Raw genomic sequence first — 51711 nt, 5'->3', positions numbered from 1 at the left:
GAGCTGATCCGCCGCAGCCTCAAAGGGATGATTACCAAGTGATCGAAGCCGACCGCCTGATCGCCGCCAGTGGCCGCGACCGTGAAGAAGTCCAGGACCGGGCGATCCGCCCGCTGCGCCTGGACGAGTACATCGGCCAGCCGGTGGTGCGCGAGCAGATGGCGCTGTTCATCCAGGCTGCCCGCGGTCGCAACGAATCGCTTGACCACACGCTGATCTTCGGCCCGCCCGGGTTGGGCAAGACCACCCTGGCCAACATCATCGCCCAGGAAATGGGCGTGTCGGTCAAGAGCACTTCGGGGCCGATTCTCGAGCGCCCGGGCGACCTGGCGGCCATGCTGACCAACCTCGAGCCGCATGACGTGCTGTTCATCGACGAGATCCATCGTCTGTCGCCGGTCGTCGAAGAGGTGCTGTACCCGGCCATGGAGGATTTCCAGCTCGACATCATGATCGGTGAAGGCCCGGCGGCCCGTTCCATCAAGCTCGACCTGCCGCCCTTCACCCTGGTAGGGGCTACCACCCGTGCTGGCATGCTCACCAACCCGCTGCGTGACCGGTTCGGTATCGTCCAGCGCCTGGAGTTCTACAGCGACAAGGACTTGGCGACCATCGTCAGCCGTTCGGCCAAGATCCTCGGCCTGGTCATCGAGGACCTCGGTGCCTACGAGATCGCCCGCCGTGCCCGTGGCACGCCGCGTATTGCCAACCGCCTTCTGCGCCGTGTGCGTGATTACGCCGAGGTACGTGGCAAAGGGCAGATCACCAAGGCCGTGGCTGACATGGCGCTGAACCTGCTGGACGTCGACGAGCGTGGTTTCGACCACTCCGACCGCCGCCTGCTGCTGACCATGATCGAGAAGTTCGACGGTGGCCCGGTGGGCGTGGACAACCTGGCTGCAGCGATCAGTGAAGAGCGCCATACCATCGAGGACGTGCTAGAGCCCTACCTGATCCAGCAGGGCTACATCATGCGCACGCCTCGCGGGCGCGTGGTCACGCGGCATGCCTACCTGCACTTTGGCCTGAATGTGCCCGGACGCCTGGGCGACGGGGCGGATTTTTCCGAAGCAGGCGATGAATGACAGATCAAAAGCGACTTTTCGTGGTCCTACCGCTGGCATGCCCTATGGTTGCTGGCAATAAGACATTAATGAAGAAAAAACAGTTGCCGCAGCGGATTGGCAAGCTGAGGAGTAAGCACTAGAGTATGCGCGCGCAAAATGGCCTGGAACCTTTCGCACACCGTTGTCGCGTCTATTACGAAGATACCGATGCCGGCGGCGTGGTGTATTACGTCAACTACCTGAAATTCATGGAGCGCGCGCGTACCGAGCGGCTGCGGCACCTGGGGTTTTCCCAGCAGCAGCTGGCCGGGGACAACCTGCTGTTCGTGGTCCATTCCAGCGAGGCGCGCTATCACGCGCCGGCGCGGCTGGACGATGAGCTGCTGGTTACTGCGCAAGTACTTGAACTCAATCGCGCCAGCCTGCGTTTCGTACAGCAGGTCTGGCGCGAAAAGGATGAAACGCTGCTCTGTGAAGGGCAGTTCCTGGTGGCCGCCGTGCGCGCCGACACTTTCAAACCCCGAGCCCTACCCCCGGAGCTGCGCGACGCCTTTGTGGCGGACGGCTCGGGTACTCAATCGAATGCAGGAGAATAAGCGTGGAAGCTAACGTCGTCGACCATACCTCCATGTGGAGTCTGGTCAGCAATGCCAGCGTGGTGGTACAGCTGGTAATGCTGACCCTGGTGGCCGCCTCGGTCACTTCATGGATCATGATCTTCCAGCGCAGCACCATGCTGCGCGCCGGTCGTCGTGCGCTGGATGCCTTTGAGGAGCGCTTCTGGTCGGGCATCGACCTGTCCAAGCTGTACCGTCAGGCAGGTAGCAACCCGGACCCTGATTCGGGCGTGGAGCAAGTCTTCCGGGCCGGCTTCAAGGAATTCTCGCGTCTGCGCCAGCAGCCGGGCGTGGACCCGGACGCAGTCATGGAAGGCGTAGGCCGGGCCATGCGCGTGGCCATCTCGCGTGAGGAAGAAAAGCTCGAGCAGAGCCTGCCGTTCCTCGCCACCGTTGGTTCGACCAGCCCGTACATCGGCCTGTTCGGTACCGTGTGGGGCATCATGAACTCCTTCCGCGGCCTGGCCAGCGCCCAGCAGGCCACCCTGGCCACCGTTGCCCCCGGCATCGCCGAAGCACTGATCGCCACCGCCATCGGCCTGTTCGCGGCAATCCCGGCGGTTATCGCCTACAACCGTTTCGCCGCGCGCAGCGAAGTGCTGATCGGTCGTTACTACACCTTCGCCGACGAGTTCCAGGCGATCCTGCACCGCAAAGTGCACACCAGCGAAGAGTAATCAGGTAGAAGCCCATGGCCCGAGTTCGCCACAAACGCAAGCCGGTCGCCGAGATGAACGTGGTGCCCTACATCGACGTGATGCTGGTGCTGCTGGTCATCTTCATGGTGACGGCCCCCATGCTCAACCAGGGCGTGAAGGTCGACCTGCCCAAGGTTTCCAGCGAAGCCTTGCCGCAGGACAACAACGTCCAGATCCTCACCATTTCCATCAAGGCCGACAAGACCTACTACTGGAACCTCGGCAGCGAAGTCGATACCGACAAGCAGATGGACAAGGCCATGACCTTGCCCGACATGACCAACGCGGTGACCAAGATCATTGCCGCCGGTCGCGATCAGGGCAAGCAGACCCAGGTCTTTATCCGTGGCGACAAGGCTGTCGACTACGGCGCCGTCATGGGCGCCATGGGCGGGTTGCAGAAGGCCGGTGTCGGTAACGTTGGCCTGATTACCGAGGCGCCCTGATGCAACAGCGAGAGCCATCCGCCTCGGAAAGCTACTTCTGGCCCAGTGTCTGGGCCATCGGCCTGCACGTACTGGTGTTCGCACTGCTGTTCGTCAGTTTTGCCATGACGCCAGAATTGCCGCCTTCCAAGCCGATCGTTCAGGCTACCCTGTATCAGCTCAAGTCCAAGAGCCAGGCGACCACCCAGACCAATCAGAAGATTGCAGGGGAAGCGAAGAAAACCGCCTCGCGCCAGACCGAAGTCGAGCAGCTGGAGCAGAAGAAGGTCGAGCAGGAAGCCGTGAAGGCTGCGGAACAAAAGAAAGCCGATGCCGCTCAAAAGGCCGAAGAGGCTCGCGAAGCTGCCGAGGCGAAGAAGGCCGAGGAAGCCGCGAAGGCCAGCGAGGCCAAGAAAGCCGCCGAAGCCAAGAAGGCCGACGAAGCGAAAAAAGCCGCTGAAAAACAGCAGGCCGATATCGCCAAGAAAAAGGCTGAGGAAGAGGCCAAGAAACAGGCCGAGGAAGAAGCCAAGAAACAAGCCGCCGAGGACGCCAAGAAAAAGGCAGCCGAGGAGGCGAAGAAGAAAGCAGCCGAGGACGCCAAGAAAAAAGCGGCGGCCGAGGATGCGAAGAAGAAGGCAGCTGAAGAGGCCAAGAAAAAGGCCGCTGCAGACGCTCAGAAGAAGAAGGCACAGGAAGCGGCCCGCAAGTCGGCGGAAGACAAGAAAGCTCAGGCCCTGGCCGAGCTGTTGTCCGACACCACCGAGCGGCAGCAGGCGCTGGCCGATGAGCAGGGTGACCAGGTGGCCGGCGATTTCGACGACCTGATCCGGATGCGCGCGGCCGAAGGTTGGGCGCGTCCACCTTCTGCGCGCAAAGGCATGACGGTAGTCCTGCAGATCAACATGCTGCCGGATGGCACCATCACCAACGTCAGTGTGTTGCGCTCCAGTGGCGACGGCCCATTTGACAGTTCGGCGGTGGCAGCAATGAAGAACATCGGTCGTCTGACCGAAATGCAGGGTATGAAGCCGAGCGATTTCAACCGGTATCGCTCGTTCAAGATGACATTTACTCCTGAGGATCTAGCGTTGTGATTACACTCCTTCGAGGACTGCTGGTCATGCTGTGCTGCGTGGCAGGCATGGCCATGGCAGAGGAAAAGAACATCCTGGTCACCAGCGGCAGCGATCGGGCGACGCCCATCGCGGTAGTGCCGTTCGGTCTGCAGGGTGGCAGTGTGCTGCCGGAAGACATGGCCGATATCATCGGCAACGACCTGCGCAACTCCGGCTACTACTCGCCCATCCCACGGCAGAACATGATCAGCCAGCCTACCCAGGCCAGCGAAGTGATCTTCCGTGACTGGAAAGCCCTGGGCGCACAGTACGTGATGGTCGGCAGCATTACGCCATCGGGTGGTCGCCTGCAGGTGCAATACGCACTGTTCAACGTCGCCACCGAGCAGCAAGTGCTGACCGGCAGCGTTGCCGGCACCGCCGACCAGCTGCGCGACATGTCGCACTACATCGCCGACCAGTCGTTCGAGAAGCTCACCGGCATCAAGGGTGCGTTTTCCACTCGCATGCTGTACGTGACCGCCGAGCGCTTCTCGACCAACAACACCCGTTACACCCTGCAGCGTTCCGACTACGACGGTGCCCGCGCAGTGACCCTGCTGCAATCGCGTGAGCCGATCCTGTCGCCGCGCTTCGCGCCGGATGGCAAACGTATTGCGTATGTCTCGTTCGAGCAGAAGCGTCCGCGCATCTTCGTCCAGCACATCGATACCGGTCGCCGCGAGCAGGTCACCAACTTCGAAGGCCTGAACGGTGCGCCGGCCTGGTCGCCTGACGGTTCGCGCCTGGCGTTCGTGCTGTCGAAAGACGGTAACCCCGACATCTATGTGATGAACGTGGCTTCGCGCCAGATCAGTCGTGTCACCGCCGGCCCGGGTATCAATACCGAACCATTCTGGGGCAAGGATGGCAACACCCTGTACTTCACCTCCGACCGTGGTGGCAAACCGCAGATCTACAAACAATCGGTTAGCGGTGGTAGTGCCGAGCGCGTGACATTCGTGGGTAACTACAACGCCAACCCGAAACTCTCGGCGGACGAAAAGACCCTGGTAATGATTCACCGTCAGCAGGGTTTCACCAACTTTAAAGTGGCGGCACAGGACTTGCAGCGTGGAAGTGTAAAGATTCTCACGGAAACAAGTCTTGATGAGTCTCCCACTGTTGCGCCTAACGGCACCATGCTAATCTACGCCACCCGCCAGCAGGGCCGGGGAGTCTTGATGCTCGTGTCGCTTAATGGCCGCGTGAGGCTCCCACTTCCTACCGCTCAAGGCGAAGTCAGAGAACCGTCCTGGTCCCCTTACCTGAACTGATTGCGGCGTAATACGTTTTGCTTAACACACTGGGGTTTCATTAGGAGTTTCACGATGGAAATGCTGAAGTTTGGTAAATTTGCTGCGCTGGCTCTGGCCATGGCTGTAGCTGTAGGTTGCTCCTCGAAGGGCGGTGACAATGCGGGTGAAGGCGCTGTTGACCCGAACGCTGGCTACGGTGCCAACACTGGTGCTGTCGACGGCTCCCTGAGCGAAGAAGCCGCCCTGCGCGCAATCACCACCTTCTACTTCGAATACGACAGCTCGGACCTGAAGCCAGAAGCCATGCGCGCTCTGGACGTTCACGCCAAGGACCTGAAGTCCAACGGCAACCGCGTTGTTCTGGAAGGCAACACCGACGAGCGCGGCACCCGCGAGTACAACATGGCTCTGGGTGAGCGTCGTGCCAAGGCCGTTCAGCGTTACCTGGTTCTGCAGGGCGTTTCCCCTGCTCAGCTGGAACTGGTCTCCTACGGCGAAGAGCGTCCAGTTGCCACCGGCAACGACGAGCAGTCCTGGGCTCAGAACCGTCGCGTAGAACTGCGTAAGTAAGTTCCTATGCGAATGTGCCGTCGTGTTGTAACCGTCCTCGCACTCAGCCTTCCGCTTTCAGCGTGGGCTGCGGTTCCTGTAGTAGATGACAACGCGGGTGGGTATCCACCTTCGGGTTATGGCACGAGCGGCGCCTATGCCGGGGCAGGGGCTTCGACCCCTGCCTCAGCACAGGGCCAGCTGTTCATGCAGCTGCAACAGATGCAGGACCAGCTTTCCCGTCAGCAAGGCATCATCGAAGAGCTGCAGAACGATGTGTCGCGCATGAAGCAGGAAAACCTGGAGCGATACCAGGACCTGGACCGTCGCATCAACAGTGGTGGCGCGCCCGCAGCGACCCCCGACAATTCCTCCACCGGTGGTGCACCCGATGCCGCCGCCGGTGCAGCAGCAGGCGCCGCTGGCGCTGCTGCGCAGCAACCGGCTGGCAACAGCGAGCCGGGTGATCCGGCGAAAGAGAAGCTCTACTACGACGCGGCTTTCGACCAGATCAAGCAAAAGGACTTCGACAAGGCCAGCCAGGCGTTCAACGCCTTCCTGCGCAAGTACCCGAACAGCCAGTACGCAGGCAACGCCCAGTACTGGTTGGGTGAAGTGAACTTGGCCAAAGGCGACCTGCCTGCTGCCAGCCAAGCCTTCGCCCAGGTTAGCCAGAAGTACCCGAAACACAGCAAGGTGCCGGATTCGCTGTACAAACTGGCCGACGTCGAGCGCCGCATGGGCCATACCGACAAAGTCAAAGGCATCCTGCAGCAGGTCATCACCCAGTACCCCGGCACCTCTGCCGCGCAACTGGCGCAACGCGACCTGCAGAAGCTCTAAGCCGCACCGTTCGAAAGAAACCCGCGCCAGTCGCGGGTTTTTTCGTTAGAATCACTGCCCTTTTTCTTAAACACGCTGCTGCGGATAACGCCATGTCGAGTCCGCGACAGTGCCTGACGGAGGCGGACAGCCTGTTTAGCTGTCACGCCCGTGGCGATCATGCAAGACACATTACGTATCACCGAAGTCTTTTACTCGTTGCAGGGTGAAACACGAACGGCTGGGCTGCCCACGGTTTTCGTGCGCCTCACCGGTTGCCCCCTGCGCTGTCAGTACTGCGACAGTGCTTACGCCTTCACTGGCGGTACTATCCGCACACTCGATTCGATCATGGAGCAGGTAGCCGGTTTCAAACCGCGCTATGTCTGTGTCACCGGTGGCGAACCACTTGCCCAGCCCAATGCCTTGCCTTTGCTGCAGCGCTTGTGCGACGCCGGTTACGAGGTTTCATTGGAAACCAGCGGCGCGCTGGATATCTCGGGCACCGATGTGCGCGTCAGCCGTGTGGTCGACCTGAAGACCCCGGGGTCCGAAGAGTCGCACCGCAACCGCTACGAGAACATCGAGCAACTGACCCATAACGACCAGGTCAAGTTCGTCATCTGTTCACGTGAGGACTATGACTGGGCGGTGTCCAAGTTGATCCAGTACAACCTGGCAGAACGTGCCGGTGAGGTGCTGTTTTCGCCAAGCCACCACCAGGTCAGTGCCAGCGACCTCGCCGACTGGATCGTTGCCGACAACCTGCCCGTGCGTTTCCAGCTGCAGCTGCACAAGCTGCTGTGGAACGACGAACCCGGACGTTGATTGAGAGTTAATGCACATGACTGAGAAACGCGCGGTAATCCTGCTGTCTGGCGGCCTCGACTCGGCCACCGTGGTAGCCATGGCCAAGGCCGAAGGCTACAGCTGCTACACCATGAGCTTCGACTACGGCCAGCGTCACCGTGCCGAGTTGAACGCAGCCGCCCGCGTCGCCCGCGACCTGGGCGTGGTCGAGCACAAGGTCATCGGCCTGAACCTTGACGGCATCGGCGGCTCGGCCCTGACCGACAGCAGCATCGATGTTCCGGAAACTCCGGGCGAGGGCATTCCGGTAACCTACGTGCCCGCACGTAATACCGTCTTCCTGTCGCTGGCCCTGGGTTGGGCAGAAGTGCTGGAGGCGCGGGATATCTTCATCGGCGTCAATGCGGTGGATTATTCCGGTTACCCGGATTGCCGCCCTGAGTTCGTCGAGGCGTTCGAGCGCATGGCCAACCTCGCGACCAAGGCTGGTGTTGAGGGGCAGGGCTTCCGTATCCAGGCCCCATTGCAGAACCTGAGCAAGGCGCAGATCGTCCAGGCCGGCATGGCGCGGGGCGTGGACTACAGCCTCACCGTTTCCTGCTACCAGGCCGACGACGAAGGCCGTGCCTGTGGCAAGTGCGACAGCTGCCGCCTGCGCGCCGATGGCTTCAAGGTTGCTGGTGTAGACGACCCCACCCGATATTTTTGAAAAAAGTTTTGATGGGGTGTTGATTTCTCGTTAGAAATCAGTATTATACGCGCCATCCAACGGGTCGTTAGCTCAGTTGGTAGAGCAGTTGGCTTTTAACCAATTGGTCGTAGGTTCGAATCCTACACGACCCACCATACGCAGTAAGGCAAAGCCCGCAACCGGAAACGGTTGCGGGCTTTGTCGTTCTGGCGGGCAGGCGCCGCCCGGGAATAGAACCCAGGCGCCGAGTGTTATACGTCATTCAATGAACTGGCAAGGAACAGGCTGGGTGAATGATGAATAGGGGCGTTGTCAGTGCGGTTGTCTATATTTGGTACCCCGATGAAGGGGCCATGGGCCATGCCTCCATGTACATTGGGGACCCGCTCTTCGGCAAGCTGGTAGAGCATCGTTACGATGGGTTCAGCAGCCCCGTGGAGCGTGAAAGGCATAAGCCCTTGATCGCGAAACACAACAAGCACTACGTAAGCTGGTGGCCAAGCCAGGAGGCTGGGTTGCTCACCAGGCTGAAGCAGGATCGGAAGTTTTTCCTCGAAGACGACATCAAGGCCGAGTGCGCAAAACCACACGTCATCTATACGCTGTATGGGCTGGATGTGCAGGCGATGCGCTGGGCCTGGATGATCATTCACGACAAGCCAGACGCTACTTACCATACACTGCATAAGAACTGCGCCAGCGTGGTACTTCGCGTTTTGAGGGCCGGCGGGGCGCTGCATAAGCTTTCGCTAATCAAGCAGGGCTGGTTCTCGGGCTTTCTCTATGTGACGCCCAAGCATATCGCGCAGATCTGCAATGAACTGCGCGACGCGGGCCATGCCGATAAGGTCAAGGACAGAAACTGCCCTGAAAAGGGGCCGTTCAGCTTCGGGCTCCGCTAGCCGTATCGCGGCTTTATTCCGCCCAGGCCGGGTCGCCGGTGAACACTACAGTGATCCAGCGATCGGGGCCCTCGCCGCCGACGGCATCGCCGATCTCGTCACGCAGGGTGTCCCATTCGGCAATCGAGCGGGCGGGCATGTCGGTGGGGACAATAAAATACAGTTCGATCTCGCGTGAGCGCCCGACCTTGGCCACATAGGCTTTGTAGGACTGCAAGCCATGCTTTGCGACGAACTGCTGGGCGACGGTGTCGACATGCAGCTTGAGGTCGCCGGGCGTCACCAGGAAAATTTCTGACAGCGCCTGGCGCACCACCGACAGCGGCAGGGGGATGATTACCAGGCACACAAGCGCCAGTACCGCCGGGTCGATGTAGGGTGATATCCACTCCCATTGCGTACCCTGCACGGCATAGCCGACGCAGAAGGCGATCAACAGGGCCGCGGTGATGCTGGCCGACATCACCCAGCCCTTGACGTCCATCCGGACGAAGTCCGAGTTCAGTTTGCGGTTGGCGCGAGCTTCCACCGCGGCGATGGTGGCGCAGGCGATCACGGTCAGCAGGGCATAGACCATGGCGATGCCAAACTCCAGGTGGCGGCCGCCCTGCAGCACGCTGCTGACGGCGTTGATCAGCGCGTAGATGGCAACGCCACTGAGCAGGATGCCGTTCAATGCCAGGACCATCGGTTCCAGATGCCAGAAGCCCATGGTGAAACGCTCACGCAGCTTGCGCGACATCTGCAGGCTGGTGGCGTGCGAGGTGATCAGTTTGACCACCACCAGCGACAGGCCGCTCATACTGGCGTCGACCAGCGAATAGACCCCATCGAAGATAATCGAGAACGAGCCGGAGGCCAGGCCGAAGGCAATGCCGATGGAGGCGATGAACAGGGTGACGGCGATTGAGGTGCGTAGCAGGCCCTGTTCGCTGGTGATGTCGAAGAAGGGCGATTTGTGTGGTGTTTCCATGGGTAAAACTCATTCAAAAGGTGGGGTGCCTGTGCTGGCCGCTTCGCGGGCAAGCCCGCGCCTACAGGTAAACGGATCCTGTGGGGGCGGGCTTGCCGGCGAAGAGGCTCTTGCAGGCTAAACGCGAAACTGCTCCATCAAAGCCTGTTGCTGATTGGCCAGCCGATTCAGCGCCAGGCTGATCCGCGCCGATTCATCAGCCTGGCCCGACAGCGATTCTGTCACATCGCGAATGCCGGCCACGTTACGGTTCACTTCCTCGGCCACCGCGCTCTGCTCTTCGGCCGCCGACGCGATCTGCAGGTTCATGTCGCTGATCACCGCCACTGCCTCACCGATCCGCTGCAGCGCCGGCAGCGCTTGCTCCATGCGGGTTGCACTGGCTTGCGCCTGGCGCTGGCCTTCATGCATGGCGTCGACCACATCCTGAGTGCCTTGCTGCAGGCCTTCGATGACCTGGCGGATCTCTTCCACCGACACCTGAGTGCGCTGGGCCAAGCTGCGCACCTCGTCGGCGACCACGGCAAAACCACGCCCGGCTTCACCGGCACGGGCAGCCTCGATAGCGGCATTGAGCGCCAGCAGGTTGGTCTGATCGGCAATCGCACGGATCACCTCGAGCACCGAACCGATCTGCTCGCTGCGCTGCTCCAAGGCACGTGCCTCGTCCATGGCGGCGTTCATCCCGACCGCCAGGCTGTCGATGGCCTGGCGGGTGCTGGCGATCAGCTGCAACCCTTCGTGGCTGGCCTGGTCGGCACCGCGCGCGGCCTGTGCCGCTTGCGCCGCATTGTGGGCGACATCCTGGGCGGTGGCGCTCATCTCGTTGGCGGCAGTGGCCACCTGCTCGATCTCACGCTGTTGCTGCTGCATGCCGTTGCTGGTTTGGCTGGCGATGGCCGCGGATTGGTCGGCAGTGCCGCGTGCTTCGTGCAGCGAGCCTTTGACCTGGGCGATCACCGGTTGCAGCTTGTCGAGAAAGCGGTTGAACCCGCCACTCAACAGGCCCAGTTCGTCTTGGCGGGCGTAGTCCAAGCGGCGCGTCAGGTCACCTTCGCCGCTGGCGATGTCTTCAAGGCGCGCGGCCACGGCCAAAATCGGCCGGGTCACGCCCCGTGCAGTCAGCCAGACCAGCAGCAGGCCAACCACCGCAGCGCCCAGGCCGACCAACAGGCTGGTCAGGTTGGCGTGCTGGTTGTGCTCGCCCAGGCGCTGGTTGAGCGCCACGGCGGGTGCCTGCAGCACGGCTTCCGGCAACTCCAGCAACACCTGCCAGGGCGCTGCGCCGGGGATCGGTGCGAACGGTCGACCGACGCGCAGCAGGCCCTGTGCTACCTCGTTGTCCAGTGGCTTGGCCAGTTTGCTGGCGTCGCGGCTGTGGCCGGCAAGCAGCCCGGTATTGCTGACGATGCTCACCTGGCCCTGGCCGTCGAACAGCTCCTGACGGCCATCCAGGCTCAGCTGCTGCAGGTTGTCCAGGCCGATATCCAGGCCGACTACGCCCACCACCTTGCCGTTCTCCAGCAAGGGCAAGGCGATGCTGGTCATCAGCACCTGGCGGCCGTTGACCTCGTCGAGGTACGGCTCCAGCACGCAGGCCCTGGCGGTTTCCTGTGGGCAGGTCAGCCAGCGATTCTGCGCGGCACCATTGGCACCGACCGTGCTGTCGGCCAGCATCGACTCTGGCATGGCTTCGCGCTCCAGGGTGCCTGGGCTGGGTTGCGACCAGTAAAGCGAGAAGCGCCCGCTCTCATTGCTGCCGACGCCTTCCTGGGCGACGAACTGGCTGTCTTGGTGGTCCAGCGCGTTGGGTTGGAACACCAGGTACAGGCCGATCACGTCCGGGTTGCCCGCCAAGCTGGCGCGGGCCTGGCGGGTCAGTTCGGCGCGCAGCTCGCTGCCGCCGTTCGCCTTGAGCACCTGGACCAGGCGGGCAAAGCCGTTGGCGTATTGATAGGCGTCCATGAAATAGCGCTGGATGCGCAGGGTCTGTGTTTCTGCGTGGGCCTGCAGGCGCAGGCGCGCGCTGTGTTCGAGCATTTCGCTGTTGGCCTGGCTGACCAGGGCTACGCTGCGCTGCGCCTGGGTCAGCGACGTAGCCACCAGCAGGGCGACGATGGCCAGCAGGCAAAGGCCTGCGAGCAGGGTGATCTTCCACTGGATGGAGAGGCGACGCAGCGGCATGAGGGCTTTCCTTTTCGATCAAGGACAACGCCCGCGTTCAGGCGCGGGCGTTGTCGACGGCGAGGGTCATTCAGCGAGGGTCATTCAGCAACATACTTCGGTGGTGCGGCAGTGAAAGCCTTGGTCAGCCAAGCTAGGTAGACCAGGCCCAGCGCTGCCCAGGCTCCGCCGAACATCAACGAGTGTTCGTTCAGGTCGAGCCACAGCGAGACGATGATGCAGAAGCCGATGGTCGGCAGCACCAGGTACATCAGCTTGTTCGCCAGGCCCTGGCGATTGCCTTCGCGCAGGTAGCAGTGGTTGATGACCGACAGGTTGACGAAACTGAACGCCACCAGCGCCCCGAAGTTGATGATCGAGGTGGCAGTGACCAGGTCGAAGAAGATCGCCGACAGCGAAATCAACCCGACCACGGCGATGTTCAGCACGGGCGTTTTGTAGCGTGAGTGCAGGCGCGCAAAGATGCTGGCCGGGATCACCTTGTCGCGCCCCATTACGTACAGCAGGCGCGAGACGCTGGTCTGCGACGCCAGGCCCGAAGCGATGGTGTTGATTACCGTGCAGGCAATGAAGATCGACTGGAACAGCTTGCCGCCCACATACAGGGCGATTTCCGGCAGGGCGGCTTCGTGGTCGTGGAAGCGCGCCATGGTCGGGAAGTAAGCCTGGATGAAGTACGACACGGTGATGAACACCAGGCCGCCGATCAGTGCGGTGAGGAAGATCGCCCGTGGGATGGTCTTGCTTGGGTCGCGGGTTTCCTCCGATAGGCAGGTTACGGCGTCGAAGCCCAGGAACGAGAAGCAGAGGATGGTCGCGCCAGCGGCGAGGGCGCTGAGCTGGGTCTGGCTGTCGCCGAACGGCAGCAGGCTCCAGGCCGTGCCCAGGCCTTCACCCTGGCCCAAACCGCGCACACAGAGGTAGATGAACACGGCGATGATCGCCACCTGCACAGCGACGAACAGCAGGTTGAAGTGCGCCACCAGGTTGACGCTGCGCATGTTGATCAGGCTGATCAGTGTGACGAAGCCGGCTACCCAGATCCACTCCGGCACTTCGGGGAACATGGCCGAGAGGTAAAGCTTGGCCAGCAGGGCGTTGACCATCGGCAGCAGGAGGTAGTCGAGCAGCGACGACCAGCCGACCAGAAAGCCCACGTGCGGGTTGATCGCGCGCTGGGTGTAGGTATAGGCAGACCCTGACTGTGGGAAGCGGCGTACCAGGGTGCCGTAGCTCACCGCAGTGAACAGGATGCCGGCCAGCGCCAGCAGGTAGGCGCTGGGCACGTGCCCGGCGGTAATCCCGGAGACGATGCCGAAGGTGTCGAACACGGTCATCGGCGTCAGGTAGGCCAGGCCGATGATGATCACGTGCCAAAGGCGCAGGGTTTTACGGAGTTGGCCGTTGCCGGTGGCGCTGTGGTCAGGCTGCATGCTGGCGTGGCTCCTGCTGCTGGGCGTGAACGACGGGCGAGGGGGTATGCGCATGCGGCAAGGGCGAGCGGGTGGGCTCCATGTGTTCACCTGTATTTTATTGTTGGAGCAGAGATAGGCGCAGGCGATGCGCCGCTGTCGAGCTGGCAGTACCTGGGCTAGGAAGGTGGAGCGTGCGGGCAGGGGCGGTGAGGCATCATGACGGCGCGTCTTTTCTTCTTCGTGGAGTGGCGCTGGGCAAGGTGGTGAAAATAAAAAACGATGGGTAGGTGGGTGTCAAGTTAAACATGACAAGATGTTGCTAAATTGAAATATTTATCGGTTTTAAGGCCGTTATGTTCGGTTTTTGCGCGATTTTGTGCGGTTTCGATCGATGTGAATGTTCGTAAAATTAAACGATTGGGGTGCTTCTGCCTACGGTGTCGGGCGCTTCCTGAAGGTGAGATTTCCTCTTGTGGTCGGCCACCAGGACAGGTGTGGAGTGATACTATTTTGCACCCGCGCGGCCTACCGGCTGCCAACCCGCCCATATGGACATCAATCGGTTCTATTCATGAAGAAATCAGTAGGCATCCTTTCCGGCCTGGCCATCGCCATTGCCGTCGTGACCACTGCTGGCGCCTGGTACACCGGCAAGCAGTTGCCTGAGCAACTGGAGCATTCCGTCAGCCGTGGCAACGCTCAGCTGAAGAAGGCCCTGGTCGGGGTGGGCGGCAGCATGACCCTCGAGCTGGCCTCGCTGGAGCAGCGCTTTTTCAGCAGCACCGCGCACTACCGCCTGAAGGCCCGTGACATTCACCTGTCCGATGGCCAGACGGTCGATTTTGAAGTGGGTGTCACCGACCAGATCGAGCATGGGCCGTTCCCCTGGTCGCGGGTCAAGGCGTTCAAGTTGATGCCGGTGCTGGCGGCCAGCAACAGTGCGCTGGACAAGGACGACTTCACCGCGCCGTGGTTTGCGGCTGCAGGCGACAAGCCCCCGGTCACTTCGCAGGCCAGCTTGGGCTTTGGCGGCAATGTCGATGGCACTATCATGCTCGAACCGGTGAAGGTGACTGAGGACAACGGCAGTACCCTGGATTTCTCTGGCATGCGCCTGGTGATCAGCGGCGACAACGATGGCAATGCGTCGACTTTCCATGGCACTGCCGACCGCTTCGAAATGAAGCTGGTGGGCGACGATCACCCGCCAGCCACGTTCGAGCTGAAGGACCTGAAAGTGGGTGGCAACCTGGCGGCCACCCAGCACGATGCGATTTATGTCGGCAACGTCGATCTGCTGCTGGCTGAGGCCAAGGTCACCTTGGGGCCGAAACAGCAGGTCTTGCTGCTCAAAGGCCTGGAACAGAACGCCGTGCAACGGCTCGATGGCCCGGATACCGTCGGTGGACGCGTGGATTACAAGGTGGCGGACATCACTTGGGACGGCCGCGCGGTCGGCAGCGGGCAGATGGCGGTGAGCATCAAGTCGATCAATGCCCCGGCCCTGCAGTCGCTTTCGCAGTGGTACCAGGCGCACATGCCGGAGTTCCAGCAGGCCGCAGCGGCCGGCCAGCCGTTCCCGCAGATCCAGATGGGCGAAGCGGAGAAAGCCAAGTTCCAGGGCGACCTGAAGCAGTTGCTGGCGTCCAAGCCGCATCTGGCGGTGGAGAACCTGTCGTTCAAGACGGCCAACGGCGAAAGCCGCTTCAACCTGGCGCTGGATTTTGCCAGCCCCTCCTCCTTCGACCTGCCGTCCGACCAGCTGAGCAAGCAGCTGATCACCCAGGTGAAGAGCAAGCTGTCGCTGTCCAAGCCGATGATTGGTGACCTGGCCACCTTGCAGGCCTTGCTGGAAGGCCAGACCGATGCCCAGGCGATTGCCATGCAGTCCAACCAGGCAGGTGAGATGGTCGGCATGATGGCGCTGCAGAGTGGCATGGCCACGGTGCAGGGCAATGACGTGGTGTCGAGCCTGCACTATGCCGATGGCATGGTCGACTTCAACGGCAAGAAGATGACCGTAGAGGAATTCGCCATGATCCTCGCGGCGCACTTCGCGGCGCTGCAGCCGCAAGGTTAAACCTGGCTGAGCCGTTGTTCATGCTGGCCTCTTCGCGGGTACACCCGCTCCCGCAGCTACACCACTGCCCTTGAATGCCGTGGTGCAACGGTGGGAGCTGGCTTGCCGGCGATGAGGCCAGTGCTGGCCACACAAAAACCGCTTTAGAAATCCCTTGATTGTCTGTAGCCTTCGGCGTCCGATAATAATCCGCGCCCGCAGAGGGCCGTGGCGGCATGCCTGCCGTCCGGCGCCCTTAGCCGATCTGTCAGGGCCGGGTGATACACTCGATTTGACGCGCACGCGCGCCTGCAGGTCCAGCGATCATGACCCAGATTTCCGAACGCCTGTTGGTTCAGGCCCACCTCGACGCCAAGCAGCCCAACCCGCTGACCGCTGAGCAGGAGGCCGAATACCGTGCGGCCATCGCTGCCGAGCTGAAAGCACAGAACGCCGTGCTGGTTGCCCACTATTACTGTGACCCGGTCATCCAGGCGCTGGCCGAAGAGACCGGCGGCTGCGTGTCCGACTCGCTGGAAATGGCCCGCTTCGGCAAGAACCACCCCGCCGAGACGGTGATAGTCGCCGGTGTGCGCTTCATGGGCGAAACCGCCAAGATCCTCACGCCGGAAAAGCGCGTGCTGATGCCCACCCTGGAAGCCACCTGCTCGCTCGACCTGGGTTGCCCGGTCGAAGAGTTCTCGGCCTTTTGCGATCAGCACCCCGAGCGCACCGTGGTGGTCTATGCCAACACGTCGGCGGCAGTCAAAGCCCGCGCCGACTGGGTGGTGACCTCCAGCTGCGCGCTGGAAATCGTCGAAAGCCTGATGGACAACGGCGAGACCATCATCTGGGGCCCGGACCAGCACCTGGGCCGTTACATCCAGAAGCAGACCGGCGCCGACATGCTGCTGTGGGACGGTGCCTGCATCGTCCACGAAGAGTTCAAGTCGCGCCAACTGGCTGACATGAAGGCGCTGTACCCGGATGCTGCGATTCTGGTGCACCCCGAGTCGCCGGAGTCGGTGATCGACCTGGCCGACGCGGTCGGCTCCACCAGCCAGCTGATCAAGGCTGCGCAGACCCTGCCGAACAAGACCTTCATCGTCGCCACCGACCGCGGCATCTTCTACAAGATGCAGCAGTTGTGTCCGGACAAGGAATTCATCGAAGCGCCGACCGCCGGCAACGGCGCGGCCTGCCGCAGCTGCGCGCATTGCCCGTGGATGGCGATGAATACCCTGGAGCGGGTGCTGGATTGCCTGCGTAAAGGCACGAATGAAATCTTCGTCGACCCGGCGCTGGTGCCGAAGGCGATCAAGCCATTGAACCGAATGCTGGACTTTACCCACGCGGCTCGGTTGAAGCTGTCCGGTAACGCCTGAAAACGTTGGGGCGCTTTGCGCCCCATTCGCGGGACAAGCCCCTCCTTACCGCCCCATCATTTCCCTGACCATGCGCTGCTGCTCCATGATCTCGCGCTGGCGCTGATCGATCTGCGATGCCAGCGGGAAATTGCTGCCCGCGCGGCGTTTGGCGTAGTCCAGTTGCTGGATCGCCTGGTCGAAGTCCCCCACCAAGGTGAAGTACTCGGCACGTGCCCGATGCAGGCCAATGGTATTGCCCGACAAGCCACGGACCTCGGCCATGTCGTACCACACGTCCGGGTCATCCGGCCGGCTCTTGAGCAAATCGTTCAGCACCTTCTCGGCCTCGGCAGGCTTGTTCTGCTTCACCAGCAAATCGGCGCGCACCTGTTTCAACGGGTAATTGCCCGGATACGAACTTTGCATGCGCTCGGCCCGTTGCTGCGCATCGGCCAGGCGGTTGTTGGTGATGTCCAGGTCGATCTGTGCCAGGTTGTAAGTGATGTCGTTGGGCGCCTTGGCCAGCAACGGCTTCAAATTTTCGCGTGCTTCGTTGAGCTGGCCACCCTTGATCTGCGCCAGGGCCAGGCCATAGCGGGCAGCGTCCAGTTTGGGGTCTTCTTCAAGCTGGGTACGGAAGCGCTTGGCGGCAAGGCCAGGGGTTTCTTCGTAGGTGAGGGCCACGCGGGCGCGGATCAGCTGATAGCGCTGGCTGTCCTCGACGCCGCCTTTGGGTGCCTGTTCTGCACGGTTGCGGGTGTCGGCGATACGCGATTCGGTCACCGGGTGGGTCAACAGAAATTCAGGCGGCTTGGCGCCGTAACGATACTGCTGCGCCAGGCGTTCGAACATGGTTGGCATGTTGCGCGGGTCGTAACCGGCCTTCTCCAGGTTTTGAATGCCAATGCGGTCGGCTTCCTGCTCGTTCTGCCGCGAGAAGCGCCGCTGCTCCTGGATCGCCGCCGCCTGGGTGCCGGCGATCATGCCGATGCCCGCATCACCTGCACCGCCCGCTGCCAGCACGATACCGGCCAGCAACGCCGCCATCATCGGCAATTGCATGCGCTGCTGGGCTTCGACGCCTCGGGCGAAGTGGCGTTGCGACAAGTGCGCCAGTTCGTGCGCCAGCACCGAGGCGTACTCGCCTTCGGTGCGGGCATTGAGGAACAGACCTCCATTGACCCCGACGATGCCCCCGGGGGCGGCGAAGGCGTTGAGTTCGCGGCTGTCGATGAGGATGAATTCCAGGCGCCGGTCCTGCAGCTGGCTGGTTTCGGCCAGCCGATACACGGTGGTCTCGACGTAGTCCTTGAGCTGCGGGTCGTTCAGCTGCCTGACCTGGCCGCGCAGCAAGCTCAGCCAGGCGCGCCCGAGCTGGTGTTCCTGTTGCGGCGAGACGATCGCGGAACTGGCATCGCCCAGTGATGGCAGGTCGTCAGCATGGCCGGGGAGGGCCATCAGGCAGGCCAGCGTCAGCAGGGTAGGGCGCAGTAGATTCATGCACGAAGCTCGCGTCGGGTCAAAGCGCCTACTGTAGCCCGCTCGCACGTTGGCGGCCAGTGGCGGTATCCTAGCGACCCTGTTACCAAACACATCCGCCCCATGCGTGGAGAACCGCTGATGAGTGACACCCTGACCTGCGACGCCGAACTCGACGCCAGCGGGCTGAACTGCCCGCTGCCCTTGCTCAAGGCGAAGATGGAGCTCAACCGCCTGGCCAGTGGCGCGGTGCTCAAGGTGATCGCCACCGATGCCGGCTCGCAGCGCGACTTCCGCACTTTTGCCCAGCTGGCCGGTCATACGCTGCTGCAGGAAACGGCCGAAGCCGGCACCTATACCTACTGGCTGCGCAAGGCCTGAGTCCCAACCAAGGATCGTCAATGTTCAAAGTGCTTCGCGACTGGATGCAGCGCTACTTCTCCGATGAGGAGGCGGTGGTGCTGGCGGTCCTGCTGTTCCTGGCGTTTACCGCGGTGCTGACCCTCGGCGGCATGCTTGCACCGGTGCTGGCGGGCATGGTGCTGGCCTTCCTGATGCAGGGCTTGGTCAATGCCCTGGAACGCCTGCGGGTGCCGACGCGGCTGGCGGTGATGCTGGTGTTCATGCTGTTCATGGGCGCACTGGCGGTGTTCCTGCTGGTGCTGGTGCCGCTCCTCTGGCATCAGCTGATCACCTTGTTCAACGAGCTGCCGGGCATGCTTGGCAAGTGGCAGTCGCTGCTGTTGCTGTTGCCTGAGCGCTACCCGCACCTGGTGTCGGACGAGCAGGTGCTGCATGCCATCGAGTCGGTGCGTGGCGAAATCGGCAAGTTCGGCCAGTGGGCGCTGACCTTTTCGCTGTCGAGCCTGCCGTTGCTGGTCAACGCCATGATCTACCTGGTGCTGGTGCCGATCCTGGTGTTCTTCTTCTTGAAGGACCGCGAGATGATCGGCGGCTGGGTCAGCGGTTACCTGCCGCGCCAGCGCAGCCTGCTGAATCGGGTGGGCAGCGAGATGAACCGGCAGATTGCCAACTACATCCGCGGCAAGGGTATCGAGATACTCATTTGCGGGATTGCCACCTACATTGCGTTCATCAGCCTGGGGCTCAATTATGCGGCACTGCTGGCGCTGCTGGTGGGCCTGTCGGTGGTGGTGCCGTATGTGGGGGCGGTGGTGGTGACCGTGCCGGTGACGTTGATCGCACTGTTCCAGTGGGGCTGGGGGGATCAGTTCATCTACCTGATGACGGTGTACGCGATCATCCAGGCGCTGGATGGCAACGTCCTGGTGCCGCTGCTGTTCTCCGAGGCGGTCAGCCTGCACCCGGTGGCGATCATCTGCGCGGTGTTGCTGTTTGGCGGGTTGTGGGGCTTCTGGGGGATCTTCTTCGCGATCCCGCTGGCGACGCTGATCAAGGCGGTGCTGGATGCCTGGCCACGGCAGGAGCCTGCCGTGGCGCCGATGCTCTAGTGTTGAGGTGACTGCTTCGCGGGCGTGCCCGCGAAGGAGCCTGAATCGATCTCAAGCCTTGTTCAGCGCCTGAGCCGCCGCCAATACGGCATCCACATGCCCGGGTACCTTCACGCCACGCCATTCCTGGCGCAGCACACCGTCCTTGTCGATCAGGAAGGTGCTGCGGTCCACGCCCATGTATTCCTTGCCATACAGCTTCTTCAGCTTGATCACGTCGAACAGCTGGCACAGCGCCTCGTCCTTGTCGCTGATCAGCTCGAACGGGAAGCCCTGCTTGGCCTTGAAGTTTTCGTGCGACTTGATGCCGTCGCGCGACACGCCGAACACCACGGTGTTGGCCGCTTCGAAGGCGGCATGCTGGTCGCGGAAGCCCTGGCCCTCGGTGGTGCAGCCGGGGGTGCTGTCCTTGGGGTAGAAGTACACCACCACCTGGCGGCCCTTGAGCTCGGCCAGGCTGACGGTCTGGCCGCCGGTGGCCTGGGCCTGGAAGTCGGCGACGGGTTGCTCGAGTGCTACTGCCATGGATGCATTCCTTACACGGGGTTCTGTGGGCGCCAAGGCTCGATCAGCGCGTCCAGGTTGAGGGCGTCGGCGAAGTCGAGGAACTGGTCGCGCAGCCAGCTGATCTGGGTGCCAGCCGGCAGGATCACCGTGAACTGGGCGTTGAGCATGCTGCTGCCGGTCTGCGGTGCCAGGTAGGTGTCGCAGGTCATGGCTTCGAGCTCGACACGGTGGTCGAGGAAGAACTGGCACAGCTCGTTGATGATGTCGGGGCGATAGGCAGCGCTGACGTAGGCCACATAAGGCAAGGCCTGCGGGCGCACCTCCTGGTCGGCGCTGCGCACCACGTCGAGGGTCAGGCCGTGTTTCTTGCCCAGGCCTGGCAGGGTGGACTCCAGGCGTGCCAGGGCATCCCAGCTGCCGCCGACCTGCAATACCAGGGCGCTGGTCTCGCCATGGCGGCTCAGGCGCGAGGTGACGACCGCGCAGCGGTTTTCGAAGGCAGCGCGGCTGAGGACGTTGGCCAGTTCCATGGGGTTAGGGCCCAGGGCACTGATGACGAGGAATTGTTCGCGGACGGTGGTGGGGGTGGACATGCAGCATTCCTAAAGCGATGAGCGGTCGGCACAGGACGGGCGAAAGCCTCCTGTCGGCAGGGCCCGGGGCTCGCATGCGAGGACGTGGACGCTGGCCGGGGAGCAAGGTCGACGGCCCGGCGGGCCGCGCTGCACCGATCAAAGGGCCAAGGGTAGCGAAATAAGGCGCCGAGGGGAATGCTCCGCCCGCCTGCTTCGCTTGTGCAAGGCCGATGCCCCCAGTACCATTACCGCTCTCTTTTTCCGGCAGGAGCAGTTACATGATTGCGGGCAGTATGGTGGCATTGGTCACACCCATGGATGCACAAGGGCGTCTTGATTGGGGCAGCCTCGACAAACTTGTAGACTTCCACCTGGAAAACGGCACCCACGCGATCGTCGCTGTCGGCACCACCGGTGAGTCCGCCACGCTGGATGTCGAAGAACACATCCTGGTCATCAAGCATGTGGTCGAGCGCGTCAAGCACAGCAAGAAGCCGATTCCGGTCATCGCCGGCACCGGTGCCAACTCCACTGCCGAAGCCGTGCACCTGACCCAGAACGCCAAGAATGCCGGCGCCGACGCCTGCCTGCTGGTGGTGCCGTACTACAACAAGCCGACCCAGGAAGGCCTGTACCAGCACTTCAAGCACATTGCCGAAGCCGTCGACATCCCGCAGATCCTCTACAACGTCCCTGGCCGCACCTCCTGCGACATGCAGGCCGAGACCGTCATCCGCCTGTCGACCGTGCCGAACATCATCGGTATCAAGGAAGCCACCGGCGACCTCGTCCGTGCCAAGGCCATCATCGATGGTGTCAGCGACGACTTCATCGTCTTGTCCGGCGACGACCCGACCGCTGTCGAGCTGATCCTGATGGGCGGCAAGGGCAATATCTCCGTCACAGCCAACGTCGCCCCGCGCGAAATGGCCGACCTGTGCGAGGCCGCCCTTGAGGGCAATGCCGAGAAGGCCCGCGCAATCAACGAAACACTCATGCCGCTGCACAAAGACCTGTTCTGCGAAGCCAATCCGATTCCGGTGAAGTTCGCACTCGTGGAAATGGGCCTGATGCACAAAGGTATTCGTCTGCCGCTGACCTGGCTCAGCGAAGGCTGTCACGAAAAAGTCCGTACTGCCTTGCGCCAGTCCGGCGTACTGGTTTAATCGAGGAAGTACACCGCATGAAGCGACTGGCTGGTCTTTCCGCACTCGCCCTGATCATTTCCAGCACCAGTGGGTGTGGCTGGCTGTGGGGCGAGGATGGCTATTTCCGCGACCGCGGCAGCGATTACCTGCAGGCGCACCCGACCGCCCCGATGCAGCTGCCGCAGGACGCCAGCAACGTCAAGCGCCTGGACCCGCTGCTGCCGATCCCGCGCAATGTCGCTGACGACAGCGCCACGGGCGAATTCGAAGTGCCGCGTCCGCAACCCCTGACCGGCGGTGCCGAAGTCAGCGACTTCAGCCTGCAGCGCAGCGGCAGCAGCCGTTGGGTGCTGGCCCAGCGTTCGCCGGCCGAAGTCTGGCCAGTGGCGCATCAGTTCTTTGAAGACAACGGCTTCCGTATCGCCGAAGAGCGCCCGCAAACAGGGGAATTCAGCACCAGCTGGCAGCGTTTCGACGAATTGTCGGCCTCGCTCGGCCAGCGCCTGGCGAGCACCGCCAGCAGCGGCGACAGCGAAGTGCGCGTGCGTGTACGCATGGAGCCTGGCGTCCAGCGCAACACCTCCGAGGTGTACATCGTCAGCGTCGAGCGCCCGGCCGGTAGCACCGCCGAGCCTGCGTTCCCGTCCACCTCGGCCAATACCGGCGCCGATGCACTGCTGGTCGACGAAATGCTCGCCAGCATGAACCGCAGCGCCGAGAAGGGCGGTTCGGTGTCCTTGCTGGCCGCACGCGACTTCGATGCGCCGAGCCGCGTCAGCCTGAGCGAAGACGGCAGCGGTAACCCGGTGCTGTTCCTCGGCTCCGACCTGGACCGTGCCTGGTCCGGCGTGGGCCGGGCCTTGGAGCAAGGCGGCGAATGGCGCGTCGAAGACATCAACCGCAGCCTGGGCCTGTACTACATCAACCTGTCTGAAAAGCCTGACGACAAGCAGAACGAGCCGGGCTTCTTCAGCCGCATGTTCGGCAGCGCGCCGACCAAGGAAGAGCGTGAGGCCCGTGCCGAGCGTTATCAGGTGCGCCTGAGCAAGGTTGGCGAGAGCGTGCAGGTTACCGTCGAGAAGAACATCAACACCGTGGCCCCGGCCGATGTCGCTCGCCGCGTGCTGAGCGCCATTCAGGACCACCTGGGCTAAGTGCGCTTCGCGGTACTGGGAAGCGGCAGCCAGGGGAATGGCACGCTGATCGCCAGCGGTGACACGTTCATCCTGGTCGATTGCGGGTTTTCCCTGCGTGAAACCGAGCGGCGCCTGGCGCTGCTCGGGGTCTCGGCGGCGCAACTGAGCGCGGTGCTGGTCACCCACGAACATGCCGACCATGTGCATGGGGTGGGGTTGCTGTCACGGCGCTACAATGTACCGGTCTATCTTAGCCAAGGCACCTTGCGCGGCTTGCGCAAGCCGGTGGAGGTGGCCGGTTTTCTCGCGTGTGGCGAAAGCCTGTGCATCGGTAGCCTGCAGGTGCATGCGGCGCGGGTCGAGCACGATGCCTATGAACCGCTGCAGTACGTCATCAGTGACGGTCGCCGGCGCTTTGGCATGCTTACCGACCTGGGCTCGTATGACGCACGGCTGCTGGAACACTACCAGGGCCTGGACGCACTGCTGATCGAGGCCAATCACTGCCGCGACCTGCTGGCGCGTGGGCATTACCCACGCTTTCTCAAGCAGCGGGTAGGCGGCATGCAAGGCCATTTGAACAATCACCAGGCCGCGCGCCTGGTGGACGAGTTGGGCTGGAGCAACCTGCAACACCTGGTGCTGGCCCACCTCAGCAGCAAGAACAACCTGCCACATCTGGCCCGCCAGTGCTTTGTCGACACCCTCGGGTGCGACCCGGACTGGCTCCAGGTGGCGAATCAGGAACACGGGCTCGACTGGCGCGAAATCGCCTAGCCCAACCACTCAAGCAAGCGGAGCCCACCATCATGGAAAAACGCGAAGAACTTTACCGCGGCAAGGCCAAATCGGTTTACAAGACCGACGACGCCGACCGCTTGATCCTGCTGTTCCGTAACGACACCTCGGCGTTCGACGGCAAGCGCATCGAACAGCTCGACCGCAAAGGCATGGTGAACAACAAGTTCAACGCCTTCATCATGCAGAAGCTCGAAGAAGCCGGCGTACCGACCCAGTTCGACAAGCTGCTGGGCGACAACGAGTGCCTGGTGAAGAAGCTGGACATGATCCCGGTCGAGTGTGTGGTGCGTAACTATGCCGCCGGTAGCCTGGTCAAGCGTCTGGGTGTGGAAGAGGGCATCAAGCTCGAGCCGTCCACCTTCGAGCTGTTCCTGAAGAACGACGAAAAGGGCGACCCGTTCATCAACGAATCCCACGTTGTGGCATTCGGCTGGGGCACCGCCGAGCAGCTGGCAGAGATGAAGAAGCTGTCGCTGAAGGTCAACGAAGTGCTGAACAAGCTGTTCGACGACGCCGGCCTGCTGCTGGTCGACTTCAAGCTGGAGTTCGGTGTATTCCACGGCCAGATCGTCCTGGGTGATGAGTTCAGCCCGGACGGCTGCCGCCTGTGGGACAAGGAAACCCGCAAGAAGATGGATAAGGACCGCTTCCGCCAGGGCCTGGGCGACGTGATCGAAGCCTACGAAGAAGTTGCCAAGCGCCTGGGCGTGCCGCTGTAAGCGGCCTGCTCACGCAAGCGCCTGATACCACGCGATTTTTTTGAAAATAAAGGTTTGCGTTTTCAGAATTCGCTGGTATGATGCGCGGCATTGGAGAGATGCCGGAGTGGTCGAACGGGACGGATTCGAAATCCGTTGTACTGGCAACAGTACCTAGGGTTCAAATCCCTATCTCTCCGCCATATTAAAGGCCCCGAGCGCTGTATAGCCCTCGGGGCTTTTTCATTTGGGGGAATTTTGGGGGAATGGGGGAGCGTGTATTTCCCCCAAGCGTTCGCTATCATTTCCCCCATGGCCTACTACGAGAAGCGCGGGGACGCCTGGCGCGCCCAGATCCGCCGCAAAGGATATCCAACCCTTTCCGCCACCTTTGACACCAAGGCAGAAGCCCAGCGATGGGCCGCCGAGATCGAGGGTGACATGTCCCGTGCGCGCTTTGTCGACATGCGCGAGGCCGAGAGCACCACGCTCGCCGAGGCCCTGGACCGCTACCTCTCAGAGGTCACTTCGACCAAGAAGGGCGCCAAGCAGGAACAGGTCCGCATCAAGAAGTGGAAAGAGCACAAGCTGGCCAGCAAGGGCCTGGCCGCGATCCGCTCGAGCGACATGGCCGCGTATCGCGATGCGGAGCTGAAGGAAGGGAAGTCTACGGCGACAGTGCGACTCAACCTGGCGGTGATCAGCCATCTCTACACGGTGGCCACCAAGGAATGGGGTATCGAAGGATTGACCAACCCGTGCCGGGCGATCCGTATGCCTAAGGGCAGCAAAGAGAGAGATCGGCGCCCGACGCCGGCGGAGCTCACCGCGCTGTACAAGGCAGCCGGCCAGATGAATGCCCAGCTTCCGGTGTTCATTGAGTTGGCGGTGGAGACGGCGATGCGCCGGTCTGAGCTGTTGATGCTGCGCCGCGACCAGGTGCGCGGCAAAGTGGCCTATCTGGAAGACACGAAGAACGGTGAGCGGCGCGCGGTGCCATTGTCCTCCCGGGCGATCGCCCTGCTGGAGGGGCTGCCCACGCCGATCGGCGGTGGCCGGTACTTCAACCTGGCGCTCAACACGATCAGCAACTACTTCCCCCGGGCCTGCGTGGCCGCCGGGATTGAGGGCCTACGTCTTCACGATTTGCGCCATGAGGCAACCAGTCGCTTCTTCGAGCGCGGCTTCAACATGATGGAGGTGGCGAGCATCACCGGACACAAAACGTTGGCGATGCTCAAGCGATACACTCACCTAAGCCCTCAGGATCTAGCTGAGAAGTTAGGATGAGCGTGAGACATTAATCGCTATTTTGGCAAGCCAACTTAGCGGCGGCGCCGATGCCAGTGCAATACAGGCCTCCCGTCCCGCTAGTTGCTACCATGCATAAGGCATAAGCCGCTTCACCGGCGACATCACATTTATCAATGCCAGCCGCCTTCCCGATGGCCTCAAGAAAATTGCCTGGAAACCCCATAATTGACGCCGAGGCGGGAGTTTCTACATCTGGTGACGGGACGATCTCTGTGTCAGCGGATATAATGTTCGCGGCGATAAATCTTCGTCTAACATCTTCACGAACTTCCTCTGTCACAGATTCAAAGCATTCTTTACTAAGTTTAAGTTGTTTCATACTGCCACCTCTATTTGTCAAATGATTGAGGGGCACTACTTAAGCCCGCCATTACTGGCATATTTCGGTATAGCTGACGCGCTAAAGTTTGTCACCCAAAACGACAGGCGGGCTACTTAGGCGACTCGCAGTGATGGCGGTTCTTTCCGCTTGCGTCCCGGCTTAGTTTTCTGGTGCTCGCCGTCTCGAAACTCGCGCAAGAACTTGCGCACGTCCTCTTTCAGCCAGCAGTGCCGATTGCCCATCTTGAAGCTCCTGGGCAGCCACGGCACTCCGCGGCGAATCCCTTCCCTAATCGACGCCTCGGTGCGGCCCAGCAGCTTGGCCAGGCCCTCAACCGTCAGCACCTCGGTTTCTTGGCTCATTCCTTCCTCCCAACCTGACGCGTCAGGTTCTCTTCTTCAGCGCTTTTCAATTCATCCACCACAGACTCGATGCCGGCCGTGTAGCTACCTGGCCGGCCCGTCGCGGCCCCGGTCAAGCGCTCGACCACCAAGTCGACAGGCGCGGCCCGGAGAGAGGCGACCATGTCGATCGCCCACTCGCGCCCCTGAAGGAACATGTACCGGTTGATTGGTCCAATGATGGCCACATCCTTGGGCGCTGGCGCCTTAGGGGCTCCCAGGGCTGACGTGCACGGGCTTGCAGTCGATCGGGATTGAACAGAGTTCAGTTGCCCACGTGCTCGCCGGAGCGCCATGGATGCGAGGATGTTCATGGGCGTCCCCGAAAGTGGTCGGCCAGCACACGACGACCGTCCAGGCCGCAAGCGGCAGACAAGTCGAGTACCTGCCCGAAGGTGGTATCGCGCTGCTGCAGGGCGTCCCACAGCAGCAGGAGCAGGCCGGCCTGGCTCATGGCTGCTCCTCCGGCTTTGGCTCCTGGTCACGATCAAGGAGCTTGTCGATTCGGGCCAGAAGCCTTTTGCGGAAATCGGCGCTGCCCTGGTATTCGTTGATGAAGGTGATCGCCTCCCTTAGCAGCACATCGGCCTCTGTCAACTGCGCCTTGCGCTGTATCAGCTCAGCCTGCAGGTCACCCTCGCTGATGCTGACGATCGTGGCCAGGCCGCGCCCAGCCGATGCCAACTGCCCAGGTTTGGCAAAGGGCAGGATGTTCGACAGGGGCGCCGCCTCGTTGCCGCGCAGCACCAACGTAATACGATCAGACGCCGGCATGCTGGCCACCTTGCGCGGCGTTGAAGCCGGCGAGAAACACCTTGTAGTGGGCACGGGTACAGGCGTCTTCGAAGCTGGAACCGCTTTTCACCAGGTGCTCCTCGGCGAGGCCGGAAGGGTTCAACTTGACGAACAGATCAACTGGGTCGGTGATGGCACCTGGTGCGGTGACTGGCAGCTGGCCGCCTTCGGCCTGGATCTTGTCGAAGATCTCCTGGCGGTGAACAGAAACGCCTGAAGGGGCTTCGATGCCGATGCGCGCCTGCATGCCTTGCACGCCCAGCAGAGTGACGGCGATGTCCGCATTGATGCGGAGGGTTTCGTTTACGCGACGGGACAGGATTAACATGGGCAAACTCCTTGTGTGGGGGGGGGCGGCGTTTGCCGCCCCTCCATTCACTGCGTGGTGCGCAGTTCGTTACGCGGCACCCAGCCGCCGGCGGTTTTCACCATGCAGCCTACGTAGGGCGCGAACTTGGTCTGCCGCTCGGTCTGATAGCCGTACCACTGGCACGACCCCCAGTTCACTGTGGCGGTGATAGCGAGCGCGGACAGGGCGAGCCCCGCAACCGCGCCCAGGCCGATGTGCTTTCGTTTCACGCCTCGATCCCGAAGTCTTTCGGACGCAAGCCCATCTGCACGCCAACCTCGGCCAAGACCTTCAGCTCTTCAGGGCTGATGTTCCCATCGCCCTCGGCAACGGTGATCATGTTCACGAACACCTCTTCAGCATCGAGAGGGTTGTTCTTGATGTCCGCGATCTCGCGCATGATGTTCATGCGACCGAGGCGGAAGCCGGCCTGCAGCTGCTCGGTGAACAGGTTCACGGTGGCGGTGATTTCCTGGCCGAAGTGCTCCAGGTTCTTGTTGGCGCGGATCTGGATGTCGATCTGAGCCGCCTCGTTCTTGCTGATCTCGCCGTCCGCCGCAGCGACGAGCAGGCAACCGCCGACGATGGCCTGCATCAGGTCGCGGTTTTCCAGTTTCTTGACAGCGCGCTTGGCGCCGAACAGTTTCTTTCCTATACCGAACATGGTGTTTCCTCTGGGTGGTTGAGATTTCTCAGGGCGAGCAGAGGCCCGCCGCGTTTGTTGGCTTTCGCAAAAATCAGGGGTGGATCAATTCAGGCGGCTGGCGTCACGCCGCCGCCAGGGTGCACTCGACGCGCCTGGTCGCAACTCGGGCCTCTATCTTCCGCTCCCCGCTGTTTCCGCCGCGGCGAACACGCAGAAGGTGCTCATCATCTATCGCTGCTTGGCCGACTAGCGCAACGCACATGAACATGGACAGCTTCCGAGCTATACCCCGATAGAAAAGCTCGGTTGGGACAGCAGAGCGACTGCTGATGCCGAGCTTGTAGAAGACCCGCTCTACCGATTTTTTGATGGTTGCGGGCGAGCAGTCGAGCTCTCTAGCGATCTCTTTATTGCCAAGGCCACAGCAGATGCCGAGTGCAGCCTTCAGTTCTTGAGCAGCAAGAATTCCGATACTGCCCTCCATGCCTCTGAAGCTGATTACGTTCTGCATTGGGCACCTCCGTGTGTAAGCCGATGCACCAAAATATAAGCAGATTGATATTTTGGTGCAAGTGGTCTGCTTATATTTTTTATCATCAGGCTTATTTTCTGATCGGCGGGCACAAAAAAGCCCGGGATCACCGGGCTCTTGAGCGTAGGTTTCAGTTAGTAAAACGATGCTCCCCAGAAGACGCGCCCGATAATCTCGATGGATTTCTCGGCCATTTCCTCTGCGGTGTAGGTCTCGTCAGGATGTTCACTTTGGTTGAAGCTGCGGAATCGCACGCCGCCTCCAGGCACGCGATACAGAACCTTCACCCGCAACTGACCATCGTGCTTGATGGCGTACATTTTCCCGTCGACGATCTGCGTTTGCCCGATGTTCACGCCTACAGTGCTTCCGTCGGGAAGTACTGGCTCCATTGAATTTCCCGACACAACCACGCAAACGGCTTGGTCAAACTGGACGTTGTGCGCGCGCAGTGATCGTTTTCCAAACCTCAGCTTCGCAGTAGAGCTTCGTTCTATCACGGTTCTTCCGCTCCCTGCAGATAGCTCCACCTCCCGCAGGAAAGGGACTTCAACTTCGTCGTCTTCAAGCGGGGTATCGTCATCCCACGCCTGTATCGGCTCTAACGCAACCGCTACGCCTGGCTCTTGACCGTATTTGGCGAGTTCCGGCGCAACCTCTAGGGAGATGTCTCCAGACTTGATAAGGGCCGCCATCATTGCTGGATCTCTAAGCATTGGGCCCCAGCCCTCTGCCAGCCAAGCGCTGCTCACGCCGCAAGTTTTGGCGATAGCCATTAGATACGAGGACCGCTGGGTCTTGCCAGATTCAAGTTGGCTGATGGCGGTTTGAGCTATGCCCACCTGGTCGGCGAGCTCTCGTTGGGTCAGGCCAGCATGCTTCCTGGCTTGCTTGATGCGTTCGGAAAGATTCATCCGCTGATCCTATAAAGATACTTATCTGCTTGCAAAGAAGTCTTCTTCTGTGCAGCATATAAATTGACTTATCAGAGACCCTTTCGATGGCTCGTTCTATCAGCAAGCTGATACATCATTTCGGCACCCAATCGTTGACTGCTAAGGCCCTGGGCGTTTCCCAAGCCACGGTGTCCTATTGGCTTTCTGGGTCCGTAAAGATCAGCGCTGAAAAGGCATTTCTTGCCGAGCTGGCCACCGGTGGCGCCATTAGCGCTGCATCTCTGTGCCCTCTGATCGCTCAAGTCGAAGCTCGCCACAAGGTAGGTGAATCATCTGCCAAATTTTCCTCCGGCACACCTGGGCCTGATGGCTCTGTACAGCCATCCAGTATGCCGAAGGCCCAAGCATGAACAGCTTCGACTCCCAGTTTTTGCTGTCTGGCTGATTTTCAGCAGGCACAAAAAAACCCGCTTGCCGGCGGGTTTCTTTAAATCCGGTCCCTTGCCGGGGACCTTCTTGAATCTTCGTCACATGGAGACGATTTCATGCGCCCAAAAAATAGCACTATGGCATCTGGCACGCAAGCGTGCTCGCCCCCCGACCTTCTGGTAACCCGGGTATCTGAGTTCAGCCCTATTAACGGCGGTAGCTTGTTTGCTGTTGTCGCTGGGATTAGCTGCGGAGACGCTATGAATGTTGCCAGTGCTAGCCTTTGTTCCGCTGAGGCGCTGCTTGGCGATCTGGTGGCTGAAGGTGACGGCACGCACCTCGCCTATGCAGCCCAGGTGCTGATCCGGGAAGCTAAAGCGCTGATTGACGCCAGCGTGCTTTCCGTCGAGCTTGCGGAGGTGGCTCGATGAAAAATCAGCCACTGACTCACGGTCATCCGTTCGCAACTCAAGGGCTGCACGACGTACTTGAGGCCGTTGCCGGAAACCCGATCCACGAATCCCTCGATGCTGCGATCGATCGCTTGGAGGCGGTGGTGGGTGGCGTTCGCGAGATGATGCAGGACACCACAGTCTCCAATCAGGCCACGCTGGTCTTCTTCGCGGCCGAGAGCGCGTTAGCACTGGTGATCGCCGCGCATTCAGGCGTTGCGCCTGCAGCAGGAGGTGCGGCATGACCGGCACCCTCTGCAACCATCACGACCTCATCGCCCGCGAAGCCGTCGACCAGTTGGCCGCAGCGGTGCAGACCATCTTGCAGCTGGAGGAGCTGCTGAAGGCGGCCCGGCCAGGCCTGGGCGAGCACGCCGGACCCGCACGCTTGATCGAGCTCGGTATCTATGCGGCGGGCGACCAAGCCAATGGCTTCGACTGTGCCCGGGAAGATCTCCTGCAGCGGCTGCAGGCGTGCGCGCCACAAAATGCCACTGCTCCAGTTCGTGGCGCGGGAGGTGCGGCATGAACCTGGTCACCACCACCGTGCTCACCATGTCCTCGCAAGAGATCGCCGACCTGGTTGGGTCTCGACACGATAACGTGCGCACCACTATCCAGCGCCTCGCCGCTCGCGGCGTCATTCAACTTCCTGCAATGCAGGAAGTCCCGAACCACTTGGGCCAGGGTGTGGCCACCTACCTGTTTTCTGGGGAGAAGGGAAAGCGCGACAGCCTTGTAGTAGTCGCGCAGCTCAGCCCAGAGTTCACCGGAGCGATCGTAGACCGGTGGCAGGAGCTCGAACGCATAGCCGAAAAGCCGATGACCCCGGCGGAACTGATCGCTGCCAGCGCCAACCAGTTGGTAGCCATCGAGCGGCAGCAGGCCGCCCATCAAGTGGCGCTGGAGCGTGTAGAGCGCCAGGTCGCCGATCTGAGCCAGACCATGGTCTGGGACCACTGCCCACAGAACTGCCTGTCGCTGACCGGCATCAAGGCCGCAATGCTGGCGCGCCATGGTTTGTCGGGCGCCGTCGTGGACTACGTGCTCAAGGAATGGCCGCATGCTCCGAACTCCGCCGGAATGGTCCGCAATGGCCACGAGGACGCCAAGGGCTCGCAGTACCTGGTCTGGACGAAGAGCCTTGTCACCGCGGCGTTCAAGCGCTTCGTCGACGAATGCGAGATGGTCAACGCCACCCAGGCCAGTCACCCCTACTTCAATGGCCGGTTCCGGCTGAGCGGGAAGGTGCACCCATGAAGAAGAATCTGACCAAGGCCCAGCTGACGCAGTTGGTGGCCGAGCGCGCGGTGGCCTTCTACCAGGCCCAGGGAGTGATGCGGAGTCTTCGCGAGCGCTTGAACGACGAATACTCAACCTTCTTCCGGGCGACCGGAGAGCCTGAGCCGCACCGGCGGCGCATTGACCCTGACAACCCAGCATACGGCCCGGTGATCGCTTACACGGCTGACACTTATGAGCTGTACCGCCGCGCGCGGATGGCAAAGAACAGCGCCAAGCGGCGCATGGAGACGGCGATCCGGGCGCTGCTAGGCCCTGGCGCCTGTATCTGCGACCTGCCGCCGGCGAACAGCCTCCCAGCGCTCCCAGTCCGGCGCACCAACTCAACCGGGGAGACCTTGCAATGACCACGACCCCGAAACCAGACCAGGCGCCCCTGCAGCGTTCAGCGGCAACGATCATCAGTGGACCGTGGCCGAGCTATGCAGGCTTTCGAGGACTGCCCGAGCGCGAGCGCTGGGTGCTCTACGGGAGCGCGAAAGCATACCGCGCCGCCCTGGAAGACCAGAGCTTGGTGATGAGCGAGAGCTATGACGAATTTATCAAGCGGGTGACCGCTGAGCTGGAGATTTGACCCCATGAGCATGGAATTGATGGTCAAGGCCATGAAGACCAAGGTCGGCAATCCGCTGCGCAAGCTGGTGCTGATCAAGCTGGCGGACAACGCCAGCGACCAGGGCGAGTGCTGGCCGTCGTATCAGCACATCGCCGATCAATGCGAGATCGCTCGCTCGACGGTGAAGACGCACATCCGCGAGCTGGAGAAAGCTGGCTTGGTACGCCGGGAGTTCCGGCGCAACGGCGAGCTGAACCAGTCGAACGTTTTTCACCTGAACCTCTGGGGTGGGGCTGTAGCTGCCCCAGGGGGTGGGGCGGCAGAAAACCCACCTGGGGCGGCAGAAAACCTAGGGGGTGGGGCGGCAGCTGCCCCCAGAACCAGTCACCTTTCTGAACCAGTCAAGGAACCTAAACCTATATGCACATCGGTGGCGGATGGGTTCGAACAGTTCTGGAAGCTGTACCCGAAGAAGAAGAGCCGGAAGGACGCCCTCAAGGCCTGGAACAAGCTCAATCCGGACGCTGAGCTGCAGGCTGTGATGATCGCCGCGCTGGGCGGCCACTGCGTGTCCCGCGACTGGACCAAGGACGCCGGCCAGTACATCCCAATGGCCTCCACCTGGCTCAACGGCGAGCGCTGGCACGACGTCCTGCAGCCAGCTGGCGCAGCAGCCCAAGGCAGCGCATTCAACAACCTTCCGCAGCACACCGATGACATGTACCAGGAGAGCCACGATGGCCGTTCGAATTTCTGATCTGTTCCACCGTCGCCCTTTCATGCGCATCTTCGACGGCGAGTGTGCCGTGCATGGCCAGGTCAGCATGAGCGAGGTCGAGCAGCTGGATGGCTCGATGCTGGCGCGTGGTTGCAAGCGCTGCGCCTGGGATGCCATGCACATGGCGCCCCGCGACTCGGAAGCTCACGCCCTGGCCAATGCCCAGCACAAGGCTGAGAAGGCCAATGAGGCCCTGATCGCTGCCGGCATCACACCGCGCTTTGCTGGCGCGACCTTCGACAACTACCAGGTCGATGGCGACCCGCAGCGCAGGGCGCTGGCGAAGTGTCGGGCGTATGCCGAGCAGTTCCCGGCCAACTACCGCGCCGGCCGGTGCCTGCTGCTGACCGGCAACGTCGGTTGCGGCAAGACCCACCTGGGGAGCGCAATCGTCCGCACGGTGGTCGCTGACCGCGGCGAGGCACTCATCATCCCGGCCGGCGACATCGTGAGTATTGCCCGTGCATCGATGGCGCCTGGCTCCGGCTACACCGACCACGATGTGGTGGTGCACCTTGCCAGCCTTGACCTGCTCGTGATCGATGAGATCGGTTGCCAGAAGGGCAGCGAGTACGAACTGGGGCTGCTGCACAACATCATCGATCGCCGGTACCAGGCTGTGCGACCTACCGTGCTGATCTCGAATCTTGGGCACGACGGCCTGAAGAACTACATCGGCGACCGCGCGCTTGACCGCCTGCGGCAGAACGGCGGCGAGATGGTCGGCTTCACCTGGGCGTCCATGAGGGCCGTAGCATGAGAGCCATGTACAGCGATGAGGCCGAGCATGGCGTGCTCGGCGCTGTCATCCACGCCTCGATGAAGCAAGACGCTGGCTTGGTGGAGGACATGCTGGGGCAAATGACCTCAGCCGATTTCTACCACGCCGACAACGCAGCTCTGTTCGCAACCATGCTGGACTGTCGTGATCAGGCGATGCCGATTGACCCTGTCACCTTGAGCGCGGTGCAGCGCTCGTTGCCCAGCGGCGAAAATGTCATGGCCTACGCGGCAGAGCTGGCCAGCAAGGTGCCGTCCTTGGCTAACTGGAAGGCCTACGCCAAGCACGTCAAGGAGTGGGGCGTGATCCGCCATATCCTGGGCATCGCTGGACAGGCGGAGGAGATGGTGCAGGCCGGCGCGCCCACTGCCGAAGTCATCGCCGCCGCTCAGCAGGCCATGGCGGACCTGCGCGACCTCGACGGCGAAACCAAGGGCTTCAAGCGCTTGGACGCCTGGATGGGGGATGCGGCGCAGATGGTCGATGACAAGTTCAACGGCAACGGGCAGGCCTGGCCGGTCACCGGGCTCGAGAAGCTGGACGAACTCGTGCAGGGCATTCGCCCCAAGAAGGTCACCGTGATTGCCGGCCTGCCGGGTAGCGGCAAGACAACCCTGGCCCTGCAGATCGCCCAGCACAACGCAGTAAAGAACCGGAAGCCATGGTTGGTGTTCTCCATCGAGATGCCGGGCGAGGAGCTGGGGCTGCGCGCCATCGCCTCATTGGGCGGAGTGGACCTTCGCAAGCTGGACAACCCGGCCAAGATGCGCGAGGACGACTGGACCAGGATGGTTGGCGCCGTCGGCTTGGCCAAGGAGGCTCCGCTGTTCGTCTGTGATGATCCGGTGCAGACCCCGGCAACCATCCGCGCCACGGCCCGGCAGTGCCAGCGCGAGCACGGCCTGGACGGGATTGTGGTCGACTACCTTACGTTGGTGCGCAGTGAGCGAGGAGGCCGGTCGCGCACGGAGGAGGTCGGCAAGATCAGCAAGGCCCTGCTGCAGCTGGCCAAGGAAATGGGTATTCCGGTCATTGAGCTGGCCCAGCTGAACCGCGACTCGACCAAGCGACCCGGCAAGAAGCCGCAGTCGAGTGACTTGCGCGACTCCGGAGAGATCGAGGCGGACGCCAGCTGCATCCTGATGGTGCATCGCGACATGGACACAGAGGAGGGTCAGAACGGTCTGACCGAAATCCTGATGACCAAGTGCCGTCACGCCCGCGTGGGCAGCTGCATTGTCCAGCAGGAAGGCCAGTACGGGCGGTTCGCCAACTTCGCCGGCTCGCTGCCCAGTGACGACGAGATCGAAGCCGGGCGCGGCAGCTACGCCCAGCGCTACAAAGGGGGTGGCCAATGATCGAGCCAATCAAGATGGCGCCCTGTCCGTTCTGCGAAGGGCCGCCGTGCGTCACCGCCCTCGACGAGGCCGGTACCGAGATTGCCGAGGATCACTGCTTCGACCCCGCTGACGAGTTCCCGATCATCTCTGCGCACGTCTGGTGCCACGACTGTGGCGCGCAGGGTCCGCACATCGACACCCTGTCTCTGAGCACGTTCGAGCACCTGTATGACCAGCAGGTAGTCGACGTGATCCGGATCGCGGTGGAGAGCTGGAACAACCGCCACGCCAAGGCCAGGCCCTGCTACGACGCCGGCGACCAGAATGGGCTGAACCTGTGGCCAAGGAGGGAGGTATGAGCGACGCGAAGACCCTCACCGTCACCCTGAGCGACGCGGAGATCCGCCGGCAGGCTGCCGGCAACGTCTTCCAGCTGCGCGACACCCGGCACCGGGAGCTGCGGTTCCGCTTCTCGACAGTGGACCGCAGCCGCGGCGCCTGGCACGTAGTGGTGCGCGGGCGCTGGGGTAAGGCCGGTGACTATCCGGGGATCAGCACCAAAACCATGCTGGCCACACTGCCGGAGATCCTAGCGCGCCGCGCCGTCGATGCTGGCGCCAAGTCCACCACCACCAACTGGGCCACGGTGGGTGATGTGCTGGCCTGGTACCGCGATCGGATGAGCCGCGACAAGGGGCTGTCGGCCAAGCGCAAGGCCAGCGCCAAGTCCGCGCTAAATCGACACCTGGTGTCGCGCCTGGGCGACCTGCTGCTGACCGAAGCCAACAAGCAGGCAATCGACCAGCGCCTGATGTGGCCGCTGCAGGAGCGCTATGCCCTGTCGTTCGTGCGCTCGGTCTACGGTGTGCTCTCGGCGGCGTTCCGCCAGGCCCTGCGTCTGGACCTGCTGCCGATCAACCCGATGGCCTCGCTGAAGTTCACCGACTTCGTGCGGACGCGGATCAGGCCCAAGCCGGCGCGCCTTCGCGGCGACGACGTGCCCAGCCTGCTGGCGGCGGTGGCCGAGCGCTTCGAGGTGGAGCCGGCTGGCTGCATGCTGGCCCTGATGATGCTGTGCCATGGCTCGCGGCTGGGCGAAACCCGGCTGGCGCGCTGGCGCAACGTCAACCTCGATGCGGGGCGCTGGTTCATCCCAGCCGCCGACACGAAGACGAAGGCCGAGCACACGCTGCCGCTAACTACCCAGGCCTGCGCCCTGCTGCAGCGATACCGGCGCGCGCAGGCCGCTCAGGGTTACACCGGCCCGCTGCTGTTCCCCGGCAGCCACGGCGCACCCTTGGGGCCGAGCCAGGCCAACACCTTGTTCACCGATCTGGCCAAGGGCGAGTGGTCGAGCCACGACCTGCGCAAGGTGGCGCGCACGGCATGGACCGACCTCGGCGTGGATTACATGGTGGGCGAGTTGCTGCTGAACCACGCGATGAGGGACCTCGACGCCACCTACATCCACACCACGGCCGAGGGCCTGAAGCGTCAGGCGCTGGAGGCCTGGCATCAACACCTCGACGGGCAGGGATTCGCCGCCATTCACGCCGAGACATTGCCGGGACACAGAACCGAGCCTGCAACTGCTGACGCCACTAACGGCGTGGGTTGCAGCACCTCACAGCATCCATCCCAAGGGAGGATGCACGATCAAGAATCCAAGCCAGGAGATGGCCATGAGTAACGTCGCAACGGCCATGCCGCGCAAAAGCCTGACCTCCGTCGAGCGGCAGTTCCTGAAGCAGGGCAACCGCCTGCTGCTGGAGCAGATCAACGGACGGATCGCCTCCGCAGCCCTGATGGACATCGTGGCCGACTGGCACGGCTCCCGGGCCGCCCAGGGCTTCGAGCAATACGCCAAGGCCTGGATCATCCAGGGCGGCGCCAAGAACAAACACGCCTACAAGCTGCTGTGCGAGCTGTTTGGCCTGGACACCGACCCAACGCCCCGGAGGGCTGCATGAAGAAACGGACCTACACAGACAAGGCACTGGGCGATACCGAATACCTGCTGGAGCAGTGGGGGTGGTGGCGAATGTGCGAGATGGGGGTGCCACGCTACGTGTCGCCGCTCTACGCGCTCATGCGCGACAACGTTCCCAGCGAGGGCGGTGCCCGGCAGCACGTCATCACCGACGACCTGGCGCTGATCATTGACGGCGCCGTTGCCAGATTGACGAAGCGCAACCAGCAGATGGGCGACTTCGTGTGGGCCTATTACGGATCCAAGCACCCGGCCATGCGAGTCGGACGGGAAGCGGGTATGTCGGAACGCAAGGCGCGGGAGATCATCAAGGCCGGCGTTGCATGGATCGATTGCGCGCTCGAAGAAATCCGCGAGGCGGCGTAAAAACCTCTATGCGGGCGGATAAACACCTGTTTTCATAGCAGCGTGTCCAGCTTGCAAGCAACGCGACACAGACAAACCCCGGCCATTGCGTCGGGGTTTTTTGTTTCTGCGGGCTACGATAACCTCGGCATGGCCATTTGGCATAACTTGCAGAGGGATGAGCATGCAGCGCAATACTAAGCTGGCTTTGGAGCTACTTGAGATTCTCGTTGTGGAGGATCACACGGGCGTCGGGCTTTACCGCGAAGAAATCCAAGCGGTGTTCGCGGAAAAATATCCAGACCATGAAGCAGGGCGCCGAGAAGCAGTGGATTATCACCTGCACCTGCTGGAAACCGCTGGCTACATAGTTCTAGTTCCTGCAGAGCATGATGAGCCGAGCTTCAAGCCAACCTGGGCAGGCCATGACTATTTAGGAAAAGACGAGAAAACTGCGAGTTTCTTTGATTTCTAAGTTGCTTTCAAAGTGGTGTAGCCCCGCCGCAGAGCGGGGCTTTTCGTTCTCAGCGGCCCAGTTTTTCCATGGCAGCATCTGCCAGGAATGAGGATCGACTCTTCACGTTGTGGTCCCGCACGTACCGGTCAATCTGCTGGATCACGAAGCCTGGCAGGGTGACATTGACCTTCTCGGTCTTGCCCAGGTACGGCGTGATGTCGATCTCCAGCATGCCCCAGCCCATGTCAGCGAAGTCGGGATTGTCCCGATGTGCCGCGGCGCTGGTTGGCATCGGGATGGCCTGGCCGTTACTGGCGATCTCTTCCAGCATGATGTGAGCGACCTCGACGGCAGAGGAATAGGCCTCCTCGAAGGTGTCGCCCGCTGTTACAGCGCCCGGAATGTCAGGGATCTGGATGCCGGTGGCGGTGTTCTCGTCGCCCCACTCAATGCAGATTGGGTATTGCATGTTCGTCTCCTACAGAGGTGCAAAGGGTGAAGCCGGGTTATTTCAACCCGGCTCGTTCCTTGATGCTCTTTACCGTGCCGATTGGTAGATCCTTCTTGGGGTGTGGCACTGGTATCGAGTTTGGGTTGTTGGGGTGTTTGAAGATGTGGTGGCTTCCGGTGACACGTTTTAGAACCCATCCAGCTGCTTCAAGCTCCTTGATCAACTGCCTGCTTTGCACCTCCGTCTCCTTGTGTGGTTGATGCTGAAATTATACCTCTAGGCGCATAACTAGTAAAGGGAAAAGATGCGCCTAGAGGTATAGTTTTGTTTTTGGGTCCACCTCAATTTTCAAAGGCTTGCCATTCAGGTGGGCCTTTTTCGTATCTGGAGCAAGCAAATGTCCGATCCAGTTCTCGCGGCAATCACTTCCCTGTCAGCTTCGGTTAGCAACCTTCAGGTACAGGTGGGTGCGCTGAGCAGCCAGGTTGCAACGAAAGCAGACGCCACGGCCGTCTCGGCGCTGTCGAGCACCGTCACCGCGGAAGGCGGCCATGTAACCGCGCTGACCAACAGGGTCGCGGAAGCCCGCGCTACCACAAGCCTGACGAGCCGCGTGACCAGCTGCGAGCCCCCAGATCTGCTTATCGATGTCGGCCAGGCAGTCCAGCGACTGCGTATGGGCAAGGTGGTCTTCCACGGCGAGACTGCCCGGCAGATCCGGGCCGCACAGACTGTTCTGCGTGAGGCAGGTGCTGGCCAGTTGGAAGTGGTGAAGCGCGCCAACGAGCCCGGGGAGCCATTCGTTGTGGTCGACGGGCAGGTGTTCGTCGCCAAGTCGACAGTCGAGAGCGCTGCAGTCAGCCTGGGCGGGCTCGAGGTCAAGATCAAGTCGAACGAGCAAGGTCAACGCTATGCCGCTGGCTTCGGCTTGACCGCCGACCCGCAGCTCCACATCGGCTCTCAACTGGCTGACGCAATCCGCAATCTGCTGCGTGACGAACTCAAGCCTGGCGGGATGTTGCACCAATCCTGAAACACACCATGACCCGCCTTGAGCGAGTTTCTTTTTGCGCTCCCCGCAACGGGAGGAATCGAGATGGCCCATATGCCAGAGAAAGATCCCGGCCTGTGGGCCGCCCTGATTGCCTGGGTGCTTGCCCATCAGCCGCAGTTGTATGCCGCCGGCCTGTCCGTTGCTATCGCTGTCCTCCGGGTGGTGTATGGCGGCGGCACTCGCCGGCAGATGTTCTTGGAGGGCGCCCTGTGCGGCCTAATCACCCTGGCCCTGGTGCCGTTGCTCGAATGGTTGGGCCTGCCGCAGGGCATGGCCACCTTCGCCGGCGGCATGGTCGGGTTCATGGGGGTGGAGAAGCTTCGCGGCTACTCCGACCTGTTCCTGTCGCGTAAAGCCCAAGGGTAAGCCATGAAGATGATCTTGAAGCGGCTTGTCCGCGACGTTGAAGTGACCAGCCTCGCGGACGATGGCCGTCGGTACACGCCCGGCGAGCGTCGCCTGGAGTCGCCGTTTGCGCTACACGCCGAGGACGGCTCTGTCCTGCCGAACCAGATCAGCACGACCCTGCATAGCGAGCCAGGCCAGCCTGTTCGCCTCACCGTGGTGTTCATGGTTGATGGCAACAAACTGGCAGTTGAAGGCGATGGCCTGTAGTGGATGCGCCGCCCGGCGCGAGTGGATCAACAAATGGACAAAGGTGGCATATGAGCGAGCCCGATCACTCTTCGACGGTAACCCTGGCCGAGGTCAAGGTGACGCCGGAGCAACTGGAGATGATCCAGCAGAACCAGCAGGCGTTCCTGTCGATCTTCAAGCAGATCCTGGCGGAACAGGCAAAGACGAATGAGTTGCTGGCCAGCTTCCTCCAGGCACTGGCCGATGACCAGGGCCTGGACACTGATGCTGCTCCTCAAGTCTATCTGAGCGGCGCGCCTGTTCACGGTGGCCGCTGATGGCCAGGCTCACATCCCTCAAGCCAGCGATGCAGGCCCAGCCATCAAGGCTGGCAACGGTCAACCCGGACTCATGGCGGACGGCCAAGTGGACAGCTGCCCAGCGCGGCTATGGGTACAAGTGGCAAGTAGCACGGGCCGGCTGGCTCGTAGCTCACCCGCTCTGTGTGTACTGCCAACGCGAAGGGAGGGTGACCGCCGGCACGGTGGTTGACCACATCATCCCGCACAGGGGCGACATGAAGATGTTCTGGGATCGGGGCAACTGGCAGACCCTTTGCCGTCCGTGCCATGACGTGGTGAAGGCTGCCGAGGAGGCCGCTGGCCAGATCGGATGACGCACGTCAATGGCGTGCTTCAAGGCGAGTGAAGCACGTTAGTCCCCCGATTCAAGGGGAGGGGTGGGTCGAGAGTTCATGGCTTTTCGCTTCCAGACCACCCGTCCCCGCACGCGTGAAATTTTTCCCCGTTTCAGAGGTTTTTGTTAATGGCGTTAACATCGAAAAAGCGCCGTTTTGTCGAGTCCAAGGCTGCTGGTGCCTCGAATCGCGAAGCGGCGGAAGCCGCAGGCTACGCGGCGGGCAGCGCTTCGGCAGCAGGTTCTCGGCTCGCCAAAGACCCCGACGTTGTTGCCGCGCTGGAAAAGTTAAAGGCGCCCCGAAATGTTAAGCCGGAGACAGAGCGCGAGACCTTCGAGTCCGCTCCTCCAGGTGACGAGTCGGGTGACCTGGTCGATTTGCCCTGCACCGATGATCCACTCGTTTGGCTACTGGCGCTGATGAACGACCCCCAGGCCAAGATCTTTGATCGGCGCAATGCCGCTCAGTCGGCGCTGCCGTACTTTCACGGCAAGAAGTCCGGCATGGGCAAAAAGGAACAGAAGCTTGAAGACGCGGCGAAGGTGGGAGCCAGCGGCAACCGCTTTGGGCTGCGTGAGCGCCATTTGAAGGCCGTCAAATGAAGAAGTGGACTACCGCGTGCCCCGACTGGGAGAGCAGGATCGTCCGTGGCCAGGCGCTCGTGCCGGTGGAACCCATCTTCCCCGAGCAGGCAGAAGATGCCCTCGACGTGTTCTGCAACCTTCGAATGGTCGATGCCGATGGGAGCCCCCTGATGGGGGATACCTGCCGCAGCTGGGTGCTCGACGTTGTGGCCGCGCTCTTCGGCGCGTATGACGCCGACGCCGGCCGCAGGCTGATCACCAACTACTTCCTGATGGTCAGCAAGAAGAACGGAAAGTCGACGATCGCCGCCGGCATCATGCTCACAGCCCTGATCCTGAACACCCGGCCTTCCGGCGAGTTCCTGATCCTGGCGCCGACGAAGGAAGCGGCAGACAACGCCTTCAAGCCAATACGGGACATGATCGATGCGGACGAAGACCTGCAGGCCAGGTTCCATGTGCAGGAATACAACCGGATCGTCACCGACAACCTGAACAAGGCAACTCTGAAGGTGGTGGCGGCTGACTCGGCCACCGTCACCGGAAAGAAAGCCACTGGCGTGTTCATCGACGAACTCTGGGAGTTCGGCAAGCAGGCCAAGTCGGCGAAGATGCTGGTTGAAGCCACTGGCGGCCTGGCGTCACGCCCAGAGGGGTTCGTTTTCTACTGCACCACTCAGTCCGATGAGCCGCCGGCTGGCGCCTTCAAGGCCAAGCTCGAGTACGCGCGCAAAGTTCGTGACGGCGAAATCGAGGACCGGCGCTTCCTCCCGGTCATCTACGAGTTCCCGAAAGAGATGATCAAGCGGAACGAGCACCGCGACCTTGCAAACGCTCATGTGACCAACCCCAACTGGGGGCTTTCTGTCGACCAAGAGGTGATCGAGCAGAAGTATCAGGAGGCGCAGGCAGAGGGCGAGGGGGCCATACGCGGCTTCTTAGCGAAGCACCTCAACGTCGAGATCGGCCTGGACCTGCGGTCAGACCGTTGGGCAGGCGCTGACCACTGGGAATCGGCGGCTGAGGCTGGCCTGACCCTGGAGAGCCTGCTGCAGCGCTCCGAAGTGGTGACGGTTGGCATAGACGGTGGTGGTCTTGACGACTTGCTTGGTCTGACCGTGCTTGGCCGCGAGCCTCTTACTCGTCGATGGCTCCATTGGGCCCACGCCTGGGCGCACAACATCGTGTTCGAGCGGCGGAAGGATATCTCCAGCGCACTGAGGGACTTCGAGAAGGCCGGCGACCTGACCGTTGTTGATCGACCTGGTGACGATGTGCAGCAGGTTGCCGACATCATCTGCGACATCAGGGATCGCGGCTTGTTGCCGGAGAAACTGGCTATCGGCGTCGATTCTGCCGGCATCGGTGACATCGTCGACGAGCTGACCACCCAAGAGCGAGCGATCACCATGGAGCAGATCGTGGCCATCTCGCAGGGCTGGAAGCTCAACGGCGCAATCAAAACCACTGAACGCAAGGTTGCCGGTGGTGAACTCGTTCACTGCGGTAGGGCGATGATGAACTGGTGTGTCGGTAATGCCCGCATCGTCCCGCAAGGCAACGCAATCACCATCACGAAGCAGGCCAGCGGCTCGGCAAAGATCGACCCGCTGATGTCGACGTTTGACGCTGTGTCCCTGATGGCCCTGAACCCCGAAGGCTCTGGTGATCTCCAGGGCTTCTTTGATAACCCGATCATGGTAGGAATCTGATGGCCGACAAGAAACCGGGCCGGGTGAAGGCTGCGCTGCAAAACTGGCTCGGGGTGCCCATCGGCCTGAAGGACGGCGCATTTTGGCAAGAGTGGTTCGGCAGCTCTGCATCTGGTAAGCACGTATCGGTCGACAAAGCCATGCAGCTGTCCACGGTGTGGGCATGCGTGAGGCTGCTGTCCGAATCCGTCTCCACGTTGCCGCTCAAGTTGTACCGGCGCCTCCCCGACGGTTCTCGGGAGGTTGCCAGAGACCATCCCTTGTACCGCGTGCTGTGCCGTATCCCGAACGCCGAGATGACCCCGCAGCGCTTCATGCTGCTGGTGGTGGCGAGCATTTGCCTGCGAGGTAATGCCTTCGTCGAGAAGAAGATGATCGGCAGCAGGATCATTGCCTTGGTACCGCTTCTGCCCCAGTCCATGAGGGTGAAGCGGCAGGACAACGGGCGCCTGAAGTACACGTACAACGAGAATGGCGTGGATCGCGACATTCCCGAGAAGAACCTGATGCACATCCGCGGCTTTGGCCTGGACGGGGTGTGTGGGATGCTTCCGGTCACCACCGGGCGCGAGATCTTCGGCTCGGCCATGGCGATCGAGGAGGCCGCGGCGAAGGTGTTCGCACAGGGGATGCAGGCATCCGGCATCCTGAGCAGCGACGCCAAGATCACGCCGCAGCAGCGCGAGCAGCTGCGGGCCAGCATGCAGGCGTTCATGGGATCGAAGAACGCCGGCAAGATCATGGTGGCGGAGGCCGGCTTCAAGTACCAGGGCATCACAATGAACCCTGAGGCGGCACAGATGCTGGAGTCCAGGTCTTTCGGGATCGAGGAAATGTGCCGTTGGTTCCGCGTGCCACCGTTCATGGTTGGGCACATGGACAAGCAGTCGAGCTGGGCTGCCTCGGTTGAGGCGCAGAACCTGCACTTCCTCACCAACAGCCTGCGGCCGTTGCTGGTCAACATCGAGCAGGAGATCACGCGCTGCCTGATCGGTGAAGCCGATGCTGAAGACTACTTCGCTGAGTTTGCAGTGGAAGGCCTGCTGCGCGCGGACAGCGCCGGCCGCGGCGCCTGGTACAACACGGCCCTGCAGAATGGCTGGATGTCCCGCAACGAGGTGCGCCGGCTGGAGAACCTGCCGCCTATACCGGGTGGCGACACCTACACGGTCCAGTCTGCACTGGTGCCCCTGGATCAGCTCGGGAAGCCGAGTGCAGGCGTCTCGCCGGCGGCCTCGGCGTTCATGCTGCGGTTGGTCTCGGCACGCAACAACGATGACCGAGAGGCCATCGACAAGGCGGTCGAGCTGGCATCTCAGGCTCTGGAAGCCGGGAACCCAGACGGACCCATGATGGCCCACGCGCTGATATCGATGCCGCTGCTCAAAGCGGCCTGACCTGGAGTAACCCATGACTCTCAAGACACTACCGGCGGCGCCGGCGGTGCGACCGCACGCGCGCGTCGAGTCCGACCTACTGCCGAAGGCCATGGAGCGCTGGAATCCAGCGATCAAGGCGGCGGCCGGTGACGACTCCACCACCATCACCATGTACGACCCGATCGGTATGGACTGGTGGACGGGCGAGGGCGTCACCGCCAAGCGCGTCAGTGCCGCACTTCGCAGCATCGGCGACAAAGACATCACCGTGAAGATCAACAGTCCGGGTGGCGATGTTTTCGAAGGCTTGGCGATCTACAACCTGCTGCGCGAGCACAAGGGCAAGGTGACCGTACAGGTGCTTGGCCTGGCTGCCTCGGCTGCCTCGTTCATTGCCATGGCTGGCGATGAAATCCAGATCGCGCGGGCCGGCTTCATGATGATCCACAACGCCTGGACCATCGCTGCGGGCGACCGGAACGACTTCACCGAAGTTGCTGACTTCCTCGACCAGATCGACGGAACCCTGGCTGACATCTACTCGGTCAGGACCGGCGATGAGGCCGCCTCGATGCGCGCCCTCATGGACGTAGAGACGTGGATGGGCGGCAGCTCGGCTGTCGACGCCGGCTTCGCTGACGGCCTTCTCCCATCGGACGCTGCGCAGGAAGACCCGCAGGCCAGGGCGCCGCACCAGGTCGCAGCTCGGCGACTGGACGCGATCCTGGCCAAACAGGGCATGCCCCGATCCGAGCGGCGATCTCTCATTCAAGAACTCAAGGGTGGCACGCCTGGCGCTGCCCCCTCCGGTACGCGCAGCGCTGCCGAAAACCAGGCCGATCTGGCCGCCCACTTTGCCGATCTACAGGCCGCCATGTCGCGGTTCTCGGCAGCAGCCCTCAAGTAACCGGAGACAATCCCATGGCAGACAATACCGCTGACCTGCTCAAGCAGGTTTCCGCCGAGCTCAAACAGGCGACCAGCGATTTCAGTAAACAGGCCGAAAACGCCCTGGCCGAGGCCAAGAAGGCCGGCAGCCTTTCCGAAGAAACCAAGGCCGCCGTCGACGAGATGGCCACCAAGTTCAACAGCCTGACCGAGGCCGAGAAGCAGCTGAAAGCCCAGCTGGGCGAGCTCGAACAGGAGTTCGCACGCCTGCCTTCGCCAGGCACTCCGCAAACCCAGGACAGCCTCGGCGGCGTGGTGATCAAGAGCGAAGCGCTGAAACAGTTCGCGGCCAGCATCGAGGGCGGCAAGCGCGTGAACATCCCGGTCAGCGCCGCGCTGCTGTCCACCGATGTTCCCGCCGGCATCGTCGAGCCTCAGCGCCTGCCCGGGATCGACACCGCGCCGAAGCAGCGCCTGTTCATCCGCGACCTGATCGCCCCGGGTCGAACTACCGCCCCGGCGATCTTCTGGGTGCAGCAGACCGGTTTCACCAACGCCGCCAAGGTCGTGGCCGAGGGCACTGCCAAGCCTTACTCGAGCATCGAATTCGCGTCGAAGCTCACCGCGGTATCGACCATCGCCCACATGTTCAAGGCCTCCAAGCAGATCTTGGACGACTTCGCCCAGCTGGGTTCGACCATCGACGTAGAAATGCGTTACGGCCTCAAGTACGTCGAAGAGCAGGAGATCCTGTTCGGTGACGGCACTGGCGTGCACCTGCACGGCATCGTCCCTCAGGCCTCGAAATATGTCCCGGCCTTCGAGGTGGAGGATCGTTCGGGCATCGATGATCTCCGCCTGGCGATGTTGCAAGCCCAGCTGGCGCGATTGCCGGCTTCCGGCCATGTCCTGCACTTCATGGACTGGGCGAAGATCGAGCTGACCAAGGACACGCTGGGCCGCTACATCCTCGCCAACCCGCTGGGACTGGCTGGCCCTGTACTGTGGGGGCTGCCTGTTGTGGCTACCGAGGTCGCTGCTTTCATGGGCAAGTTCCTGACTGGCGCATTCCAGACCGGCGCTCAGTTGTTCGACCGCGAAGACGCCAACGTGGTCATCTCGACCGAGAACGCCGACGACTTCGAGAAGAACCTGATCTCGATCCGCTGCGAAGAGCGTGCCGCCTTGGCGGTGAAACGTCCGGAAGCGTTCATCTTCGGTGACTTCGCCGCGCCGGTCGCCCCGTAACCCTGAACGAGGGCCGCCCGATCGGCGGCCCCTGGAGGCATTGATGAAACTGAAAACCCTGAAACCTCTGTACCTGGGCGGCCAGACGCTGGTTGCGGGAGCGTCCTTCGAAACCATCGAGCAGCACGGACGCCAGTTGATCCAGAAGGGCTATGCCGAACTGGACGACTCCGAAGGCGAGGTGGTGGTGACCATTTCGGAGGAAGATGCCGCTGGCGCGGGCGTGCTGACCACCAGCAGCCTGGGGCCGGTAGCCTTGCCGATTGCTCCGCCAGTCGCCACCTTCAAGGCTAAGCACAAGGGCGCTGGCAAGTACATCGTGGTGGACGTTGAAGGCAACCAGGTTGGCGTGTTCTCCGGTAATCAGGAAGAAGCCACTGCGGAAGCTGAGCGACTGATCGCCGGTGGCGAGCCGGCGCAGACCGAGGAGTAATCCATGCCTGTGATCGCCATCGATCTGGCCATGCATCACCTGCTGGCCGAACCGGAAGACCAGGTGCTGGTCGAGGCGCAACTTGGCGCGGCGGAGGATGCGGCGATGAACTTCCTCAACCGCCGCTTCTACCTGGATCAGGTGGCCCTCGACCAGGCCCGCGCCGGCGTGTCGGCTTCCATGCAGCAAGCCAAGGAGGCGAACGCTGCGGCGGTTGCTGCTGCGGAAGCTGAGCAGGACCACACCCTGCGCTGCCGCCTGCTCGAACACGCCCGCCAGGCGCTGGCAGACGCCTACGATCAGGCCGACGCCATCGCCTACGGCATGGTGCTCAACCCTGCGATCCAAGCTGCTTGTCTGCTGAAGCTGGGTCACCTGTTCGCCAACCGTGAGGAAGTGGTCACCGGGACTACTGCTGTCGAGCTGCCGCTGGCGTCCCAGCATCTGCTGATGCCGTACCGCATCCGGATGGGTGTGTGATGCAGGCCGGTAAGCTCCGGCACCGCATTGAGATCGAGGAAATGACCACTCCCCGAGATCCGGTTACCGGTGATTACGGCGAACCCCAGTGGGTGGCGCGCTGGCCGAAGTGTCCGGCGCGCGTCGAGCCGCTATCGGCCCGCGATCTGGTGGCGGCTCAGGCCGCACAGTCCGAGGCCACGGCAAGAATGGTGATTCGATACCGCGCCGGCCTACTGCCCACTATGCGCATCGTTTACCGCGATGAGTTTTACAGCATGGAGGGGCCGCCCTTGGCGGATCCAAACTCGGGGCTGGAGTACCTGACGATCCTGGTATCGAAGGGGGTGAAAGATGGCTGACGGTATCAGTGTCCGCCTGCAGGGATTGAAGGCTGCCACCGACAAGATGGTCGGCCTGGCGTCAAAACTGCGCCGCAGTGGGCTGCGCAAGGCTGCCCGGCAGGCCATGAACATCGTCAGGGACGACGCCAAGGCGCGGGCGCGGGCACTCGACGATCCAGAAACCGCCGAGAAGGTCTGGAAGAACATCATCATCCAGGAATCTGCCCGTCAGGGGCGGCGCGAAGGTGGCGTGGTGATGAAGGTCGGTGTTCGCGGCGGCGCCAGTTCAAACCAGCACAGCCAGGCCGCCAGCGGCAACCCCGGCGGCGACACCCGACACTGGCGCTACCTGGAGTTCGGCACCCAGCACAACCCGCCCGCCCCATTCATGCGGCCGGCGTTCTCCACGAACGTCAACGCCGTGACCGAGCGCTTCGTGCAGGTGTTCGGGCAGGAAATCGACGCAGCACTGTGAGGAACCCATGGAGGCGCCAATTTTCGCCGTTTGCTCGGCAGACCCCGGGGTGGCCGCACTCATCGGCTCTGGCATCGATTGCCGCCTGTATTCCTTCGGGGAAGGGCCGGAAAAACCGATCAAGCCATATGTCGTCTGGAGCGTGATTTCCGGCAGCCCTGAAAACTACCTGGCCGGCAGGCCTGACGCCGACGGCTTCACCCTGCAACTGGACGTGTATGCCGCAACCGGCGCGCCGGTGCTGGCCGTCACCAAGGCGCTCTGTGCAGCGATCGAGCCGCGCGCCTATGTCGTCCGCTGGGGAGCCACTGACCGCGACCCGGATACAAAGGACTTCCACCGAAGTTTCGACGTGGACTGGATAGTCCCCCGCTGAACCTACCAAGCCCGCCATGTGCGGGCTTTTTTTTGCCCGACAGGAGATATCCATGTCTGTTTTGACTCAAGGTACCCAGGTCTTTGCCCTGGCCCCGTCGCTTACCGGCGCCGGGCCCCGCAGCGTGATGGAAGTTGAGTGCGCCACCGCATTCAACCCTGGCGGCTCCCCGAAGGAGCAGATCGAGGACACCTGCCTCAGCTCCAGGGAGCGAACCTACAAGCCTGGGCTGCGCACGCCGGGCCAGGCCTCGCTGACCATCAACGCCGATCCGAAGAACGCGAGCCACATCCGACTGCATCAGATGTCCGAGGCCGACGGCGATACCACCGTTAAGTGGGCCGTTGGCTGGTCCGACGGTACCGCGGTGCCGACCGTCGCCGCAGCTGGCAGCCTCGACCAGATCACCGTGAGCAACGGCGGTAGCGGCTACACCAGCGCACCGACGGTCACCCTCACCGGTGGCGGTGGCAGCGGCGCCACTGCTGTGGCTGTTCTCGACGATGATGCGGTGGTGGCCATCAACATCACCAACGCCGGCGCCGGCTATACCAGTACCCCGAGCGTCACCTTCACCGGTGGTTCCGGTACCGGCGCCGCCGCTATCGCCACCGTCAACACGGAAGAAGACTTCGTGCTGCCGCCGTCGCGCACCTGGTTCGTCTACGAAGGCTACGTCGCGGATTTCCCGTTCGACTTCGCCGCCAACGCCGTGGTCAGCACCGCGGTCTCCATCCAGCGCTCGGGCGGCTCCGCCTGGATCGCGAAAACCGAATAAGGGGTAATCATGGATCTCGCGCAACTGAAGAAGAAAGGGGGCGTCATCGCCGACGCCCTGGTGCCGAAGGAAGTTGAGTGGAAGCACGCCGACAAGAACGGCAAGCCCATCACCGACAAGTTCACCGTGCACGTGCGCCGGCACGCCTTCGGCGTCATGGAGGCCATGTTCGCCGGCGGCGAGGCCGAGCGCTTCAAGAACGCCCGCTACCTGGCCGCCTCGATCATGCTGGGCAAGGACGGCACCGAGGAGCTGCCGTTCGATGATGCCGTCAACCTCGACTCGGCCCTGGGCATCGTCCTGCTCAATGCCGTCAACGAGGTGAACAACCCGCCGGCAAAGAGCTAACCCCGGCCGACGAGCTGTGGCATGAGCTGGTGCTGAGCGGGATAGGCGGAACTACGATCGCCGAGGCCAAGGCCACGCTGTCCTATGCGGAAGTGCTGGCCTGGGTCGCCTACCGGGATAAGCACGGATCGCTCAACCTGGTGCGGCGTATCGAACTCGCTGCCGGGCTGATCGCGCTGCAGGTCAATCGAGGCAGCGGCGGCAAGGCCGACCTCTACGACTTCTTGCCACACCACGTCCGACCGGGGTTGGATCTGGAGCAGGCTATGGCCACATGGAGCTAACCTTTGGCAAGAGCACTTTGCGCTGACATGTTAGATTAGCCCTCGTCATCACTTATGGTGACCAATACATCACTGTGAAGAGGAATGTTGATGAGGGCGATATGGATATTGGTACTAGCGACTATTATTTCTGGCTGCGTTCAGCCAGCTGGCAGTGCAAGATATCAGAGGCCTGGCCCTTCTGAGGCCTATGTCGATATCCGGCCATTTGTTTTTGATGGGCGGTTTTCTTTATATGCATCTCCGAGCGAGCTTATCACTAAGCTCAATTCGCTCGGCGGGGGGCAGGAAAAGTACGAGACCGATTCTAAGTTCCAAGCCAGAATGGCCGGTCTAGGACTTTCTGCAGTAATGTCGGAAGTGAAAGATTATCAAATCGATTTTGATAAGGTTGGCGGAGGTCTGACATTTAGCCAAAGCATGAGTGACGCACAGTTAATGGGCTTCAGGAGCGGGTCGGCATCCCTTTCAGACTATAAGAACAGCTATTACTCAATTATGCTTCCGGACACCGAGCACAAAACCGGGGAGTTCGTTGGGCAGAATGCGTATGGGGCAAAAGCGGTTGTCGATGAGGTCGAGATCGACAGGGTGAGTTTAGTTGGGCCCGCCGTACCCAAGCCAGCAGTTGGTGTAGTTTTTGTCGACTTGATGGCAAAGCTTAATATGTCGGCGGAAGAGTTTAAAGCTCAAAAGAATGACTTGAGGCTTGCTGTTGTGTTTGAGCCTATACCTGGGTTTCTTCAAAAGGAGACGCGCTATGGTACAGCAACAATAACCAATAAGCGCGAGGCGACAATTCATAATTATTTTGTTATCTCGAAGATCGCTGCGGTTAGCGTGGTAAACATCAGAACCAAGCAAGTGGTCTCCGAGGGCGCAAGAGTTAGATTCAAATCTCTTTAATAGTGAGCCCGCTTCGCGGGCTTTTTTTCGCCTGGAGGAAAGCATGGCGAGTCGCTCCCTAGGCACCCTGACCCTCGACTTGATCGCCAGGATTGGCGGTTTCCAGCAGGGCATGGATCAAGCCGCAAGATCAACTCAGAGGAGTATGGCTCAGGTTGAGCGTCACGCTGACAGTGCTTCAGCGGCCGTCATGTCCTCCTTCAAGGCCATCGCCGGTGCCGCTGCTGCGTATCTCGGCGCCCAGCAGATCGTCCATTATTCG

General features: G+C 61.8%; 72 protein-coding genes, 2 tRNA genes and 4 pseudogenes (2 of these 78 cut by a window edge). 59 read left to right on the top strand and 19 right to left on the bottom strand.

The window, feature by feature from the left end; all coding sequences use genetic code 11:
- From ruvA to ACIPIJ_RS02390, 13 genes are all read left to right on the top strand, one after another.
- Positions 1-42, top strand: partial view of a Holliday junction branch migration protein RuvA gene (gene ruvA / locus ACIPIJ_RS02450; RefSeq protein ID WP_401072362.1) — the 3' end only. Its footprint begins 576 nt before the window's first position; 42 of the gene's 618 nt are visible here — the last part of the coding sequence; its start codon lies off the left edge, out of view; it ends in the stop codon at positions 40-42.
- The gene (gene ruvB / locus ACIPIJ_RS02445) at positions 39-1085 is read left to right on the top strand and encodes a Holliday junction branch migration DNA helicase RuvB (RefSeq protein ID WP_401072360.1); all 1047 of its coding nucleotides are present in this window, start codon (positions 39-41) and stop codon (positions 1083-1085) included. Before ruvA ends, ruvB begins: the two co-directional genes overlap by 4 nt.
- 125 nt (positions 1086-1210) lie before the next feature.
- A complete protein-coding gene (ybgC, locus tag ACIPIJ_RS02440; RefSeq protein WP_401072358.1) occupies positions 1211-1663 on the top strand; it encodes a tol-pal system-associated acyl-CoA thioesterase in 453 nt (150 codons plus the stop codon).
- Positions 1664-1665: 2 nt separating this feature from the next.
- Positions 1666-2361 carry a protein TolQ gene (gene tolQ / locus ACIPIJ_RS02435; protein ID WP_010952367.1) on the top strand — a complete coding sequence of 232 codons (696 nt, stop codon included), beginning with the start codon at positions 1666-1668 and terminating at the stop codon, positions 2359-2361.
- A 14-nt stretch (positions 2362-2375) separates the two neighbouring features.
- Positions 2376-2828, top strand: a complete 453-nt coding sequence (gene tolR, locus ACIPIJ_RS02430; RefSeq protein WP_012273765.1) for a protein TolR — start codon at positions 2376-2378, stop codon at positions 2826-2828.
- Positions 2828-3904, top strand: a complete 1077-nt coding sequence (gene tolA, locus ACIPIJ_RS02425; protein ID WP_401072356.1) for a cell envelope integrity protein TolA — start codon at positions 2828-2830, stop codon at positions 3902-3904. Before tolR ends, tolA begins: the two co-directional genes overlap by 1 nt.
- Entirely contained in the window at positions 3901-5202 is a 1302-nt protein-coding gene (tolB, locus tag ACIPIJ_RS02420; RefSeq protein ID WP_401072354.1) for a Tol-Pal system beta propeller repeat protein TolB, read from the top strand. The genes tolA and tolB overlap by 4 nt, the downstream gene beginning before the upstream one ends.
- Before the next feature lie 54 nt (positions 5203-5256).
- Positions 5257-5754 carry a peptidoglycan-associated lipoprotein Pal gene (gene pal / locus ACIPIJ_RS02415; RefSeq protein ID WP_008090230.1) on the top strand — a complete coding sequence of 166 codons (498 nt, stop codon included), beginning with the start codon at positions 5257-5259 and terminating at the stop codon, positions 5752-5754.
- Positions 5755-5760: 6 nt separating this feature from the next.
- Positions 5761-6576 carry a tol-pal system protein YbgF gene (gene ybgF, locus ACIPIJ_RS02410; RefSeq protein WP_401072352.1) on the top strand — a complete coding sequence of 272 codons (816 nt, stop codon included), beginning with the start codon at positions 5761-5763 and terminating at the stop codon, positions 6574-6576.
- Positions 6577-6735: 159 nt separating this feature from the next.
- Positions 6736-7383: a 7-carboxy-7-deazaguanine synthase QueE gene (queE, locus tag ACIPIJ_RS02405; RefSeq protein ID WP_401072350.1), complete on the top strand. Its 648-nt coding sequence runs from the start codon at positions 6736-6738 to the stop codon at positions 7381-7383.
- Positions 7384-7399: 16 nt separating this feature from the next.
- A complete protein-coding gene (queC, locus tag ACIPIJ_RS02400) occupies positions 7400-8074 on the top strand; it encodes a 7-cyano-7-deazaguanine synthase QueC (protein ID WP_401072348.1) in 675 nt (224 codons plus the stop codon).
- 61 nt (positions 8075-8135) lie between these two features.
- A tRNA-Lys gene (locus ACIPIJ_RS02395) sits at positions 8136-8211 on the top strand.
- A gap of 198 nt (positions 8212-8409) precedes the next feature.
- Positions 8410-8958 (top strand): hypothetical protein, encoded by a 549-nt coding sequence (locus ACIPIJ_RS02390; protein ID WP_401072346.1) that lies wholly within the window; start codon positions 8410-8412, stop codon positions 8956-8958.
- A gap of 13 nt (positions 8959-8971) precedes the next feature.
- Here the strand turns inward: ACIPIJ_RS02390 and ACIPIJ_RS02385 are convergent, their stop codons facing one another.
- The 4 genes and pseudogenes from ACIPIJ_RS02385 to ACIPIJ_RS02370 all read right to left on the bottom strand — a co-directional run bounded on the left by ACIPIJ_RS02385 (position 8972) and on the right by ACIPIJ_RS02370 (position 13548).
- Entirely contained in the window at positions 8972-9931 is a 960-nt protein-coding gene (locus ACIPIJ_RS02385) for a cation diffusion facilitator family transporter (RefSeq protein ID WP_401072344.1), read from the bottom strand.
- Between the two features lie 117 nt (positions 9932-10048).
- A complete protein-coding gene (locus tag ACIPIJ_RS02380) occupies positions 10049-10804 on the bottom strand; it encodes a methyl-accepting chemotaxis protein (protein ID WP_401073410.1) in 756 nt (251 codons plus the stop codon).
- 102 nt (positions 10805-10906) lie between these two features.
- Positions 10907-11896: pseudogene (locus ACIPIJ_RS02375) on the bottom strand (HAMP domain-containing protein); the annotation flags it as partial.
- Positions 11897-12195: 299 nt separating this feature from the next.
- Complete coding sequence (locus tag ACIPIJ_RS02370; protein ID WP_401072342.1) at positions 12196-13548, bottom strand: APC family permease; 1353 nt, start codon at positions 13546-13548, stop codon at positions 12196-12198.
- Positions 13549-14101: 553 nt separating this feature from the next.
- Here ACIPIJ_RS02370 and ACIPIJ_RS02365 point away from each other — a divergent pair.
- Positions 14102-15610, top strand: a complete 1509-nt coding sequence (locus ACIPIJ_RS02365; protein WP_401072340.1) for a YdgA family protein — start codon at positions 14102-14104, stop codon at positions 15608-15610.
- Between the two features lie 305 nt (positions 15611-15915).
- Positions 15916-16974: a quinolinate synthase NadA gene (nadA, locus tag ACIPIJ_RS02360; RefSeq protein WP_401072338.1), complete on the top strand. Its 1059-nt coding sequence runs from the start codon at positions 15916-15918 to the stop codon at positions 16972-16974.
- Positions 16975-17019: 45 nt separating this feature from the next.
- Here the strand turns inward: nadA and ACIPIJ_RS02355 are convergent, their stop codons facing one another.
- The gene (locus ACIPIJ_RS02355) at positions 17020-18456 is read right to left on the bottom strand and encodes a M48 family metalloprotease (RefSeq protein ID WP_401072336.1); all 1437 of its coding nucleotides are present in this window, start codon (positions 18454-18456) and stop codon (positions 17020-17022) included.
- A gap of 120 nt (positions 18457-18576) precedes the next feature.
- On the opposite strand from ACIPIJ_RS02355, the gene ACIPIJ_RS02350 reads away from it, so the two are divergent.
- Together ACIPIJ_RS02350 and ACIPIJ_RS02345 are read left to right on the top strand one after the other, a co-directional pair.
- Positions 18577-18816 carry a sulfurtransferase TusA family protein gene (locus tag ACIPIJ_RS02350; RefSeq protein WP_012273752.1) on the top strand — a complete coding sequence of 80 codons (240 nt, stop codon included), beginning with the start codon at positions 18577-18579 and terminating at the stop codon, positions 18814-18816.
- 20 nt (positions 18817-18836) lie between these two features.
- Complete coding sequence (locus ACIPIJ_RS02345) at positions 18837-19907, top strand: AI-2E family transporter (RefSeq protein WP_401072334.1); 1071 nt, start codon at positions 18837-18839, stop codon at positions 19905-19907.
- Between the two features lie 51 nt (positions 19908-19958).
- On the opposite strand, the gene ACIPIJ_RS02340 is transcribed toward ACIPIJ_RS02345, so the two are convergent.
- Together ACIPIJ_RS02340 and ACIPIJ_RS02335 are read right to left on the bottom strand one after the other, a co-directional pair.
- The gene (locus ACIPIJ_RS02340; RefSeq protein ID WP_401072332.1) at positions 19959-20432 is read right to left on the bottom strand and encodes a peroxiredoxin; all 474 of its coding nucleotides are present in this window, start codon (positions 20430-20432) and stop codon (positions 19959-19961) included.
- A gap of 11 nt (positions 20433-20443) precedes the next feature.
- Positions 20444-21007, bottom strand: coding sequence for a glycine cleavage system protein R (locus tag ACIPIJ_RS02335; RefSeq protein WP_401072330.1), 564 nt, complete (start codon positions 21005-21007; stop codon positions 20444-20446).
- 260 nt (positions 21008-21267) lie between these two features.
- Here ACIPIJ_RS02335 and dapA point away from each other — a divergent pair, with 260 nt between their 5' ends.
- From dapA to ACIPIJ_RS02305, 6 genes are all read left to right on the top strand, one after another.
- On the top strand, positions 21268-22155 hold the full coding sequence (gene dapA, locus ACIPIJ_RS02330) for a 4-hydroxy-tetrahydrodipicolinate synthase (RefSeq protein WP_401072328.1): 888 nt from the start codon (positions 21268-21270) through the stop codon (positions 22153-22155).
- A 17-nt stretch (positions 22156-22172) separates the two neighbouring features.
- Positions 22173-23291: an outer membrane protein assembly factor BamC gene (gene bamC / locus ACIPIJ_RS02325; RefSeq protein ID WP_401072326.1), complete on the top strand. Its 1119-nt coding sequence runs from the start codon at positions 22173-22175 to the stop codon at positions 23289-23291.
- Complete coding sequence (locus ACIPIJ_RS02320; protein WP_401072324.1) at positions 23292-24050, top strand: MBL fold metallo-hydrolase; 759 nt, start codon at positions 23292-23294, stop codon at positions 24048-24050.
- A 32-nt stretch (positions 24051-24082) separates the two neighbouring features.
- Entirely contained in the window at positions 24083-24793 is a 711-nt protein-coding gene (purC, locus tag ACIPIJ_RS02315; RefSeq protein WP_012315794.1) for a phosphoribosylaminoimidazolesuccinocarboxamide synthase, read from the top strand.
- A gap of 92 nt (positions 24794-24885) precedes the next feature.
- Positions 24886-24975, top strand: a tRNA-Ser gene (locus ACIPIJ_RS02310).
- A 109-nt stretch (positions 24976-25084) separates the two neighbouring features.
- Complete coding sequence (locus ACIPIJ_RS02305; RefSeq protein WP_401073407.1) at positions 25085-26062, top strand: integrase; 978 nt, start codon at positions 25085-25087, stop codon at positions 26060-26062.
- A 10-nt stretch (positions 26063-26072) separates the two neighbouring features.
- Here the strand turns inward: ACIPIJ_RS02305 and ACIPIJ_RS02300 are convergent, their stop codons facing one another.
- From ACIPIJ_RS02300 to ACIPIJ_RS02255, 10 genes and pseudogenes are all read right to left on the bottom strand, one after another.
- On the bottom strand, positions 26073-26405 hold the full coding sequence (locus tag ACIPIJ_RS02300) for a hypothetical protein (RefSeq protein WP_401072322.1): 333 nt from the start codon (positions 26403-26405) through the stop codon (positions 26073-26075).
- Positions 26406-26521: 116 nt separating this feature from the next.
- Positions 26522-26770, bottom strand: a complete 249-nt coding sequence (locus ACIPIJ_RS02295) for a helix-turn-helix transcriptional regulator (RefSeq protein WP_401072320.1) — start codon at positions 26768-26770, stop codon at positions 26522-26524.
- Positions 26767-27123 carry a hypothetical protein gene (locus tag ACIPIJ_RS02290; RefSeq protein WP_401072318.1) on the bottom strand — a complete coding sequence of 119 codons (357 nt, stop codon included), beginning with the start codon at positions 27121-27123 and terminating at the stop codon, positions 26767-26769. The genes ACIPIJ_RS02295 and ACIPIJ_RS02290 overlap by 4 nt, the downstream gene beginning before the upstream one ends.
- Positions 27120-27263, bottom strand: coding sequence for a hypothetical protein (locus ACIPIJ_RS02285; RefSeq protein WP_401072316.1), 144 nt, complete (start codon positions 27261-27263; stop codon positions 27120-27122). The genes ACIPIJ_RS02290 and ACIPIJ_RS02285 overlap by 4 nt, the downstream gene beginning before the upstream one ends.
- Entirely contained in the window at positions 27260-27583 is a 324-nt protein-coding gene (locus ACIPIJ_RS02280) for a hypothetical protein (protein WP_401072314.1), read from the bottom strand. The genes ACIPIJ_RS02285 and ACIPIJ_RS02280 overlap by 4 nt, the downstream gene beginning before the upstream one ends.
- Positions 27584-27773: 190 nt before the next feature.
- Positions 27774-27932 (bottom strand): annotated as a pseudogene (gene csrA, locus ACIPIJ_RS02275) (carbon storage regulator CsrA); the annotation flags it as partial.
- Between the two features lie 47 nt (positions 27933-27979).
- Complete coding sequence (locus ACIPIJ_RS02270) at positions 27980-28183, bottom strand: hypothetical protein (protein WP_401072312.1); 204 nt, start codon at positions 28181-28183, stop codon at positions 27980-27982.
- Positions 28180-28617, bottom strand: a complete 438-nt coding sequence (locus ACIPIJ_RS02265) for a tellurite resistance TerB family protein (protein WP_401072310.1) — start codon at positions 28615-28617, stop codon at positions 28180-28182. The genes ACIPIJ_RS02270 and ACIPIJ_RS02265 overlap by 4 nt, the downstream gene beginning before the upstream one ends.
- Before the next feature lie 103 nt (positions 28618-28720).
- Positions 28721-29110, bottom strand: coding sequence for a LuxR C-terminal-related transcriptional regulator (locus tag ACIPIJ_RS02260; RefSeq protein ID WP_401072308.1), 390 nt, complete (start codon positions 29108-29110; stop codon positions 28721-28723).
- A gap of 155 nt (positions 29111-29265) precedes the next feature.
- Positions 29266-30045 (bottom strand): XRE family transcriptional regulator, encoded by a 780-nt coding sequence (locus ACIPIJ_RS02255; RefSeq protein WP_401072306.1) that lies wholly within the window; start codon positions 30043-30045, stop codon positions 29266-29268.
- An 86-nt stretch (positions 30046-30131) separates the two neighbouring features.
- On the opposite strand from ACIPIJ_RS02255, the gene ACIPIJ_RS02250 reads away from it, so the two are divergent.
- The 15 genes from ACIPIJ_RS02250 (at position 30132) to ACIPIJ_RS02180 (ending at position 38475) form a co-directional block, all read left to right on the top strand.
- Positions 30132-30437 carry a transcriptional regulator gene (locus ACIPIJ_RS02250; protein ID WP_401072304.1) on the top strand — a complete coding sequence of 102 codons (306 nt, stop codon included), beginning with the start codon at positions 30132-30134 and terminating at the stop codon, positions 30435-30437.
- Between the two features lie 279 nt (positions 30438-30716).
- Complete coding sequence (locus tag ACIPIJ_RS02245) at positions 30717-30887, top strand: hypothetical protein (RefSeq protein WP_401072302.1); 171 nt, start codon at positions 30717-30719, stop codon at positions 30885-30887.
- Positions 30884-31153, top strand: coding sequence for a hypothetical protein (locus tag ACIPIJ_RS02240; protein WP_401072300.1), 270 nt, complete (start codon positions 30884-30886; stop codon positions 31151-31153). Before ACIPIJ_RS02245 ends, ACIPIJ_RS02240 begins: the two co-directional genes overlap by 4 nt.
- On the top strand, positions 31150-31437 hold the full coding sequence (locus ACIPIJ_RS02235) for a hypothetical protein (protein ID WP_401072298.1): 288 nt from the start codon (positions 31150-31152) through the stop codon (positions 31435-31437). Before ACIPIJ_RS02240 ends, ACIPIJ_RS02235 begins: the two co-directional genes overlap by 4 nt.
- Positions 31434-32168, top strand: a complete 735-nt coding sequence (locus ACIPIJ_RS02230; RefSeq protein WP_401072296.1) for a hypothetical protein — start codon at positions 31434-31436, stop codon at positions 32166-32168. The genes ACIPIJ_RS02235 and ACIPIJ_RS02230 overlap by 4 nt, the downstream gene beginning before the upstream one ends.
- The gene (locus ACIPIJ_RS02225) at positions 32165-32557 is read left to right on the top strand and encodes a hypothetical protein (protein ID WP_401072294.1); all 393 of its coding nucleotides are present in this window, start codon (positions 32165-32167) and stop codon (positions 32555-32557) included. The genes ACIPIJ_RS02230 and ACIPIJ_RS02225 overlap by 4 nt, the downstream gene beginning before the upstream one ends.
- Positions 32554-32784 carry a hypothetical protein gene (locus ACIPIJ_RS02220; protein WP_401072292.1) on the top strand — a complete coding sequence of 77 codons (231 nt, stop codon included), beginning with the start codon at positions 32554-32556 and terminating at the stop codon, positions 32782-32784. Before ACIPIJ_RS02225 ends, ACIPIJ_RS02220 begins: the two co-directional genes overlap by 4 nt.
- Before the next feature lie 4 nt (positions 32785-32788).
- Positions 32789-33523, top strand: coding sequence for a helix-turn-helix domain-containing protein (locus tag ACIPIJ_RS02215; RefSeq protein ID WP_401072290.1), 735 nt, complete (start codon positions 32789-32791; stop codon positions 33521-33523).
- The gene (locus ACIPIJ_RS02210; RefSeq protein WP_401072288.1) at positions 33504-34304 is read left to right on the top strand and encodes an ATP-binding protein; all 801 of its coding nucleotides are present in this window, start codon (positions 33504-33506) and stop codon (positions 34302-34304) included. The genes ACIPIJ_RS02215 and ACIPIJ_RS02210 overlap by 20 nt, the downstream gene beginning before the upstream one ends.
- Positions 34301-35683, top strand: a complete 1383-nt coding sequence (locus ACIPIJ_RS02205) for a replicative DNA helicase (RefSeq protein WP_401072286.1) — start codon at positions 34301-34303, stop codon at positions 35681-35683. The genes ACIPIJ_RS02210 and ACIPIJ_RS02205 overlap by 4 nt, the downstream gene beginning before the upstream one ends.
- A gap of 14 nt (positions 35684-35697) precedes the next feature.
- The gene (locus tag ACIPIJ_RS02200) at positions 35698-36024 is read left to right on the top strand and encodes a Lar family restriction alleviation protein (RefSeq protein WP_401072284.1); all 327 of its coding nucleotides are present in this window, start codon (positions 35698-35700) and stop codon (positions 36022-36024) included.
- Entirely contained in the window at positions 36021-37355 is a 1335-nt protein-coding gene (locus ACIPIJ_RS02195) for a tyrosine-type recombinase/integrase (protein WP_401072282.1), read from the top strand. Before ACIPIJ_RS02200 ends, ACIPIJ_RS02195 begins: the two co-directional genes overlap by 4 nt.
- Positions 37348-37635: a hypothetical protein gene (locus ACIPIJ_RS02190; protein ID WP_401072280.1), complete on the top strand. Its 288-nt coding sequence runs from the start codon at positions 37348-37350 to the stop codon at positions 37633-37635. Before ACIPIJ_RS02195 ends, ACIPIJ_RS02190 begins: the two co-directional genes overlap by 8 nt.
- The gene (locus tag ACIPIJ_RS02185; protein WP_400630030.1) at positions 37632-38021 is read left to right on the top strand and encodes an antiterminator Q family protein; all 390 of its coding nucleotides are present in this window, start codon (positions 37632-37634) and stop codon (positions 38019-38021) included. Before ACIPIJ_RS02190 ends, ACIPIJ_RS02185 begins: the two co-directional genes overlap by 4 nt.
- Positions 38022-38184: 163 nt before the next feature.
- Complete coding sequence (locus ACIPIJ_RS02180; protein ID WP_401072278.1) at positions 38185-38475, top strand: hypothetical protein; 291 nt, start codon at positions 38185-38187, stop codon at positions 38473-38475.
- A gap of 49 nt (positions 38476-38524) precedes the next feature.
- Here the strand turns inward: ACIPIJ_RS02180 and ACIPIJ_RS02175 are convergent, their stop codons facing one another.
- Both ACIPIJ_RS02175 and ACIPIJ_RS02170 read right to left on the bottom strand, forming a co-directional pair.
- Positions 38525-38926, bottom strand: coding sequence for a type II toxin-antitoxin system HicB family antitoxin (locus ACIPIJ_RS02175; RefSeq protein ID WP_060494649.1), 402 nt, complete (start codon positions 38924-38926; stop codon positions 38525-38527).
- Positions 38927-38963: 37 nt separating this feature from the next.
- On the bottom strand, positions 38964-39146 hold the full coding sequence (locus tag ACIPIJ_RS02170) for a type II toxin-antitoxin system HicA family toxin (protein ID WP_016715573.1): 183 nt from the start codon (positions 39144-39146) through the stop codon (positions 38964-38966).
- 159 nt (positions 39147-39305) lie between these two features.
- Here ACIPIJ_RS02170 and ACIPIJ_RS02165 point away from each other — a divergent pair, with 159 nt between their 5' ends.
- From ACIPIJ_RS02165 to ACIPIJ_RS02065, 21 genes and pseudogenes are all read left to right on the top strand, one after another.
- Positions 39306-39941: a hypothetical protein gene (locus tag ACIPIJ_RS02165; RefSeq protein WP_401072276.1), complete on the top strand. Its 636-nt coding sequence runs from the start codon at positions 39306-39308 to the stop codon at positions 39939-39941.
- A 63-nt stretch (positions 39942-40004) separates the two neighbouring features.
- Positions 40005-40328, top strand: a complete 324-nt coding sequence (locus tag ACIPIJ_RS02160; RefSeq protein ID WP_401072274.1) for a phage holin, lambda family — start codon at positions 40005-40007, stop codon at positions 40326-40328.
- Between the two features lie 3 nt (positions 40329-40331).
- Positions 40332-40577 carry a hypothetical protein gene (locus tag ACIPIJ_RS02155; RefSeq protein ID WP_401072273.1) on the top strand — a complete coding sequence of 82 codons (246 nt, stop codon included), beginning with the start codon at positions 40332-40334 and terminating at the stop codon, positions 40575-40577.
- Positions 40578-40627: 50 nt separating this feature from the next.
- Positions 40628-40876, top strand: coding sequence for a hypothetical protein (locus tag ACIPIJ_RS02150; RefSeq protein WP_401072271.1), 249 nt, complete (start codon positions 40628-40630; stop codon positions 40874-40876).
- Complete coding sequence (locus ACIPIJ_RS02145; RefSeq protein WP_401072269.1) at positions 40876-41214, top strand: HNH endonuclease; 339 nt, start codon at positions 40876-40878, stop codon at positions 41212-41214. The genes ACIPIJ_RS02150 and ACIPIJ_RS02145 overlap by 1 nt, the downstream gene beginning before the upstream one ends.
- 149 nt (positions 41215-41363) lie before the next feature.
- Positions 41364-41837, top strand: a complete 474-nt coding sequence (locus ACIPIJ_RS02140; RefSeq protein WP_401072267.1) for a hypothetical protein — start codon at positions 41364-41366, stop codon at positions 41835-41837.
- Positions 41834-43531 carry a terminase large subunit gene (locus ACIPIJ_RS02135; RefSeq protein ID WP_401072265.1) on the top strand — a complete coding sequence of 566 codons (1698 nt, stop codon included), beginning with the start codon at positions 41834-41836 and terminating at the stop codon, positions 43529-43531. Before ACIPIJ_RS02140 ends, ACIPIJ_RS02135 begins: the two co-directional genes overlap by 4 nt.
- Positions 43531-44928 carry a phage portal protein gene (locus ACIPIJ_RS02130; protein WP_401072263.1) on the top strand — a complete coding sequence of 466 codons (1398 nt, stop codon included), beginning with the start codon at positions 43531-43533 and terminating at the stop codon, positions 44926-44928. The genes ACIPIJ_RS02135 and ACIPIJ_RS02130 overlap by 1 nt, the downstream gene beginning before the upstream one ends.
- Before the next feature lie 13 nt (positions 44929-44941).
- Positions 44942-45817: a head maturation protease, ClpP-related gene (locus ACIPIJ_RS02125; protein ID WP_401072261.1), complete on the top strand. Its 876-nt coding sequence runs from the start codon at positions 44942-44944 to the stop codon at positions 45815-45817.
- A gap of 14 nt (positions 45818-45831) precedes the next feature.
- Positions 45832-47046 carry a phage major capsid protein gene (locus ACIPIJ_RS02120; RefSeq protein WP_103446284.1) on the top strand — a complete coding sequence of 405 codons (1215 nt, stop codon included), beginning with the start codon at positions 45832-45834 and terminating at the stop codon, positions 47044-47046.
- Between the two features lie 43 nt (positions 47047-47089).
- Complete coding sequence (locus tag ACIPIJ_RS02115; protein WP_401072259.1) at positions 47090-47479, top strand: hypothetical protein; 390 nt, start codon at positions 47090-47092, stop codon at positions 47477-47479.
- Between the two features lie 3 nt (positions 47480-47482).
- Positions 47483-47959: a head-tail connector protein gene (locus ACIPIJ_RS02110; protein WP_401072257.1), complete on the top strand. Its 477-nt coding sequence runs from the start codon at positions 47483-47485 to the stop codon at positions 47957-47959.
- On the top strand, positions 47959-48300 hold the full coding sequence (locus tag ACIPIJ_RS02105) for a phage head closure protein (RefSeq protein ID WP_401073404.1): 342 nt from the start codon (positions 47959-47961) through the stop codon (positions 48298-48300). The genes ACIPIJ_RS02110 and ACIPIJ_RS02105 overlap by 1 nt, the downstream gene beginning before the upstream one ends.
- Positions 48293-48757 (top strand): HK97-gp10 family putative phage morphogenesis protein, encoded by a 465-nt coding sequence (locus ACIPIJ_RS02100; RefSeq protein WP_401072255.1) that lies wholly within the window; start codon positions 48293-48295, stop codon positions 48755-48757. Before ACIPIJ_RS02105 ends, ACIPIJ_RS02100 begins: the two co-directional genes overlap by 8 nt.
- 7 nt (positions 48758-48764) lie before the next feature.
- Complete coding sequence (locus ACIPIJ_RS02095; RefSeq protein ID WP_401072253.1) at positions 48765-49133, top strand: DUF3168 domain-containing protein; 369 nt, start codon at positions 48765-48767, stop codon at positions 49131-49133.
- 52 nt (positions 49134-49185) lie between these two features.
- Positions 49186-49518: pseudogene (locus ACIPIJ_RS02090) on the top strand (phage tail tube protein); the annotation flags it as partial.
- 231 nt (positions 49519-49749) lie between these two features.
- Positions 49750-49911: pseudogene (locus ACIPIJ_RS02085) on the top strand (phage tail tube protein); the annotation flags it as partial.
- Between the two features lie 9 nt (positions 49912-49920).
- Positions 49921-50259, top strand: coding sequence for a phage tail assembly chaperone family protein, TAC (locus tag ACIPIJ_RS02080; protein ID WP_054886651.1), 339 nt, complete (start codon positions 49921-49923; stop codon positions 50257-50259).
- Between the two features lie 29 nt (positions 50260-50288).
- The gene (locus tag ACIPIJ_RS02075) at positions 50289-50543 is read left to right on the top strand and encodes a hypothetical protein (protein WP_401072251.1); all 255 of its coding nucleotides are present in this window, start codon (positions 50289-50291) and stop codon (positions 50541-50543) included.
- A gap of 90 nt (positions 50544-50633) precedes the next feature.
- Positions 50634-51449: a hypothetical protein gene (locus ACIPIJ_RS02070; RefSeq protein ID WP_401072249.1), complete on the top strand. Its 816-nt coding sequence runs from the start codon at positions 50634-50636 to the stop codon at positions 51447-51449.
- Positions 51450-51492: 43 nt separating this feature from the next.
- A protein-coding gene (locus ACIPIJ_RS02065; protein ID WP_401072247.1) for a phage tail tape measure protein crosses the window boundary here: on the top strand, positions 51493-51711 show its 5' portion. It continues 3183 nt past the right edge of the window; only the first 219 of its 3402 coding nucleotides appear in the window; its start codon is at positions 51493-51495; its stop codon lies beyond the right edge, outside the window.

Source organism: Pseudomonas sp. NPDC087185 (genome assembly GCF_044744955.1).
GTDB lineage: Bacteria > Pseudomonadota > Gammaproteobacteria > Pseudomonadales > Pseudomonadaceae > Aquipseudomonas.
This window is presented reverse-complemented; position numbering and strand designations above follow the sequence as displayed.

Coding starts and splice junctions, on each gene's coding strand:
- ybgC (WP_401072358.1), top strand. CDS start 1,211: ATGCGCGCGCAAAATGGCCTGGAACCTTTCGCACACCGTTGTCGCGTC.
- tolR (WP_012273765.1), top strand. CDS start 2,376: ATGGCCCGAGTTCGCCACAAACGCAAGCCGGTCGCCGAGATGAACGTG.
- tolA (WP_401072356.1), top strand. CDS start 2,828: ATGCAACAGCGAGAGCCATCCGCCTCGGAAAGCTACTTCTGGCCCAGT.
- pal (WP_008090230.1), top strand. CDS start 5,257: ATGGAAATGCTGAAGTTTGGTAAATTTGCTGCGCTGGCTCTGGCCATG.
- ybgF (WP_401072352.1), top strand. CDS start 5,761: ATGCGAATGTGCCGTCGTGTTGTAACCGTCCTCGCACTCAGCCTTCCG.
- queE (WP_401072350.1), top strand. CDS start 6,736: ATGCAAGACACATTACGTATCACCGAAGTCTTTTACTCGTTGCAGGGT.
- queC (WP_401072348.1), top strand. CDS start 7,400: ATGACTGAGAAACGCGCGGTAATCCTGCTGTCTGGCGGCCTCGACTCG.
- ACIPIJ_RS02390 (WP_401072346.1), top strand. CDS start 8,410: ATGGGCCATGCCTCCATGTACATTGGGGACCCGCTCTTCGGCAAGCTG.
- ACIPIJ_RS02385 (WP_401072344.1), bottom strand. CDS start 9,931: ATGGAAACACCACACAAATCGCCCTTCTTCGACATCACCAGCGAACAG.
- ACIPIJ_RS02380 (WP_401073410.1), bottom strand. CDS start 10,804: ATGCAGCAGCAACAGCGTGAGATCGAGCAGGTGGCCACTGCCGCCAAC.
- ACIPIJ_RS02370 (WP_401072342.1), bottom strand. CDS start 13,548: ATGCAGCCTGACCACAGCGCCACCGGCAACGGCCAACTCCGTAAAACC.
- ACIPIJ_RS02365 (WP_401072340.1), top strand. CDS start 14,102: ATGAAGAAATCAGTAGGCATCCTTTCCGGCCTGGCCATCGCCATTGCC.
- nadA (WP_401072338.1), top strand. CDS start 15,916: ATGACCCAGATTTCCGAACGCCTGTTGGTTCAGGCCCACCTCGACGCC.
- ACIPIJ_RS02355 (WP_401072336.1), bottom strand. CDS start 18,456: ATGAATCTACTGCGCCCTACCCTGCTGACGCTGGCCTGCCTGATGGCC.
- ACIPIJ_RS02350 (WP_012273752.1), top strand. CDS start 18,577: ATGAGTGACACCCTGACCTGCGACGCCGAACTCGACGCCAGCGGGCTG.
- ACIPIJ_RS02345 (WP_401072334.1), top strand. CDS start 18,837: ATGTTCAAAGTGCTTCGCGACTGGATGCAGCGCTACTTCTCCGATGAG.
- ACIPIJ_RS02340 (WP_401072332.1), bottom strand. CDS start 20,432: ATGGCAGTAGCACTCGAGCAACCCGTCGCCGACTTCCAGGCCCAGGCC.
- ACIPIJ_RS02335 (WP_401072330.1), bottom strand. CDS start 21,007: ATGTCCACCCCCACCACCGTCCGCGAACAATTCCTCGTCATCAGTGCC.
- dapA (WP_401072328.1), top strand. CDS start 21,268: ATGATTGCGGGCAGTATGGTGGCATTGGTCACACCCATGGATGCACAA.
- bamC (WP_401072326.1), top strand. CDS start 22,173: ATGAAGCGACTGGCTGGTCTTTCCGCACTCGCCCTGATCATTTCCAGC.
- purC (WP_012315794.1), top strand. CDS start 24,083: ATGGAAAAACGCGAAGAACTTTACCGCGGCAAGGCCAAATCGGTTTAC.
- ACIPIJ_RS02305 (WP_401073407.1), top strand. CDS start 25,085: ATGGCCTACTACGAGAAGCGCGGGGACGCCTGGCGCGCCCAGATCCGC.
- ACIPIJ_RS02300 (WP_401072322.1), bottom strand. CDS start 26,405: ATGAAACAACTTAAACTTAGTAAAGAATGCTTTGAATCTGTGACAGAG.
- ACIPIJ_RS02295 (WP_401072320.1), bottom strand. CDS start 26,770: ATGAGCCAAGAAACCGAGGTGCTGACGGTTGAGGGCCTGGCCAAGCTG.
- ACIPIJ_RS02290 (WP_401072318.1), bottom strand. CDS start 27,123: ATGAACATCCTCGCATCCATGGCGCTCCGGCGAGCACGTGGGCAACTG.
- ACIPIJ_RS02285 (WP_401072316.1), bottom strand. CDS start 27,263: ATGAGCCAGGCCGGCCTGCTCCTGCTGCTGTGGGACGCCCTGCAGCAG.
- ACIPIJ_RS02280 (WP_401072314.1), bottom strand. CDS start 27,583: ATGCCGGCGTCTGATCGTATTACGTTGGTGCTGCGCGGCAACGAGGCG.
- ACIPIJ_RS02265 (WP_401072310.1), bottom strand. CDS start 28,617: ATGTTCGGTATAGGAAAGAAACTGTTCGGCGCCAAGCGCGCTGTCAAG.
- ACIPIJ_RS02260 (WP_401072308.1), bottom strand. CDS start 29,110: ATGCAGAACGTAATCAGCTTCAGAGGCATGGAGGGCAGTATCGGAATT.
- ACIPIJ_RS02255 (WP_401072306.1), bottom strand. CDS start 30,045: ATGAATCTTTCCGAACGCATCAAGCAAGCCAGGAAGCATGCTGGCCTG.
- ACIPIJ_RS02250 (WP_401072304.1), top strand. CDS start 30,132: ATGGCTCGTTCTATCAGCAAGCTGATACATCATTTCGGCACCCAATCG.
- ACIPIJ_RS02245 (WP_401072302.1), top strand. CDS start 30,717: ATGAATGTTGCCAGTGCTAGCCTTTGTTCCGCTGAGGCGCTGCTTGGC.
- ACIPIJ_RS02240 (WP_401072300.1), top strand. CDS start 30,884: ATGAAAAATCAGCCACTGACTCACGGTCATCCGTTCGCAACTCAAGGG.
- ACIPIJ_RS02235 (WP_401072298.1), top strand. CDS start 31,150: ATGACCGGCACCCTCTGCAACCATCACGACCTCATCGCCCGCGAAGCC.
- ACIPIJ_RS02230 (WP_401072296.1), top strand. CDS start 31,434: ATGAACCTGGTCACCACCACCGTGCTCACCATGTCCTCGCAAGAGATC.
- ACIPIJ_RS02225 (WP_401072294.1), top strand. CDS start 32,165: ATGAAGAAGAATCTGACCAAGGCCCAGCTGACGCAGTTGGTGGCCGAG.
- ACIPIJ_RS02220 (WP_401072292.1), top strand. CDS start 32,554: ATGACCACGACCCCGAAACCAGACCAGGCGCCCCTGCAGCGTTCAGCG.
- ACIPIJ_RS02215 (WP_401072290.1), top strand. CDS start 32,789: ATGAGCATGGAATTGATGGTCAAGGCCATGAAGACCAAGGTCGGCAAT.
- ACIPIJ_RS02210 (WP_401072288.1), top strand. CDS start 33,504: ATGGCCGTTCGAATTTCTGATCTGTTCCACCGTCGCCCTTTCATGCGC.
- ACIPIJ_RS02205 (WP_401072286.1), top strand. CDS start 34,301: ATGAGAGCCATGTACAGCGATGAGGCCGAGCATGGCGTGCTCGGCGCT.
- ACIPIJ_RS02200 (WP_401072284.1), top strand. CDS start 35,698: ATGGCGCCCTGTCCGTTCTGCGAAGGGCCGCCGTGCGTCACCGCCCTC.
- ACIPIJ_RS02195 (WP_401072282.1), top strand. CDS start 36,021: ATGAGCGACGCGAAGACCCTCACCGTCACCCTGAGCGACGCGGAGATC.
- ACIPIJ_RS02190 (WP_401072280.1), top strand. CDS start 37,348: ATGAGTAACGTCGCAACGGCCATGCCGCGCAAAAGCCTGACCTCCGTC.
- ACIPIJ_RS02185 (WP_400630030.1), top strand. CDS start 37,632: ATGAAGAAACGGACCTACACAGACAAGGCACTGGGCGATACCGAATAC.
- ACIPIJ_RS02180 (WP_401072278.1), top strand. CDS start 38,185: ATGCAGCGCAATACTAAGCTGGCTTTGGAGCTACTTGAGATTCTCGTT.
- ACIPIJ_RS02175 (WP_060494649.1), bottom strand. CDS start 38,926: ATGCAATACCCAATCTGCATTGAGTGGGGCGACGAGAACACCGCCACC.
- ACIPIJ_RS02165 (WP_401072276.1), top strand. CDS start 39,306: ATGTCCGATCCAGTTCTCGCGGCAATCACTTCCCTGTCAGCTTCGGTT.
- ACIPIJ_RS02160 (WP_401072274.1), top strand. CDS start 40,005: ATGGCCCATATGCCAGAGAAAGATCCCGGCCTGTGGGCCGCCCTGATT.
- ACIPIJ_RS02155 (WP_401072273.1), top strand. CDS start 40,332: ATGAAGATGATCTTGAAGCGGCTTGTCCGCGACGTTGAAGTGACCAGC.
- ACIPIJ_RS02150 (WP_401072271.1), top strand. CDS start 40,628: ATGAGCGAGCCCGATCACTCTTCGACGGTAACCCTGGCCGAGGTCAAG.
- ACIPIJ_RS02145 (WP_401072269.1), top strand. CDS start 40,876: ATGGCCAGGCTCACATCCCTCAAGCCAGCGATGCAGGCCCAGCCATCA.
- ACIPIJ_RS02140 (WP_401072267.1), top strand. CDS start 41,364: ATGGCGTTAACATCGAAAAAGCGCCGTTTTGTCGAGTCCAAGGCTGCT.
- ACIPIJ_RS02135 (WP_401072265.1), top strand. CDS start 41,834: ATGAAGAAGTGGACTACCGCGTGCCCCGACTGGGAGAGCAGGATCGTC.
- ACIPIJ_RS02130 (WP_401072263.1), top strand. CDS start 43,531: ATGGCCGACAAGAAACCGGGCCGGGTGAAGGCTGCGCTGCAAAACTGG.
- ACIPIJ_RS02125 (WP_401072261.1), top strand. CDS start 44,942: ATGACTCTCAAGACACTACCGGCGGCGCCGGCGGTGCGACCGCACGCG.
- ACIPIJ_RS02120 (WP_103446284.1), top strand. CDS start 45,832: ATGGCAGACAATACCGCTGACCTGCTCAAGCAGGTTTCCGCCGAGCTC.
- ACIPIJ_RS02115 (WP_401072259.1), top strand. CDS start 47,090: ATGAAACTGAAAACCCTGAAACCTCTGTACCTGGGCGGCCAGACGCTG.
- ACIPIJ_RS02110 (WP_401072257.1), top strand. CDS start 47,483: ATGCCTGTGATCGCCATCGATCTGGCCATGCATCACCTGCTGGCCGAA.
- ACIPIJ_RS02105 (WP_401073404.1), top strand. CDS start 47,959: ATGCAGGCCGGTAAGCTCCGGCACCGCATTGAGATCGAGGAAATGACC.
- ACIPIJ_RS02100 (WP_401072255.1), top strand. CDS start 48,293: ATGGCTGACGGTATCAGTGTCCGCCTGCAGGGATTGAAGGCTGCCACC.
- ACIPIJ_RS02095 (WP_401072253.1), top strand. CDS start 48,765: ATGGAGGCGCCAATTTTCGCCGTTTGCTCGGCAGACCCCGGGGTGGCC.
- ACIPIJ_RS02080 (WP_054886651.1), top strand. CDS start 49,921: ATGGATCTCGCGCAACTGAAGAAGAAAGGGGGCGTCATCGCCGACGCC.
- ACIPIJ_RS02070 (WP_401072249.1), top strand. CDS start 50,634: ATGAGGGCGATATGGATATTGGTACTAGCGACTATTATTTCTGGCTGC.